This is a genomic window from Pseudomonas sp. FW300-N2A2 (assembly GCF_017351735.1).
In the GTDB taxonomy this organism is placed as follows: Bacteria; Pseudomonadota; Gammaproteobacteria; order Pseudomonadales; family Pseudomonadaceae; genus Aquipseudomonas; species Aquipseudomonas migulae.
Genome location: NZ_JACNDU010000014.1, coordinates 1 through 55,398 on the forward strand (window position 1 = coordinate 1; position 55,398 = coordinate 55,398).

The window sequence follows — 55,398 nt, forward strand, 5'->3', positions numbered from 1 at the left end:
ATGGCGGCGGGCCCACGGAGCAGGACCGGAGCGAGGGCATGCCGAGCCACAGCGAGGCACCGAACGAAAGGGGCAAGAGCGCTTTGGTTACTTTCCGCCGGGCCGCGCAGGCTTTTCGAAAGTGACTCGCCGTAAGGGCGAAACCAATAGCCGCCGTCACCCCCAAAATGGATATGTACTCCGAGCCAAAAAAACAACAGCATCAACCCCAACCATCACGGTTTATCCGACAAATCCTGAAATAACCCCCTACCCTGCTTGCGCGGCCACCTCCTGCTCTCTAACGTAGCGCCTTTACTGACGCTACCCCCCCGCAGGAGCTTTGCCATGGCCTCGCCAGCCCTCACACATTTTCTTCCCCGGTTCGGCGTTGCCGCAGCAGTGGCCGGTGTTTTGAGCCTCTCCGGTTGTCAGACCTGGAACGCCCAAGACACGCTCCCGCCCACCACCGGCGTGCAGCCACTCAAAGGTCTGGCGCAAAACGTTTCGGTGCGCCGTAACGCCATGGGCGTGCCGTTGATCGAAAGCAGCAGCTTCCACGACGCGCTGTTCACCCTCGGCTATGTACACGCGAGCGACCGCATCACCCAGATGGTCACCCTGCGCCTGCTGGCCGAAGGCCGGTTGTCGGAGATGTCCGGTTCGGACCTGCTGGACGCCGACCGCTACATGCGCGCCGTCAACCTGAAGAAAAGCGCCGGCGAGTTGTACAAGGCCTCTTCGCCGCGCCTCAAACGCTTCTTCGAAGTTTATGCGCGCGGGGTCAACGCCTACCTGTTCCGCTACCGCGACAAGTTGCCGGCCGATCTCACCGCCACCGGCTACAAACCCGAATACTGGAAACCGGAAGATTCGGCGCTGATTTTCTGCCTGCTGAATTTCAGCCAATCGGCGAACCTGCCCGAGGAAATTTCCTCGCTGGTGCTGGCCCAATCGGTCACCACCGACAAGCTCCCGTGGCTGACACCGTCCGCCCCCGACGAAAAACTGCCGGTGGCCGAAGCCGAAAAACTTCAGGGTCTCAAGCTCAACGGGGCGATTCCAGGCCTCGCCGAAATCAGCAAAGCCACCGGCCAACTGTCCGACCTGAATCTGCTGGGCGCCACATCATCGAACAACTGGGCGATTGCCCCGCAACGCAGCCGCAGCGGCAAAAGCCTGCTGGCCAGCGATAGCCATGGGCCGCTGGGCGTGCCGTCGCTGTTCAGTTATGTGCAGATTCGCGCGCCGAAATACCAGGCGTCCGGCGTGACCATCGCCGGTTTGCCGATGGTGCTGGGCGGTTTCAACGGCAAAGTGGCGTGGAGCATGACCTCGGTCATGGGCGACAACCAGGACCTGTTCCTGGAAAAAATCCAACGCCAGGGCAACGGCCTTTCCTACGAACTCGGCGGCAAATGGCAGCCGGTTATCGTTCGCAACGAAACCTATTTCGTCAAAGGCCAGCGGCCGATTCGCGAAGCGGTGTACGAAACGCGCCACGGGCCGCTGCTCAACAGCGCCAAAGGCACGGCACTGGGCAACGGTTTGGGCCTGGCGTTGCAGACACCGAACTTCACCGATGACAAATCCCTGGACGCGTTTTTCGACCTGTCTCGCGCGCAAACCGTGGAGAAAGCCTCGGACGCTAGCCGTGAAATCCGTGCCATCACGCTGAACCTGGTCTTTGCCGACGCCAGCAATATTGGCTGGCAAGTCACCGGTCGTTACCCGAACCGCCGCGAAGGCGAAGGCCTGCTGCCATCGCCGGGTTGGGAAGGTCGTTATGACTGGGACGGTTACGCCGACGCGATGCTGCACCCGTACGATCAAGACCCGGCGCAAGGTTGGCTCGGCACCGCCAACCAGCGGGTCATTCCCCATGGTTACGGCATGCAGCTGTCCAATTCGTGGTCGGCACCGGAGCGTGGCGAGCGCATGGCCGAACTGGCCGGCGTGGGCAAGCACGACACACGCAGTGTGATCGCCATGCAATACGATCAGACCACCACGTTCGCCGCCAAACTGAAAAAGATGTTTGCAGCGCCGGGCATGGCCAAGCCGCTCAAGCAGGCCATTGAAGCCCTGCCGGTAGCCGATCGCGGCAAGGCGAACGAAGCGTTTACCCGCCTGATGGCGTTCGACGGCAAACTCGCCGCGACCTCCGCCGATGCAGCGATTTACGAGCTGTTCCTGCAGGAAAGCGCCAAGCAAACCTTCCTCGACGAACTGGGCCCGGAAAGCAGTCCGGCGTGGAAAGCCTTTATCGCCAACGGCAAGTTGTCCTACGCGGCGCAGGCCGATCATCTGTTGGGGCGTGAAGACAGCCCGTTCTGGGATGACGCACGCACGCCGCAGAAAGAAGACAAACCGGCGATTCTCGCCCGCAGCCTCGCGGCGGCCATCACCGCAGGCGACAGTCAGTTGGGCGGCGATCACAAAGCCTGGCAGTGGGGCAAACTGCACCGCTATGAATGGAAGAACGCCAGTGGCCAGACCGTACGCGGTCCGCTCGCGGCCGGCGGCGATCACACCACGTTGAACACGGCGGCGTTCGCCTGGGGCCAGGACTTCAACACCACGCTGGCACCGGCCATGCGCTTCATCGTCGATTTCGGCCAGACCGAACCGTTGATGGGCCAGAACGGCACCGGCCAGTCGGGTAACCCGGCGAGTCCGAACTACCTCGACAGCGTTGATCCGTGGTTGAAGGGGCAATACGTGAGTCTGCCGATGCAGCCGCAGAACTTCGACAAAGTCTACGGGACCAAGCGGTTGACGCTGACACCCGGCAAATAACGCAATCCCCTTGTAGGAGCTGGCTTGCCAGCGATGGTCGTTAACGATTACGCGCACTGCCTGGTTAAACGCGGTGCATGTGAGTCCATCGCTGGCAAGCCAGCTCCTACAGGGATGTTATTTACTGTGAAGTTTCGATAGAACTTCTGACCTCGCCCAAACCTCATAGCTAACAAGTCCCTCCATTTTGGTAACAACATGGATCTTGTTATCGCGCGTCCCGAAGGTTTGTACTGCCCGGCCGGGGATTTCTATATCGACCCGTGGCGGCCAGTCGAACGTTCGGTCATCACTCACGCCCACGGCGATCATGCCCGAGGCGGCAACCAGCATTATCTGGCAGCCGCGCCCGGCGAAGGCATCCTGCGCGCGCGACTGGGCCAGGACATCAATCTGCAAACCCTGGCCTATGGCGAGCGGTTGCTGCATCACGGCGTCACGCTGAGTTTCCACCCCGCCGGCCACGTACTCGGTTCGGCGCAGGTGCGCCTGGAATATGGTGGCGAAGTCTGGGTCGCCTCCGGGGATTACAAAATCGAACCCGACGGCACCTGTGCGCCGTTCGAACCGGTGCGCTGCCACACCTTCATCACCGAATCGACCTTCGGCCTGCCGATCTATCGCTGGCCGCCTCAGGCGCAGGTGTTTGCCGAGATCAATCAGTGGTGGCAAGCCAATGCCGCCGAAGACAAGACCAGCGTGCTGTTCTGCTATTCCTTCGGCAAGGCGCAGCGGATTCTCCACGGTATCGACGCCCGCCTCGGTCCTATTCTGGTGCACGGCGCCGTCGAGCCGCTCAACCGGGTGTATCGAGAAAGCGGCGTTTATCTGCCACCAACGCTCCACGCTGGCGAGGTGAAAAAGAGCGACCCGATGATGCGCAAGGCGCTGGTCCTGGCCCCGCCCTCGGCGGGCGGGAGCACCTGGATGCGGCGCTTCGGCGATTACAGCGATGGCTTCGCCAGTGGCTGGATGCGCTTGCGTGGCACGCGTCGGCGACGGGGAGTGGACCGGGGTTTTGTGCTGTCGGACCACGCCGACTGGCCAGGCCTGCTCTGGGCAATCGAACAGACCGGCGCCGAACGCGTGATGGTCACCCACGGTTCGGTCGCGGTCCTGGTGCGCCATTTGCGCGAGCAGGGTCTCTACGCCCAGGAGTTCACCACCGAGTACGGCGACGACGAGGAAGACATCACCGACACCGAACCGCAAAGCGCCGAGGTGCTGCCGTGAAGGCCTTTGCCCGGTTGTACGCCGAGCTCGACGCGACAACGTCCAGCAACGCCAAACTGGCAGCGATGCAACATTACTTCGCTCAGGCCGCCCCGGAAGACGCCGCATGGGCGGTGTACTTTTTGTCCGGCGGGCGACCTCGGCAACTGGTGCCGGTGCGCATCCTGCGTGAACTCGCCGAGGCGTATTCCGGCCTGTCGCCGTGGTTGTTCGAAGAGAGTTATCAGGCGGTGGGCGATCTGGCGGAAACCATCTCGCTGGTGCTGCCCGAATCGCCCCACAGTTCCACCGACGGGTTGGCGGTGTGGATCGAAGACAAACTGCTGCCCTTGCGCGGCGAACCTCCCGACGTGCTCGCCCAGCGATTGCCCGAACTCTGCTCGCAACTGGACCGCCCCGGCCTGATGCTCTGCATCAAACTGATCACCGGCAGTTTTCGCGTCGGCGTCTCCAAGTTGCTGGTGACCCGCGCCTTGGCAGCGATGGCGCGGCTCGACAGCAAACGCGTGGCTCAGCGACTGGTGGGTTACACCGACCTCTACAGCCGTCCCAGCGCAGCCAGTTACCTGAAACTGATCGCCGCCGAGTCGGCCGATGAACACTCACAACGGGGCGGCCAGCCGTATCCGTTTTTTCTCGCTCACGCGTTGTCGCAGCCGGTGGAGCAATTCGAAACCCTGCTCGGCCCCGCCAGCAACTGGCAAGTGGAATGGAAGTGGGACGGCATCCGCGCCCAAGTGGTCAAGCGCGATGGACGACTGTGGATCTGGTCGCGCGGCGAAGAATTGGTCACCGAGCGTTTTCCCGAATTTGACAGCCTGGTCTGCGGCTTGCCCGACGGTACGGTGATCGACGGCGAGATCGTTGCGTGGAAAACCGCACCACCGAGCACCGAAGATGCCTTCGATCCACTGGCGCCGAACCCACCGGCGGTGCAACCGTTCGCCCTGCTGCAACAGCGGATCGGCCGCAAGACCCTGGGCAAGAAAATCCTCGATGATGTGCCGGTGGTTGTACTGGCCTTCGACTTGCTGGAATGGCAAGGCGCAGACTGGCGCAACCAGCCTCAAGCCAGGCGGCGCACCCAACTGGAACAGGTCATCACCCAGTGCAACAACCCGGTGTTACTGCCCTCCCCGGTGTTGACCGGCAAAGACTGGCCCGACCTCGCCCACCAACGCGAAGCCTCCCGCAGCCTCGGCGTCGAAGGCATGATGCTCAAGGCCCGGGATGCGCTGTATGGCGTCGGCCGGACCAAGGACATGGGCGTCTGGTGGAAGTGGAAAGTCGACCCGTTCAGCATCGACGCCGTGTTGATTTACGCACAACGCGGCCATGGTCGCCGAGCCAGTCTGTACAGCGATTACACGTTCGCGGTGTGGGACAGCCCGCCCGGCGCCAGCGAGCGCACGCTGGTGCCATTCGCCAAGGCGTATTCAGGCCTCACCGACGAGGAAATGCGCCAGGTCGACAGCATCGTGCGCAAGACCACGGTGGAGACATTCGGCCCTGTGAGCAGTGTAAAACCGAGCCTGGTGTTTGAATTGGGGTTTGAGGGGATCGCCTTGTCCAAGCGCCACAAGAGCGGGATTGCGGTGCGGTTTCCGCGGATGTTGCGGTGGCGCAAAGACAAGAACGTTGACGAGGCTGACAATCTCGCCACCCTGCAGAATCTTTTGGGTTAACCAATCCCCTGTAGGAGCCGGCTTGCTGGCGATGAACGATAACTCGGTCATTCTGAATCACCGCGTCGATCCGATCGCCAGCAAGCCGGCTCCTACGAAAAGCTTGATCACGTGTTCAATGACGGTGCAGCTATTTCCCGGCGCCCGTTTTCGTGCATAAATCCCGTCCAGCCATTTCTTGAATCACCTTTTAAAACGCTTGTTCGGGACTCTGGTTCGGAAATTGCTACTTTCAATAGGTCTTACGCTTTCCAGTAACAATAATTCTGCGCCACAAGCGCTCATATTGGTTCTTAGGGATTGAATAATGAAAAAAGCATTGCTGACCCTTTCTGCACTGGCGTTGTGCATGGCTGCCGGCTCCGCGCTGGCCAAGGAATACAAAGAACTGCGTTTTGGCGTTGACCCTTCCTATGCTCCGTTCGAGTCGAAAGCGGCCGACGGTAGCCTGGTGGGCTTTGATATCGATCTGGGCAATGCCATCTGTGCCGAGCTGAAGGTCAAGTGCAAATGGGTCGAAAGCGATTTCGACGGCATGATTCCGGGCCTGAAGGCCAACAAATTCGACGGTGTGATCTCTTCGATGACCGTCACCCCGGCCCGCGAAAAAGTCATCGACTTCTCCAGCGAGCTGTTCTCCGGCCCAACCGCGTATGTGTTCAAGAAAGGTTCCGGCCTGACCGAAGACGTCGCGTCCCTGAAAGGCAAGACCGTAGGCTACGAGCAAGGCACCATCCAGGAAGCCTATGCCAAGGCCGTGCTGGACAAGGCTGGCGTGAAAACCCAGGCCTATCAGAACCAGGATCAGGTGTATTCGGACCTGATGTCCGGTCGCCTCGATGCCGCGATCCAGGACATGTTGCAAGCCGAACTGGGCTTTTTGAAGTCGCCAAAGGGCGAAGGCTACGAAGTCAGCAAGCCGGTTGACAGCGAATTGCTGCCAGCCAAAACAGCTATCGGTATCTCTAAAGGTAACAAAGACCTCAAGGCACTTTTGGATAAAGGTATCAAAGCGTTACACGATGATGGCACCTACGCCACCATTCAGAAGAAACACTTTGGCGATCTGAATCTGTACAGCGGCAAATAATGCCCGGCGCCCATCTCGCGATGGGCGCTTTTTTCATCCGATCAGGTTGCTGATTTATGTTCGAAAACCTATTACAAAATCTGGGGCTCTCAGCCTTCAGCCTCAAGGGCTTCGGTCCGTTGCTGATGGAAGGCACCTGGATGACCATCAAATTATCGGCGTTGTCGCTGCTGGTGGCCGTGTTGCTCGGTCTGCTCGGCGCCAGTGCCAAACTGTCAAAAGTCAAACTCGTGCGCGTCCCGGCGCAGGTCTACACCACGCTGATTCGCGGCGTGCCGGACCTGGTGCTGATGCTGCTGATTTTCTACAGCCTGCAAACCTGGTTGACGTCGTTCACCGATTTCATGGAATGGGAATACATCGAGATCAACCCGTTCAGCGCCGGGGTCATCACCCTGGGCTTCATTTATGGCGCGTACTTCACCGAAACCTTTCGTGGCGCGATTCTCGCGGTGCCCCGGGGCCAGGTCGAAGCGGCCACCGCCTATGGCCTCAAACGTGGCCAGCGGTTCTGGATCGTGGTGTTCCCGCAAATGATGCGTTTCGCCCTGCCGGGTATCGGTAACAACTGGATGGTGATGCTCAAGGCCACCGCGCTGGTGTCGATCATCGGCCTCGCCGACCTGGTCAAGGCTGCCCAGGACGCCGGCAAAAGCAGTTATCAACTGTTCTACTTCCTGGTGCTGGCTGCGCTGATTTACCTGCTGATCACCAGCGCCTCCAACGTCATCCTGCGCTGGCTTGAACGCCGCTACGCCGCTGGCTCCCGGGAGGCCGTACGATGATCGAACTCCTGCAGGAATACTGGAAACCCTTCCTTTACACCGACGGCTACAACATCACCGGCCTGGCCATGACCCTGTGGCTGCTCAGTGCGTCGATCTTCATCGGTTTCCTGGTGTCGATCCCGCTGTCCATCGCCCGGGTGTCGCCGCATTTCTACATTCGCTGGCCGGTGCAGTTCTACACCTACCTGTTTCGCGGGACGCCGCTGTATATCCAGCTGCTGATTTGCTACACCGGCATCTACAGCCTGGCCGCCGTGCGAGAGCAGCCGATACTCGATGCGTTCTTTCGTGACGCGATGAACTGCACCATCCTCGCCTTCGCCCTGAACACCTGCGCCTACACCACGGAGATTTTCGCCGGGGCAATTCGCAGCATGGCCCACGGTGAAGTCGAAGCGGCCAAAGCCTACGGCCTGACCGGCTGGAAGCTGTATGCCTACGTGATCATGCCGTCAGCCCTGCGTCGCTCGCTGCCTTATTACAGCAACGAAGTGATCCTGATGCTGCACTCGACCACCGTCGCGTTCACCGCGACCATCCCGGACATTCTGAAAGTCGCGCGGGACGCCAACTCGGCGACCTTCCTGACCTTCCAGTCGTTCGGCATCGCCGCGCTGATCTACCTGACCGTCACCTTTGCGCTGGTCGGCCTGTTCCGCCTCGCCGAACGCCGATGGCTGGCGTTCCTCGGGCCGACCCACTAGGACTTTTCGCACATGCGCCACCAGATACATGACTTGCTGGCCCCGCTGCCGGGGACCGCACGACAGATTCACAGCTTCCACTTCGGCCCGACGTCGGCCCAGGGCAAGATCTACATCCAGGCGTCCCTGCACGCCGATGAAATGCCCGGCATGCTGGTCGCCTGGCACCTCAAACAACGCTTGGCCGAGCTGGAAGCCGCCGGCCACCTGCGCAGCGAAATCGTGCTGGTGCCGATTGCCAACCCGGTCGGTCTCGAACAAGTGCTGATGGATGTACCGCTGGGCCGCTACGAGCTCGAAAGCGGGCAGAACTTCAATCGCTGGTTCGTCGATTTGAGCGAGGAAGTCGGCAATGAGATCGAAGGCCAGCTCGGCGACGATCCGCAGCGCAACCTCGAACTGATCCGCAACAGCCTGCGCCAGGCTCTGGCGCGACAGACTGCCAGCACTCAACTGCAATCCCAGCGCCTGATCCTGCAACGACTGGCCTGTGACGCGGACATGGTGCTGGACCTGCATTGCGATTTCGAAGCGGTCGCGCACCTCTACACCACGCCCGAGGCCTGGCCACAGGTCGAGCCGCTGGCCCGCTACATCGGTGCCGAAGCGAGTCTGCTGGCCACCGATTCCGGCGGTCAGTCGTTCGACGAATGTTTCACCCTGCTCTGGTGGCAGTTGAAAGAGCGCTTCGGCGAACACTTCGACATTCCGCTCGGCAGCTTCTCGGTCACCGTCGAATTGCGTGGCCAGGGCGACGTCAATCACCCGTTGGCCAGCCTCGACTGTCAGGCGTTGATCGATTACCTGATTCACTTCGGCGCGATTGCCGGCGAACCGGCGCCACTGCCGGAGCTGCCGTATCCCGCCACGCCGCTGGCGGCCGTCGAACCGGTGGCCACGCCCGTGGGCGGTTTGCTGGTGTTCACCGCGCTGCCGGGGGAATACCTGGAGGCCGGGCAACTGATCGCCGAAATCGTCGACCCGATCAACGATCTCGTCACCCCCGTTCACTGCACTGTCGCCGGGCTGATGTACGCCCGCTCGCTACGGCGCATGGCCACTGCCGGCATGGTGATCGCCCACGTCGCGGGCACCGAAGCCTATCGCAGCGGCTACCTACTTTCGCCTTGAGGATGCATGCCCCATGTACAAACTGACCATCGAAGGCCTGCATAAAAGCTATGGCGATCATCATGTGCTCAAAGGCGTTTCACTCAAGGCCAACACCGGCGACGTCATCAGCCTGATCGGCGCCAGCGGCTCGGGCAAAAGTACCTTTCTGCGCTGCATCAACTTTCTCGAACAGCCCAACGACGGCGCCATGAGCCTGGACGGCCAGAACATCCGCATGATCAAGGATCGCCACGGCATGCACGTGGCCGACGCCGATGAACTGCAACGGATCCGCACCCGCCTGGCCATGGTGTTCCAGCACTTCAACCTGTGGAGCCACATGACCGTGCTGGAAAACATCACCATGGCTCCGCGCCGGGTGCTGGGTTGCAGCAAGCAGGAAGCCGAGGACCGCGCACGTCGTTACCTCGACAAGGTTGGCCTGGCCGCACGCGTGGCGGACCAGTACCCGGCGTTTCTTTCCGGGGGCCAGCAACAGCGGGTCGCCATTGCCCGCGCATTGGCCATGGAGCCGGAAGTCATGCTGTTCGACGAACCGACGTCTGCGCTCGACCCGGAGCTGGTGGGTGAAGTGCTCCGAGTGATCCAGGGCCTCGCCGAAGAAGGCCGGACCATGATCATGGTGACCCACGAAATGAGCTTCGCCCGCAAAGTGTCGAGTCAGGTGCTGTTTCTGCACCAGGGCCTGGTCGAGGAAGAAGGCGCGCCGGAAGACGTACTGGGCAATCCGAAGAGTGAACGGCTGAAGCAGTTCCTCAGCGGCAACCTCAAGTAACACGTAGCCGTTGTAGGAGCGAAGCTTGCTCGCGAAAGCGGTGGATCAGGAGAGAAAGATGTCGGCTGACCCACCGTCTTCGCGAGCAAGCTTCGCTCCTACCAATATAAGCCATTCATTCGCGTGGTTGATCACACAACCGGCGCGGGAGGCGGCTCATCCGGCAGGGTCGGCTCACCGGGTTCGGTGGGTTGTTCGTTGGGGGTATCGGGATCAGGCTGGCCGGGGATGCCCCCCGCCATGCTGATAGGCGGATGTGCCAGCAACGACCAGGCCAAAACGCCAACCTGATTGGGCTCAAGCCTTGCCAGTTCGGCACTTATACGCGGGTCGATCTTCATATAGCACTCCTGAGCGATGGCCCGATCCGCCTTGCGCAGATCGGAGCAGTACACCCCATAGAGTGTACGCTCGCCCAGGAATTCCCACGGTTTGTCAGACGGTTGACTCAGGTGCGTGGCAGCGTCACGCCGCGTTGGCCCTGATACTTGCCGCCACGGTCTTTGTAGGACACTTCGCACTCTTCGTCGGACTCAAGGAACAGCATCTGCGCCACGCCTTCGTTGGCGTAGATCTTCGCCGGCAGGTTGGTGGTGTTCGAGAATTCCAGGGTCACATGACCCTCCCACTCAGGCTCAAGCGGGGTGACGTTGACGATGATGCCGCAGCGGGCATAGGTGCTTTTGCCCAGGCAAATGGTCAATACGTTGCGCGGAATACGGAAGTATTCGACGGTGCTGGCCAGGGCGAAGGAGTTCGGCGGGATGATGCAGACGTCGCTGTGGATATCGACGAAGCTGCCGGCATCGAAGTTTTTCGGGTCGACGATGGCCGAATTGATGTTGGTGAACACTTTGAAGTGATTGGTGCAGCGAACGTCGTAGCCGTAACTCGACACGCCGTAGGAGATCACTCGGCTATCGTCGCTGCCGCGCACCTGGCGCTCGACGAACGGTTCGATCATGCCCTGCTCTTGCGCCATGCGGCGAATCCACTTGTCCGATTTGATGCTCATGGCGGGTGTCCTGAATAGCGAGGTGGAAAAAATCTGTCCGGCATCTTACCGGGGCGCGCCGCCGGTTCAAAGTCCGGGGCACAATTCTTGGCGATCCCCCTTAAATTCCGGACCTCGACGGCAATACAATGCACCGTCAGTCACGAAAACAGAGAAACCTTCGCTGGAAGCATTGGCACGTTCCGGAAAAAGGGTTAAGGTGGCGCCACTGTGCTGCTTGTGTCACTGAGAATCTCTACACGATATGTTGAATTTCGATCCAACCATCTACAAGAATTTTTCCTGCTCTTTGCACTCAGTCTCGGCCAGGGTTCTTCCTGAGTCGCAGTTATCTTTGTTCAAGGAGTTACACCATGTCTAATCGCCAAACTGGTACCGTTAAGTGGTTCAACGATGAAAAAGGCTTCGGCTTCATCACTCCACAATCCGGTGACGACCTGTTCGTTCACTTCAAAGCTATCCAATCCGACGGCTTCAAAAGCCTGAAAGAAGGCCAACAGGTTTCTTTCATCGCTACCCGCGGTCAGAAAGGCATGCAAGCTGAAGAAGTTCAAGTTATCTAACTTGTACTTGCTTTAGTAAAAAGCCCCGCCCTTAAAAGCGGGGCTTTTTTGTGGGCGGGTGTTTTGTAGTGATCCAAACGCTATGGACAGTACTGACGCCTTCGCGGGCAAGCCTCGCTCCTACAGATCACTAGGACGTGTAGGAGCGAGGCTTGCCCGCGAATGGTTTTACCAGGCCACACCGAACCCTGCGGTGTAGCGGGTCTTGTCCAGATCGGCATCGTCTGTACCGCTGATGATGTCTCGCTCGGCCTTCAGGTTAAGCGACGCCCACTCGGTCACTTTGTAGCGCAAGCCCATTTCGGCATCGAGCGCATAATCCGCCACACCCGACAACGGCTTGCCCACTTCGCCATTGGTGAAGAACTCCACCTTCTTGCCGATCAGGTAGCGGTTGTAATCCCACTTCATCGCCAGGGAATAGAAGTTGTCCTTGCTGCCGTCGGAGAACTGGTAGTCCGTGTGATTGAACAGCGAGCCGAGCGAGAATGCGCCTAGCTCGTCATCCCAAAACTGGTAACCCGGACCGGTACCGACGGTGCGCTGACGGGAGAGCTCTTCAACTTTGTCGCGCTTATAAACCGCACGGCCCTGCCAGAACCATTTCTCGGTCAGGAAGCGGTCGAGCGAGTACTCGCCCCGCCAGTTGTCGGTGGTGACCACGTCATCCTGGAATTCACGGTTGTACTCGCCTTCGGCGATATGCCGCCATCTGCCATGGCGTGCAGTGGTCTTGAAGTCGATATCGTAGTCGTCGGTGTCCTTTTCCGCCCGCTGGTAATCCAGCGCCGCATCGATATTGCCTTTCCAGACCAGATCTTCAACCACCGGCTTGGGCTTGAGAATCTGCTGGATACTCGCCAGCTCGACGGTCTTCGGTGCCTCGCCGTTTTCCAGCGTCACCTTGCCGTCGTCTGCCGCGTGCAGCGACTTGGCCTTCTCGCCGCTGTAGGCATCCTGCTTGACCAGCAACTCCTGATCGCTCTCCAGGGTTTTGACCTGCTTCCAGTCGATCGGAACCGAACCGGCGTATTCGGTCTGGATCACCAGCTTGCCGCCGTCGAACAGAGTGATCTTGCCACTCAGCTTGTCACCGTTCTTTAACCACACGGTGTCGGCGAGCAAGGGCGTGGAAGCACTCAGGACAGCGAGGCACAACAGGGTTCTGGACACCATAAGCAAAGACAGGCTCAAATTTGCGAAAAAAGTCGGCATTATCCATAGGAATAAGGCCCTAACAAGGACTGACCCGCCCATCTCTATTGAGTTCATTTCTCAATTACTGATCGAGGATTTACCCTACAGACGGTCAGCCACTGTAGGTGCGAGCCTGCTCGCGATAAACTCAAGATCGACGCGTTTTCCCAGACAGCTCGCGTTATCGTTAACGACCATCGCGAGCTGGCTGGCTCCTAAAGGGATCCCGGATGTGACCGACGCCGATGCAGAAACCGAAAGCCCTGCGCAAATCCGACGCACGGCGCTGTACCTCACTCTGGCGCAGGTGCCCGAGGGCAAAGTCGTGAGTTATGGTCAACTTGCCGAACTCGCAGGACTGGGTCGCGCCGCGCGCTGGGTCGGTCGTACGCTCAGCCAGTTGCCCGGCGACACCAAACTGCCCTGGCACCGGGTACTCGGTGCCGGCGGTCGGATCAGCCTGCCCGTGGGCAGTCCTTCAGGGGACGAGCAACGCGCACGATTGCGCTCTGAAGGCGTCAGTGTCCTGAACAATCGTGTTGATATTCAGCGCCATGGCTGGCGCCCGGTAGAGCACAGCGGTTAGAGTGCGCGCTTTGTTTCCGTAATCTTGAGGCAGACTTCAGCCCATGCCCCGTAAAACCTGGCGCGCCGCGCTCGCCGCCTATGCCAGCCCATCGACACTTGTGCTGTTGTTGCTTGGTTTCGCCGCCGGCCTGCCCTACATGCTGGTGTTTTCGACACTGTCAGTCTGGTTGCGTGAAGCCGGTGTGGCTCGCGAAACCATTGGCTATGCAAGCCTGATCGGTCTGGCCTACGCCTTTAAATGGGTCTGGTCACCGTTGCTGGACCAATGGCGCCTGCCATTTCTCGGCAAGCTCGGTCGCCGTCGCTCGTGGCTGGTACTTTCCCAGGCACTGGTAATCCTCGGCTTGATCGGGATGGGTTTCTGCGACCCGCAAAAACACTTGTCCTGGCTGATCGCCATTGCTGTAGTCGTGGCCTTCGCCTCGGCAACGCAAGACATCGCGGTCGACGCCTATCGCCTGGAAATCGCCGAGGACAGCCGCCAGGCTGCCCTGGCCGCCAGCTACATGTCCGGCTATCGGATCGCGGCACTGCTGGCCACTGCCGGCGCCCTGTTCTTCGCCGAAGGCTTTGGCTCCACTGGTTTCAACTACAAGCATTCGGCATGGGCCGGCACTTACCTGCTGTTCGGCGCACTGATGGTTCCGGCGCTGCTGACCTCTTTCTTCATGCGCGAACCGCCGGTGCCATTGCGCACGCAACTGCAGGCCGGGCGCTACAGCTTCGTGCATCAACTGGCCTCGGTGTTCGTACTGATCGTGCTGCTGGTTTCCGTGCCGGCCATGTTCACCCAGCTCTACAACACCGACTTCGCCAGCGTGCTGTTTGACGGCGTCAGCCTGCTCGACCTGCTGCTCCAGGACCGCGCATTCCTGCGGGCGATCCTCTACACCTCGCTCACCGCGATGTGCCTGTCGGCCATAGGCCGTCGTGGCCTGGCGCCGGTGCTGACACCGGTCAACGACTTCATTCTGCGTTACCGCTGGCAAGCGCTGCTGCTGCTCGGGCTGATCGCCACGTATCGGATGTCGGATACGGTGATGGGCGTGATGGCCAACGTGTTCTATATCGACCAGGGCTTCACCAAGGATCAGATTGCCAGCGTCAGCAAAATCTTCGGCCTGATCATGACGCTGGTCGGCGCCGGCATGGGCGGCCTGCTGATCGTGCGTTTCGGCATCCTGCCGATCCTGTTCATCGGCGGCGTGGCGTCAGCGGGCACCAATTTGCTGTTCCTGATGCTCGCCGACATGGGCGCCAACCTGAACATGCTGATCCTGACCATTTCCCTGGACAACTTCAGCTCGGGCCTGGCGACCTCCGCATTCGTCGCCTACCTGTCGAGCCTGACCAACCTCAAGTTCTCCGCCACCCAATACGCCCTGCTCAGCTCGATCATGCTCCTGCTGCCGCGCCTGATCGGTGGCTATTCCGGGGTCATGGTGGAAAAATTCGGCTACCATGATTTCTTCCTGATCACCGCGCTGCTGGGCGTTCCGACGCTGGTGTTGATCGCCTTGCACTGGTTCCAGGAGAGCCGCCGCGAAGGCCCAACCCCAAAGCCTGAGCCGGTTCCAGCCCAGGTCGCGGAAGAATCGTAGGAAGCATCGCAAAGGGCGTGGAGATTCCCGCCCTCCTGCCACACCACCGACCGCGCGCCTGTACGCCAGCAGATCTCGCCCGTACAATGCTCCGTCATTTCTCGTCATCAGCAACCGACAACGGCCAACCATGCGCACCAGTCAATTTTTGCTCGCCACACAGAAAGAAACGCCTTCCGACGCGGTCGTCATCAGCCATCAGCTGATGCTGCGCGCCGGCATGATCCGCAAACTCGCCTCGGGCCTGTACACCTGGCTGCCGATGGGCTTGCGAGTAATGCGCAAGGTCGAAGCCATCGTTCGTGAAGAAATGAACGCCGCAGGCTCTCTTGAAGTGTTGATGCCGAGTACACAACCGGCTGAGCTGTGGCAGGAATCCGGTCGCTGGGAAGAATACGGCCCTGAATTGCTGCGCTTCAAGGATCGCCACGGTCGCGACTTCTGCGCAGGCCCGACCCACGAAGAAGTGATCACCGACCTGATGCGCAACGAGTTGAGCAGCTACAAACAGCTGCCGATCAACCTGTATCAGATCCAGACCAAATTCCGTGACGAAATCCGCCCACGCTTCGGTTTGATGCGCGGCCGCGAATTCATCATGAAGGACGCCTACTCGTTCCACGCTGACCAGCCTTCGCTGCAGGTCACCTACGACCGCATGCACCAGGCGTACTGCAACGTGTTCACCCGTCTGGGCCTGAAGTTCCGCCCGGTTGAAGCTGATAACGGCTCCATCGGCGGCGCCGGCTCCCACGAATTCCACGTACTGGCCGAATCCGGCGAAGACGACATCGTCTTCAGCAACGGCTCCGACTACGCAGCGAACATCGAAAAAGCCGAAGCGGTACCGCGTGAAACCTCTCGCGCCGCACCGACTGAAGAGATGCGCCTGGTCGACACGCCAGATACCAAGACCATCGCCGCGCTGGTGGAAAAATTCAATCTGCCGATTGAAAAGACCATCAAGACCCTCGTGGTTCACGCTGAAGAGAAAGGCAAGCTGATTGCCCTGATCATCCGTGGCGACCACGAGCTGAACGAAATCAAGGCCGCCAACCAGCCTGGCGTTGCCAGCCCGCTGGTCATGGCGTCCGAAAGCGAACTGCGCGACGCCATTGGCGCCGGCGCCGGCTCCCTCGGCCCGCTGAACCTGCCGCTGCCGATCATCATCGACCGTTCCGTCGAGCTGATGAGCGACTTCGGTATCGGCGCGAACATCGACGACAAGCACTACTTCGGCGTGAACTGGGAGCGTGATCTGCCGGTTCCGACCGTTGCCGACCTGCGTAACGTCGTGGCCGGTGATCCGAGCCCGGACGGCAAAGGCACCCTGGAAATCAAACGCGGCATCGAAGTCGGGCACATCTTCCAGCTGGGCAACAAGTACAGCAAAGCGATGAAGTGCGAAGTGCTGGGCGAGAACGGCAAGCCGGTCACCCTGGAAATGGGTTGCTACGGCATCGGCGTTTCCCGCGTGGTAGCTGCGGCCATCGAGCAGAACAACGACGCCAACGGGATCATCTGGAGCGACACACTGGCGCCATTCCAGATCGCGCTGGTGCCGCTGCGCTACGAAACCGAACAGGTTCGCGAAGCGACCGACAAGCTGTACGCAGAGTTGACTGCGGCCGGCTTCGAAGTGCTGCTGGACGATCGCGACAAGAAAACCAGCCCGGGCATCAAGTTCGCGGACATGGAGCTGATCGGCATTCCTCACCGGATCGTGGTCAGTGACCGCGGCCTCGCCGAAGGCAATCTGGAATACAAGAGCCGCACCGAGCCCGAGGCGCAAGCGCTGCCGGTCGCTGACGTGCTGTCCTTCCTCCAGGCCCGTATCCGCCGCTGACACCAGATAGAGAAGTCATGTTCAAGCGAAACACCTTAGGCCTCGGTGGTGCCGCCCTGTGCGGCACCCTGCTGGTCAGCGGCTGCGCCAATCACATGTCGCAACGCAGCGAGCACGAGGCTCGTGTCGAGCGCAAATTGCTCGATCACAGCCTGCAGATCGATGTCGGTGAGCCCAAGGTGCTTGAGCTGCCGCAACGTCGGGTGAAGATCCACGAGCAGAAGACCTTCGAAGTCACCGAGTTCGAAGTCACCCGTCATTACGATCGCTACACGCCTTACCAACCCTGGCGGGAGGTCTACGAGATCCCGCTGGGCGCGGTGGCCGTGGTGGCCGGTGTCGGCGCGAACGTGGTCAACGTGTTCGCCCTCGGCAACCTGCCGGATAGCGTGACCAAGGACTGGTTCAGCTACGGTTTCGCCGGGCTCAACCCGTTCATGAACGCGCCGTCTCACGGTCGTGCGCAGCAGAACCTCGCCGGTATCGACGAAGTCCAGCTCGACAAGCGCACCGAATACTCGAGCCTGCCCTGGAGCGAGCGCCCGGTGGAGGTCAAGGCCGGCAAGGAAACGTTCGAGCTGAGCACCGACAAAAACGGTGTGTTGCGCCTGAACCTGCTGGACAGTCCGTTCGCCGAACATGACATCAATCACCTGAGTCGCCTGCTGATCAAGGTCGAAGATAGTCAGGACGATGTGCACACGGATTCGACCCTGGCGGTCAGCAGCTCGTTGCGCGGCAAGTTGCTCGAAGCCCACGGGCTGATTTACGACGATCTTGAAGACGACGAAGTGAGCCAGTGGGTACACCGGGTCAAGCGTCTGTCGGAGCTGGGTCTGGAAGAAGAAGCCAGTGAGCTTGAACAGAGTTTGATTGAGCTGACGCGTAACGATCCTGAGTTGCAGACCGAATTCCTCAAGTCGTTGACCAAGGATGCCGGGCGGCTGGTCGCGGATCCGGGACCGAACTAAAAGCAAAAGCTTCGCGAGCAAGCCCGCTCCCACAGTTGACCGTGTTCACCTGAACAACTCGGTCAACTGTGGGAGCGGGCTTGCTCGCGAAGAGGCCCGGAAATCCACCGCAAATCTAGCGCTCAAACAACTCCATCTGCTCAAACCCTCCGCGCAAATCCTCCAGCCTCACCCCGATCCCCAACAACCGCACCGGTTTCCCGCCGCGATTGAACGCCTGGGTCAGCAACAACTGATAACTCCCCAGATCCCGCCCTGCCCCGGCCTGCTCCAGCGTGGTCTGGGTAAAGTCATGGAATTTCACTTTGACGAACGGCTTGCCCGGCCGATAGCTGTTGTCGATTCGCGCCATGCGGCCCGCCAGGGTTTCCAGCAACTCGGGCAATTTATCCAGACAGCTCACCAGATCCGGCAGATCCACGTCATAGGTGTTTTCGACACTGATCGATTGCCGCCGACTGTCGTTGTGCACCAACCGATCATCGATCCCACGGGCCAGACTCCACAATCGCTCGCCAAAACTGCCGAATTCACGCACCAGCGCCAACTTGTCCCATTCGCGCAAATGCGAGCAATCGACAATACCGAGCCTGCCCAGTTTGTCGGCAGTCACTTTGCCAACGCCATGGAGCTTGCTGACAGGCAAACCGCTGACGAAATCCTCGACCTGATCCGGCGTAATGACAAACAAGCCATTGGGCTTCTTCCAGTCGCTGGCGATCTTGGCCAGGAACTTGTTCGGCGCCACGCCGGCGGAAACCGTGATGTGCAATTGATTGGACACCCGACGACGGATGTCCTGGGCAATTCGCGTGGCGCTGCCGCCGAAGTGCGCACTGTCCGACACATCGAGGTAAGCCTCGTCGAGGGAAAGCGGTTCGATCAGGTCGGTGTAATCGCGAAAGATCGTGTGAATTTCCTTCGAGGCTTCCCGGTAGGCGTCCATGCGCGGCTTGACGATGGTCAGGTCAGGGCACAACTTCAAGGCGTGCCCCGACGACATCGCGGAACGCACGCCATACGCCCGCGCTTCATAGTTACAGGTGGCAATCACCCCGCGCCGATCCGCCGAACCACCCACCGCCAGGGGTTTTCCGGCGAGGCGCGGGTCGTCGCGCATCTCGATGGCAGCGTAGAAGCAGTCACAATCGACGTGGATGATTTTTCGCTGGCTCATATAAAAGCGGTGTTCATGGCGTAGAATTGGAGTCAAGGCATGCCGGATCTGCAGTATCTCACCGACACCTGTATATAGCACCAGTAGTCTGAATGTTCTTACCCAATGGTAGGAAAAGTTACAGATGAATTTATTTTCTCAATCGAAAGTGCCCCTGCGATAGAGCTGCAAGCCTTGCCAGGCCTGACTCACAGCCGATCACACCGCCCTCTATCAGAGCTAAGCGATTGAACCAGAACAGGTTTTATCTGGATTGAAGGTTGACAGCCCGGCGTTCCTCTGTAGAATGCCGACACACAGACGCGGGATGGAGCAGTCTGGTAGCTCGTCGGGCTCATAACCCGAAGGTCGTCGGTTCAAATCCGGCTCCCGCAACCAAACATCAAAAAAGGCTACTCGAAAGAGTGGCCTTTTTTGTGCGCGCGTGTTTTGCCATGCGATTCGATTTCAATTCATGCACGCTTTCCTGTAGGAGCCGGCTTGTCTGCGGGCGGCGCTCCGACGATGGTCGTTAACGATAACGCGTGCTGCCTGAATCAACGCGGCGCACTCGAGTCCATCGCCAGCAAGCCGGCTCCTACAGGTAATGCGCATCGGTGCGTCCCCCAACATTCCGTGAGTAATTTGTTTTTTGACAGCACGGAGAAATCGTTCTGATTCCGAAACTTAACGCTCCCCTGCGACCGTTCGCCGCTTATTTACGCTTATTTGACCCGGCGCCGGATTAACGGTTGACACACTGGCGTATCTCTATAGAATGCCGCCACACAGACGCGGGATGGAGCAGTCTGGTAGCTCGTCGGGCTCATAACCCGAAGGTCGTCGGTTCAAATCCGGCTCCCGCAACCAAACATCAAAAAAGGCTACTCGAAAGAGTGGCCTTTTTTGTATCTGTTGAAAAAGTCCTTTCGCAACAATGACCTGTCACTGTGTAGGGAAGCGTTCGGGATCACCTGAGTTCTGAGTTCAGACTATGCTGAATCGCAGACAGAACCCCCTACGACGGATGCCATGCCATCGCCGCTGATCGGTGAGAGGCGTTAATATTTGTGATTATTTTTTTCTACAGGGATTGGTAACTTGGCTGGATACCCCCATCCTGTCGCGCACAATCCAAGAGGTGATTGATGCGCGCCAACTCGTCTGATTCACAAGACACCGTCACAGCGACACAACCGATCAAGGCCGAGCGTCTGCGCTTGCTTGATCTGGTCAGCAAGTACCGTCAGCCCATTGGCCTGGCGGTCACCCTGCTGTTGTTCGCTATCGCGCTGATTGCCTGTCGCCACCTGCTGAGCGAACTCGATCTTTACGCTCTGCACGACTCCATTCTCGACGTACCGAAACCGGCACTGCTCGGCGCATTGGCCGCAACGGTGGTCGGCTTCATCATCTTGCTTGGCTACGAATGGTCGGCCAGCCGCTATGCCGGCGTGACCCTGGCGCCGCGGCTTCTTGCCCTGGGCGGGTTCACGGCATTTGCCATCGGTAATGCCATTGGCCTGTCGATGCTCTCGGGAGGCTCGGTTCGCTACCGTTTATATGCGCGTCATGGCCTGGGGGCTTCCGATGTCGCGCACATGACGCTGTTCGCCAGCCTCTCGCTCGGCTGCGCCCTGCCCCCGCTGGCCGCCCTCGCCACACTCAGCAACCTGCCTGCCGCCTCTGCCGCCCTGGGCCTCTCCCAGATGCTGCTGGGTGCGATTGCCGCCGCTGTATTGCTGCTGTTTACCGTATTGGCCGTCGGCATCTATCGCCGGCGCCTGCCAGAGCAGCCTTATGCAGACAACCTGTTGGTCAAGGTCGGCCGTCGCACCTTGCGCCTTCCTGGCCGTCGCCTGACGTTCCTGCAACTGGTCATTACCGCCCTCGACGTAGCCGCCGCCGCAACCGTGCTGTATCTGTTGCTGCCGGAAGCACCGCCCTTCGGCGCATTCCTGCTGGTGTACTTGCTGGCGTTGGCCGCAGGTGTGCTCAGCCATGTTCCCGGTGGCGTCGGCGTATTCGAGGCCATTCTGCTGGCCGCCTTCGCCGACAAACTTGGCGCCGCACCGCTGGCCGCCGCGTTGCTGCTCTATCGCCTGATCTACGTGGTGCTGCCGCTGCTCGTCGCGTGCTTGCTGCTGTTGGTCAATGAAGGCCAGCGTTTGTTTCAAACGCGTCAATCCTTGCGTGCAGCCTCCGGCTTGGCCGCGCCGATTCTGGCGGTGCTGGTGTTTCTGTCCGGCGTGGTGCTGCTGTTCTCCGGCGTGACCCCGGAAATCGATACGCGCCTGGAACACATTGGTTTCCTGATCCCCCATCGACTGGTCGACGCTTCGCACTTCGGCGCCAGCCTCGTCGGCGTACTTTGCCTGCTGCTGGCCCAAGGCCTGCGTCGACGCCTGTCGGCCGCCTGGATGCTGACCACCATTCTGTTGCTGGTCGGCGCCGTGCTCTCGCTGCTCAAGGGTTTCGACTGGGAAGAAGCCTGCCTGATGACCCTGACCGCGAGCCTGCTGGGGGTTTTCCGGCGCTCGTTCTATCGCCCGAGCCGCCTGACCGAACTGCCGTTTTCGCCGCTGTATCTGGTGTCGAGCCTTTGTGTACTCGGTGCGTCAATCTGGCTGCTGCTGTTCGCTTATCAGGACGTTCCCTACAGCCATCAACTCTGGTGGCAGTTCACCCTCGACGCCGACGCCCCGCGTGGCTTGCGCTCGCTGCTCGGCGCCGCCGTGCTGCTGGTGGTGGTGTCCCTGACCTGGCTGCTGCGCACCGCACGCCCGGTGATTCACCTGCCCACGCCGGACGAACTGGAACGCGCGGTAAAAATCCTGATGGCTTCCGCCCAACCGGACGGTGGCCTCGCCCTGACCGGTGACAAGGCGCTGCTGTTCCACCCTAACGACGAAGCGTTCCTGATGTACGCCCGCCGTGGACGCAGCCTGGTGGCCTTGTATGACCCGATCGGCCCGACCCAGCAACGGGCGGAAATGATCTGGCAGTTCCGCGACCTCTGTGACATCCACCACGCCCGCCCCGTGTTCTATCAAGTACGCGCCGAGAACCTGCCGTACTACATGGACATCGGCCTGACTGCGATCAAGCTCGGCGAAGAAGCCCGGGTCGATCTGCAGCGCTTTGATCTCGAAGCCAAGGGCAAAGAGATGAAAGACCTGCGCTACACCTGGAACCGTGGCACCCGTGATGGCCTGTCGCTGGAGATCCATGAGCCAGGGCATGCGCCGATGGATGAGCTCAAGGTGATTTCCGATGCCTGGTTGACCGGCAAGAACGTGCGCGAGAAAGGCTTCTCCCTCGGTCGTTTCGGTGATGACTACCTCAAGCATTTCCGCATCGCTGTCATCCGTTTCGAAGGGCGCCCGGTGGCGTTCGCCAATTTGCTCGAGACTTTCGGCCATGACCTGGCCAGCCTCGACCTGATGCGCGCACACCCGGATGCCCCCAAACTGACCATGGAATTCATGATGGTCGGCCTGATTCAACATTATAAAAATCATGGATACGCGCGTTTCAGCCTGGGCATGGTGCCGCTGTCGGGGTTGCAACCCCGTCGTGGCGCACCACTGACCCAGCGTCTGGGCTCGATGGTTTTCCGCCGTGGTGAGCAGCTGTACAACTTCCAAGGCTTGCGCCGCTTCAAAGACAAGTTCCAGCCTGACTGGGAACCCCGTTATATGGCTGTGCCCGCCGGACTCGATCCGCTGGTTGCCCTGGCCGACACTGCTGCCCTGATTGCGGGCGGCTTGACTGGATTGGTGAAACGCTGATGATTCAACGCTCCTTGCGGTACGTACTGGGCACACTGGTAGTGCTGGCCCTGATTCTCGGTGGCGGTTACTGGTACCTCAAACGCCCGGCACCAGAACCGACGCTCGAACGGCTGACACCGGCCGACGGCGCCGCGATGACCCGCGTCATCCCCGGTAACACGCCGCGCGCCCAGGTGCTGGTGGCGGTCAATGACGACCAGAAGCTCAGCGACAAACAATTGATGACCCTGAGCCGCAGCGGCTCGGCGCAGATCGTTCAGGTGATCCTGCCCAAGGACTGCCTGTTGCAAAGCCGCGCCCTGCAATCCGGCCTGAGAGAACTCAAAGGCCCGGCGACGCTGGTCAGCGGCATCGGCCCTGGCGCCGTACTGGCATGGCGCTGGTTGTCCGAGCAGAAGGACGACAAGTCCCAGGCCGTGTCGGTGGACCTGGCCCTGGAAAAACCCGGCTGCACCCACCTGCTGCCGAAAAGCGCCGCTCACGGTCACTGGCTGGTGGCGTGGAACGACAACCCGGACGACACCAGCGCCGGCTTCGTGCGCGACCAACCCAACGCCGAAACCAGCATCAGCGACTACGACATCAACCTGCCGCAAGTGCTGAACAACGAACTGCGCAAGCTCCTCGTCGGTGGCGACAAAGCCGCTGGCGGCCTGCAAATCCCAGTGGTTGAAGTCCCGGCCGGCCAGGCCAAGGACACCGTCACCCTGTTCCTCTCCGGTGACGGCGGCTGGCGCGACCTCGACCGCGACGTAGCGGGCGAAATGGCCAAGATCGGCTACCCGGTCGTCGGCATCGACACCCTGCGCTACTACTGGCAGCACAAGAGCCCGGAGCAAAGCGCCCTGGACCTCGCCGAACTGATGCAACACTACCGGCAGAAATGGGGCACCAAGCGCTTCATCCTGACGGGCTACTCGTTCGGCGCCGACGTCCTGCCGGCAATCTACAACCGCCTGGAAGCCTCGGAACAGCAACGCGTCGACGCAATCATCCTGCTGGCCTTCGCCCGCACCGGCAGCTTCGAAATCGAAGTCGAAGGCTGGCTCGGCAACGCCGGCAAAGAAGCCGCCACCGGCCCGGAAATGGCCAAGCTGCCACCGGAGAAAGTGGTGTGCATCTTCGGTGAAGAAGAAATCGACGAAAGTGGCTGCACCGACAAAACCGCCGTAGGCGAAGCCATCAAACTGCCCGGCGGCCACCACTTCGACGAGAACTACCCGAAACTGGCCCAACGGTTGGTGGATGTGATCGAGAAGCGCCAGGCGAAGGAGACGGCGGCTCAGGAGTGACCTGAACCCGCCCACAAAAAAGCCCCCGCTGCCTTACGGTAGCGGGGGCTTTTTTATGGTTCTTCACGGATTACCGGGAAACACAGAACCTGTAGGAGCCAGCTTGCTGGCGATGGTCGTTAACGATTACGCGTACGGACTGGTTCACCGCGGTGCACTTGAGTCCATCGCCAGCAAGCCGGCTCCTACAATGGACCGTGTAAACGTTGAAAATGAATTGCTCTTCAAGTCAAAGAAAGTCCCCAAAAAAGGTTCGTACAGACATGAAGCACTAACGGCTAGAAGGATTTTATGGCGTGCAGGCTGGCCAGTTTGAACAATGCAAAATGTCTTGACTCTCCACGATGCTGAAAACCCAAGTGTCCACATTCCATAAAACGTGGACACTTGTCTCAATGAAAATATCGAGTCGTCAATATCAATCGATACTTGTCGGAAGCTTCTTAGAAACACGCCACCCCCTGTTGCTTCAGCCTTTCCTGGCGTGCCGTCCCCGCATATCGTCGTGGTCGATTGCGCTGGTCTCATCAAAGCCGGTCAGGCGTTCCAGAACAGCTACTTCAATCCGAAGGTCATCCAGCTCGTCGAGCATTTCTTGATACGCCTCAACGTTGATGATGACCGCTGCCGGTTGATTGTCTTTGAAAATAACCAGGCGCTCGATGGCTCGAGTGGAGATTTCAGTGAGCCTGGTACTGAAGTCCTTGACCATTGCGACCACTGATATTGCCTGTTCAGCACGTTCTAGTAACGCCATCATGTTTTTCCCCCGACACTCATTTAATTTTTTGCGCCCATGTCCTCGGCTCGTAGAATCACTTGCGGCGTTTAGTTTTTGTTTGTTTCAGACAGCGCGATATCGGATGACGCCCGCAGACCTTGTAGGCAAACTCCGAATCGTGTTTTTTGGGCACTTTGATACCTTGTTGCGCTTTTCTTTGACGGGATAGTCTCCGGACGTCGCTGACCATTCAGCGATCGGGCTTGGAAACCCGTCGAGCGTAGGCAACAACGTGCCCAACATGACCGCAGACATTTACGGCTGCAATTTTGTGTCATGGCGGTTGTGCGTGGGACGTCTTCGGACGTGCCGGTTTCCTAGGCTCCCGGTTTTCCAACCTGCGCACAGCTGCCACCCATTCGCTTGGAAACGAACGTGGCGGCTCCTCAGTTTAGGAGATACACCATGAGCAAAACAGATTCACCTGCCCCCTCAGAACTAAAAACCATCGGCCTCACCCCCGTCCTCTACTGCTCAAACCAACCCCTATTCCATGTCACGCGAGACGTTCCCCTCAGCGATGCGTTAGCCATGGCCTCCGATTTCCTGTACCTGGCCAAGGAGCTGACCAAAGATGCTGCCTACGCCCGCGACACCGACCGACACGCCTGGGCCGCGCATTATTTGACGGCGATGAGCAAGGCAGTGGTTGATGATGCAGTGAAGGTGCTGGAGCGGCCGGTTTGGACAAAGACCGAATCCAAAAAACAATGACCTGAGCGCAACTAAAAACGACGGGCCACACTCACAAAAAAGCCAGCAACACGGTCCCTGTAGGAGCAAGCTTGCTCGCGATAGCGATCTGTCAGGCAACATTAATGGTGCATGTTAGTCCGCCATCGCGAGCAGGCTCGCTCCCACAGGGGATCGTTGTCAGCCAACGTCAGGCGTCGGGCAATAAAAAGCCCCCGCTGCCTTCACGGCAACGGGGGCTTTTTGATGTCGCGGGATTACATCTCGACCTGCGTACCCAACTCAATCACCCGGTTCAGCGGCAGATTAAAGAACCGCAAATTGCCATTCGCATTCTTCAACATGAACGCAAACAACGCCTCGCGCCAGCGCGCCATTCCCTCAAGCTTCGAGGCGATGACCGTCTCGCGACTGAGGAAGTAGGTGGTGCGCATCGGGCTGAAGTCGAGGTCATCGAGATGGCACAGCTTCAGCGCTTGCGGCACGTCCGGCTCGTCGATAAAGCCAAAGTGCAGGATCACCCGGAAGAACCCTTCGCCGTGGGATTCCACCTCGAAGCGCCGCGTCGTCGGTACTCGCGGGATGTCTTCGTACACCACCGTCAGCAGCACCACTTGCTCGTGCAGCACCTGGTTATGCAACAAGTTGTGCAACAACGCGTGGGGTACGGCGTCTGGCCGCGCGGTGAGGAACACGGCGGTGCCCTGGACGCGATGCGGCGGTTGCACGGCGATACTGCTGATGAAAATCGGCAGCGGCAGCCCGCCTTCGTCCATGCGCTCCACCAACAGTTGTTTGCCGCGCTTCCAGGTCGTCATCAGCACGAACAGCGCAATACCGGCGATCACCGGGAAGGCCCCGCCCTGTACGATTTTCGGCACGTTGGCGGCGAAGTACACGCCATCGACCAGCAAAAATCCCAACAGGACCGGCACCGCAAGGACCGGTGGCCATTTCCATAGCAGCAGTATCACTGCCGACACCAGAATGCTGGTCATCAGCATGGTCCCGGTCACCGCAACGCCGTAAGCCGAGGCCAGGGCGCCGGAAGATTCGAAACCCAGCACCAGCAGCACCACGCCGACCATCAGCGCCCAGTTCACCGCACCGATGTAGATCTGGCCTTGCTCGGCGCTGGAGGTGTGCTGGATGTGCATGCGCGGAATGTAGCCGAGCTGGATCGCCTGGCGGGTCAGGGAGAACGCGCCGGAAATCACCGCTTGCGAAGCAATCACCGTGGCCAGGGTCGACAGGCCGACGAGGGGAATCAACGCCCAGCTTGGCGCCAACAGATAGAACGGGTTGCGCGCCGCTTCCGGGTCACCGAGCAGCAAGGCGCCCTGGCCGAAGTAGTTCAGCACCAGCGCCGGCAGCACGAGGATGAACCAGGCGCGGGCAATCGGCTTGCGTCCGAAGTGGCCCATGTCGGCGTACAGCGCTTCGGCACCGGTCAACGCCAGCACCACCGCGCCGAGGATCGCCACGCCCATGCCCGGGTGAACGATGAAGAAGCGCACACCCCAGACCGGGTTCATCGCTTGCAACACTTCCGGATGCTGCATGATGCCGTAGACGCCCAGCGCGCCCAGAACCAGGAACCAGGTGACCATGATCGGCCCGAACAGGATGCCGATTCGCGCGGTGCCGTGGCTCTGGATCAAAAACAGCGCCACCAGCACGATCAACGACAGCGGCACCACCCAATGGTCGATGCCTTCGAAGGCCAGCCCGAGACCTTCAATCGCCGAAAGCACGGAGATCGCCGGAGTGATCATGCTGTCGCCATAGAACAGCGCCGCGCCGATTAGCCCGCAGACCACCAGCAACGTGCGCAACTTCTTGTGCCCCGCCGCTGCCCGCCGCGCCAGCGCGGTCAACGCCATGATCCCGCCTTCGCCCTGGTTGTCGGCGCGCAGGACAAACATCATGTACTTGATCGAGACGACCCAGATCAGCGACCAGAAGATCAGCGCCAGGATGCCCAACACGCCGTCATGGTTGACCGGTACGCCGTAACCACCGGAAAACACTTCTTTGAGGGTATACAGCGGGCTCGTGCCGATATCGCCGTAAACCACCCCGACCGCCGCGACCAGCATACCGATCGGCTTCGCCGCCGAATGCTCGGCACCCGCCGCCTGACTACTTGCCTGACCCATCCAACACTCCTACTACCCAGACCGGACTTCTTGGAAGAAGCACTATGCTTTGTCACGCAGCATGCGCTGTTTTACATGACGTTACAGACGTTTTGTTGACTGTAAAAAATCGGTAACGCGTAACGGCGCGAAGCATAGCGCAGCACTCGTCGTATTTCCCTCCATAAAGCTGGTCAAGTGCGTCTCTCATCGCTAGAATTGCGCACTTTTTGATCAGAGGCGCAACAAGCGCCCGTCTGTCGCCTTGCCGTCTTCGGCTGGAGGCGTCACAAATACCGAGGTTAGACATGTCCACCACTCCTGCGCCGGCCAATCCAAAGGTTGGCTTCGTATCCCTGGGTTGCCCCAAAGCACTGGTCGACTCCGAGCGCATCCTTACCCAGCTGCGCATGGAAGGTTATGACGTTGTGTCCACTTATCAGGACGCCGATGTCGTGGTGGTCAACACCTGCGGTTTCATCGACTCGGCCAAGGCAGAATCTTTGGAAGTGATCGGCGAAGCCATCAAGGAAAACGGCAAGGTCATCGTGACCGGCTGCATGGGCGTCGAAGAAGGCAACATCCGCAACGTGCACCCGAGCGTGCTGGCCGTGACCGGTCCGCAGCAGTACGAGCAAGTGGTCAACGCCGTGCACAACGTCGTGCCGCCGCGTCAGGATCACAACCCGCTGATCGACCTGGTGCCGCCGCAAGGCATCAAGCTGACCCCGCGCCACTACGCGTACCTGAAGATTTCCGAAGGCTGCAACCACAGCTGCAGCTTCTGCATCATCCCGTCGATGCGCGGCAAGCTGGTCAGCCGTCCGGTCGGTGACGTGCTCGACGAGGCCCAGCGCCTGGTCAAGGCCGGCGTCAAAGAGCTGTTGGTGATCTCGCAAGACACCAGCGCCTACGGCGTCGATGTGAAGTACCGCACCGGTTTCTGGAACGGCGCGCCGGTGAAAACCCGCATGACCGAACTCTGCGAAGCCCTGAGCACCCTCGGCGTCTGGGTTCGCTTGCACTACGTTTACCCGTACCCGCACGTCGACGAGCTGATCCCGCTGATGGCCGCCGGCAAGATCCTGCCGTACCTGGACATCCCGTTCCAGCACGCCAGCCCGAAAGTCCTGAAATCGATGAAACGCCCGGCGTTCGAAGACAAGACCCTGGCGCGCATCAAGAACTGGCGCGAGATCTGCCCGGACCTGATCATCCGTTCGACCTTCATCGTCGGCTTCCCCGGCGAAACCGAAGAAGACTTCCAGTACCTGCTGAACTGGCTGACCGAAGCCCAGCTCGACCGCGTTGGCTGCTTCCAGTACTCGCCGGTTGAAGGCGCACCGGCCAACGACCTGGACCTGGAAATCGTCCCGGACGACGTCAAGCAAGACCGTTGGGACCGCTTCATGGCGCACCAGCAAGCCATCAGCTCGGCACGTCTGCAAATGCGCGTCGGCCGTGAAATCGAAGTGCTGGTCGATGAAGTCGACGAGCAAGGCGCGGTTGGCCGCTGCTTCTTCGACGCCCCGGAAATCGACGGTAACGTGTTCATCGACAACGGCAGCAACCTGAAACCGGGCGACAAAGTCTGGTGCAAGGTTACCGACGCCGACGAATACGACCTGTGGGCTGAACAGATCTAAACGCAAAAAATACGAAAAGCCCTGCTCTCTTGACGAGATGCGGGGCTTTTTTACGTCTATCGTTTTGTGGGAGAAAGGACTCGCGCCATCCACTGCAAAAGGGGCATTCGGCCATGCGCCAACATTCGGTCATCCACACGCCGAAACAGAGCGACTACCAGGAACTGACTCGGGTCTGGGAAGACTCGGTGCGCGCCACCCATGACTTTCTGCCCGACAGCTACATCGAACTGCTGAAGAATCTGGTGCTGACGCGCTACCTCGACGCGGTGATGCTGATCTGCACCAAAGACTCGCGCCAGCGCATCACCGGGTTCGCCGGCGTGGCAGCAGGCAAAGTCGAAATGCTCTTCATCGACCCGGCCCACCGTGGCCAGGGCCTGGGCAAGCAGTTGCTGCGTTATGCCATGGAACACCTGAACGCCGATGAGCTGGACGTCAATGAACAGAACCCGCAGGCGCTGGGGTTCTACTTCAAACAGGGCTTCGAGGTGATCGGCCGCACCGAGCATGACGGCATGGGGCAGCCTTATCCGCTGTTGCATATGCGGCTGCGCCAAACCCGGCAACAGTCGAGCAACGGCTGACCTGTGTAGGAGCCGGCTTGCCGGCGATGGACCCGAACGATAACGCGTCCTTTCTGGATAAACGCGGTGTTCCGACCTCCATCGCTGGCAAGCCAGCTCCTACAAATAGCTGTACGGCGTAAATGGAGCCGGGATTAACCGGCGCCCAGCAGGTACAATGCCCACCCCTTTTTTGTTACGGCCCTGTCATGACTGACCCGATACGTCTCTCCAAACGCCTCATCGAACTCGTCGGCTGTTCCCGTCGGGAGGCTGAGCTGTTCATCGAGGGCGGCTGGGTCACCGTGGACGGCGAAGTCATCGACGAGCCGCAGTTCAAGGTCGACACCCAGAAAGTCGAGCTCGACCCGCAGGCCCAGGCCACCGCACCAGAGCCGGTGACCATCCTGTTCAACGTGCCGGCAGGCATGGACGCGGATACGGCCATGGCCACCATCAGCGCCGAAACCCTGAGCGAAGAACATCGCTTCAGCAAACGTCCGCTCAAGGGCCATTTCCAGCGCCTGACCGCCAGCACCGACCTGCAGGCCAACGCCAGCGGTCTGCTGGTGTTCACCCAGGACTGGAAGATCCTGCGCAAACTCACCGCCGACTCCGCGAAAATCGAGCAAGAGTATGTGGTCGAGGTTGAAGGCGAGATGGTGGCTCACGGCCTCAACCGCCTGAACCATGGCCTCACCTACAAGGGCAAGGAACTGCCGCCGGTCAAGGCCAGCTGGCAGAACGAAAACCGCCTGCGTTTTGCGATGAAGAACCCACAACCGGGCGTGATTGCCCTGTTCTGCCAGGCCGTCGGCCTGAAGGTCGTCGCTATCCGCCGCATCCGCATCGGCGGCGTGTCCATCGGCAAAGTGCCGCTGGGCCAATGGCGCTACCTGTCCGGCAAAGAGAAGTTCTAAGACTTTTCACGCCGCCACACATTCTGGCGCCGCGGCTTATGCGGCGCCCACTGCCGACTATCAGGATTGCACACCATGATTCATAACGACGTACTGCGCAGCGTGCGCTACATGCTCGACATCAGCGACAAGAAAGTCATCGAGATCATCAAGCTCGGCGGCATGGACGTGTCCCTGGAAGCCCTGCTGACCTACCTCGACAAGAAAGAAGAGGACGAGGAAGGCTTCGTACGCTGCCCGGACGAAGTCATGGCGCATTTCCTCGACGGCCTGGTGATCTTCAAACGCGGCAAGGACGAAAGCCGTCCGCCGCAGCCAATCGAAGTGCCGGTGACCAACAACATCATCCTGAAAAAACTGCGCGTGGCCTTCGAGCTGAAAGAAGACGACATGCACGCGATCCTCAAGGCCGCCGAGTTCCCGGTGTCCAAGCCTGAGCTGAGCGCGCTGTTCCGCAAGTTCGGCCACACCAATTATCGCCCGTGCGGCGACCAGTTGCTGCGCAACTTCCTCAAGGGCCTGACCCTGCGCGTTCGCCCGCAGTAACCCCCACAGACCTTGGGCCACCACCGCCCCCTGTAGGAGCCAGCTTGCTGGCGATGGCGATTTTGAGGACGCCATCGCCGGCAAGCCGGCTCCTACAGGGGTGGCAGTAGCCGAAGGCTCTATAGACCTTCATTCCGCGCAAAAATAGTGGCTCCGCTTCCAGCGGCTGACGACTAGGGTGTATGCACCCTCAGCTCTCAGGATTCGCCATGCACCCGTACTTTTCCCTGCAAGGCCGCACCGCTCTGGTGACCGGCGGCACCCGTGGTATCGGCAAAATGATCGCCAAGGCCTATGTCGAGGCCGGCGCCACCGTGTACGTCTGCGCGCGCGATGCCGAAGCGTGTCAGCAAACGGCTGACGAGTTGAGCGCCTTCGGAACGTGCCACGCGGTGGCCGCCAACCTGGCCACTGAAGAAGGTGTGCTGCAACTGGTCACGGGGTTGGCCGAGCAGATCACCCATCTGGATATCCTGGTGAACAACGCTGGCACCACCTGGGGTGCGCCGCTGGAAAGCTATCCGGTCAAGGGCTGGGAAAAGGTCATGCAGCTCAACGTGACATCGGTGTTCAACTGCATCCAGCAGTTCTTGCCGCTGCTGCGCAAGGCCGGGTCAGAAGCCAATCCGGCGCGGATCATCAACATCGGCTCGGTGGCGGGGATTTCTTCCTTCGGCGAACAGGCTTATGCCTACGGGCCGAGCAAGGCTGCCCTGCATCAATTGTCGCGGATTCTGGCGCGGGAACTGGTGAGCCAGCACATCAACGTCAACGTGATCGCACCGGGGCGCTTTCCGAGCAAGATGACCCAGCACATCGGGAACGATGAGCAGGCGCTGGCGGAGGATACGGCGTTGATTCCGATGAAGCGCTGGGGCCGGGAGGAAGAGATGGCGGCGTTGGCGATCAGTCTGGCGAGTACGGCGGGGGCTTACATGACCGGGAATATCATTCCTCTAGATGGTGGGTTTAGCCTTTAAATTAGTGGTGCAGCTATCGCGAGCAGGCTCACTCCCACAAGGATTTTCTGTGTCCACAGAATCTGTGGCAGACCGAGATCCACTGTGGGAGTGAGCCTGCTCGCGATGGGGCCGGCACAAGCACCGCTGAATGTAGGTCGATCGGGTTATCATGCCAGCCCTCAATCCTGCTTCGACCCTAAACCAATGACCTACAGCGTTTCCCCCATCGGCTTCGTGCGCTCCTGTTTCAAGGAGAAGTTCGCCATCCCGCGCCAGCCGCAACTGGCACCCGCCGCTCGCGGCGTGCTGGAACTGGTGGCGCCGTTCGATCAGGGCGACGCAGTGCAGGGTCTGGAGCAGGTCAGCCACGTCTGGCTGCTGTTCCTTTTTCATCAGGCCCTGGAAGAAAAGCCACGCCTGAAAGTCCGCCCGCCTCGCCTCGGCGGCAACAAATCCATGGGCGTGTTCGCCACCCGCGCGACGCACCGGCCCAACGGCATCGGCCAATCCGTGGTGAAGCTGGACAAGGTCGAGGCCAATCGCCTGTGGATATCCGGCATCGACTTGCTGGATGGCACGCCGATTCTCGACATCAAACCCTACGTGCCTTATGCCGACATCATCGACACGGCGTCCAATAGCATCGCCAGCGCTGCGCCGCAGCTGATTGCCGTGCAGTGGACGGACTCAGCGTTGCAACAGGCGCATGGGCACGCTCAGCGGCTGGAAGAGCCTTTGGTGGAGCTGGTTGAGCAGTGCTTGGCGCAGGATCCGCGGCCGGCTTATCAGACGCCCGCGCCTGAGCGGGAATATGGCGCGCAGTTCTGGGATGTGGATGTGCGGTGGCATTATCCCGAAGCAGGCATGATCCGCGTTCTCGAAGTCATTTCGGCGAAGGACTGAACACCAAAAACAACTGTGGGAGCGAGCCTGCTCGCGATTGCGGTGTGACAGTCAACATTGATGTCGACTGACACTCCCCCATCGCGAGCAGGCTCGCTCCCACAGGTAGAGCAGAGCGGTTGAGCGGTATTCTTATTTCTCGACGAATGCACGCTCGATCAGGTAATCACCCGGCTCGCGCATCCGCGGCGAAACTTTCAGGCCGAAGCTGTTCAGCACTTCGCTGGTTTCGTCGAGCATGCTCGGGCTGCCGCACAGCATGGCGCGGTCGTCCTGTGGGTTGATCGGTGGCAGACCGATGTCGCTGAACAGCTTGCCGCTGCGCATCAGGTCGGTCAGGCGACCTTCGTTCTCGAACGGCTCGCGGGTCACGGTCGGGTAGTAGATCAACTTGTCACGCAGGGCCTCGCCGAAGAACTCGTTCTGCGGCAGGTGCTCGGTGATGAATTCGCGGTAAGCGACTTCGTTGACGTAACGTACGCCGTGGCACAGGATCACTTTTTCGAAACGCTCGTAGGTTTCCGGGTCCTGGATGACGCTCATGAACGGCGCCAGACCGGTACCGGTGCTGAGCAGGTACAAATGTTTGCCAGGCTTCAAGTCGTCCAGTACCAGCGTGCCCGTAGGCTTCTTGCTGATGATGATCTCGTCGCCTTCCTTCAGGTGCTGCAACTGGGAAGTCAGCGGGCCATCAGGCACCTTGATGCTGAAGAACTCGAGATGCTCTTCCCAGTTCGGGCTGGCAATCGAGTAAGCGCGCATGAGCGGCCGGCCGTTGGGCTGTTGCAGGCCGATCATCACGAACTGACCGTTCTCGAAGCGCAGGCCCGGATCGCGGGTGCACTTGAAGCTGAACAGAGTGTCGTTCCAGTGGTGAACACTGAGGACACGCTCGTGGTTCATGTTGCTCATGTACGTGGGACTCCTGGAGATTTTGCCTGCGCCTGTGGTCTGCGCAATTGCATCGCATTCTAATGGCAGCGACAATATCTGTTAAATGGATTATTAAGATAAGGGTTATCGGTTATATCGATATGCGATTTACTCTCCGTCAACTTCAAGTCTTCGTCGCCGTCGCCCAGCAGGAAAGCGTATCCCGTGCTGCGGGCCTGCTCAACCTGTCGCAATCGGCGGCAAGCACCTCGATCACCGAACTGGAGCGCCAGTCCAGCTGCCAGCTGTTCGACCGCGCCGGTAAACGGCTGAGCCTCAACGCCCTCGGCAAGCAATTGTTGCCGCAAGCGGTGGCGTTGCTCGACCAGGCCAAGGAAATCGAAGACCTGCTCAACGGCAAATCCGGTTTCGGCTCGCTGGCGGTCGGCGCGACCCTCACGATCGGCAACTACCTGGCTACGCTGCTGATCGGCAGCTTCATGCAGCGCCACCCGGAAAGCCAGGTGAAGCTGCACGTGCAAAACACTGCCAACATCGTGCAACAAGTTGCGCATTATGAAATTGATCTGGGTCTAATCGAAGGCGACTGCAGCCATCCGGACATCGAAGTGCAGAGTTGGGTCGAGGATGAGCTGGTGGTGTTCTGCGCGCCGCAGCATCCGCTGGCCCTGCGCGGCACGGCGACCATGGAAGAACTGAGCCACGAGGCGTGGATTCTGCGTGAGCAAGGCTCGGGCACGCGCCTGACCTTTGACCAGGCCATGCGTCATCATCGCAGCGCGTTGAATATCCGCCTGGAGCTGGAACACACCGAAGCGATCAAGCGCGCGGTGGAATCAGGATTGGGGATTGGCTGCATTTCACGGCTGGCACTGCGCGACGCGTTTCGCCGCGGCAGCCTGGTGCCGGTGGAGACGCCGGATCTCGATCTGGCGCGGCAGTTCTATTTCATCTGGCACAAACAGAAATTTCAGACGCCGGCGATGCGCGAATTCCTCGACCTGTGCCGCGCTTTCACCGCCGGGGTTCAGCGCAGCGACGAGATCGTGCTGCCCACCATCGCTTAAAGCAGGATCACCGCCCACACCAGCGCGATCATGGTCAACGCCACCAACTGCGCGGCGCTGCCCATGTCCTTGGCGTTCTTGGACAGTGGGTGCAATTCCAGGGAGATGCGGTCGATGGCCGCTTCCACCGCTGAATTGAGCAACTCGACGATCAACGCCAACAAGCAGACGGCTATCAACAGCGCCTGCTCGACACGGCTGACGTTCAAAAAGAACGAAATCGGAATCAGGATGACATTGAGCAACACCAGTTGCCGAAAAGCCGCTTCGCCGGTGAAGGCTGCGCGCAGGCCGTCCAGCGAGTAACCGGAAGCGTTAAGGATGCGTTTCAGGCCGGTCTGGCCTTTGAAAGGGGACATAAAAGTGGCAACTGACCAAAAAGGAGTGGGAAAGCTAGATCAACCAAAGTCAAAAAAGCGTGAAGACGCCAACCTTCAGTGGCTTGAAATTGACTCAAGTTGTTGCAGGAGCAACGCCGCCTGGGTTCGGGTCCGTACATTCAGCTTACGGAAAATCGCCGTGACGTGGGCTTTGATCGTCGCTTCGGACACGCTCAGTTCGTAGGCAATTTGCTTGTTCAGCAACCCTTCACAGACCATGGTCAGCACCCGGAACTGCTGCGGTGTCAGGCTGGCAAGGCCTTCACTGGCGGCCTTGGCTTCATCGGAAACGCTGACTGCTTCGAACGCCTGAGGCGGCCAGAACACATCGCCATCCAGTACCGAACGTACGGCTTTCTGGATCACGCTCAGGTCACTCGATTTAGGAATGAAACCGCTGGCACCGAACTCACGGGACTTGACCATGATCGAGGCTTCTTCCTGGGCCGACACCATCACCACCGGAATTTGCGGGTACTGACCACGCAGCAGCACCAGCCCGGAAAAACCGTAGGCGCCCGGCATGTTCAGGTCCAGCAACACCAGGTCCCAGTCGGATTTTTCGTCGAGGCGGGTTTCCAGCTCGGCGATGCTCGCCACTTCCACCAGACGGACGTCCGGGCCAAGACCCAGGGTCAACGCTTGATGCAAGGCGCTACGAAAAAGAGGGTGGTCATCGGCAATCAGGATTTCGTATGTGGCCATTTTTCAAATGATCCTGTTCTTCTAACAGCTCAAGGCGCAGCCACGGAGCTGCACCAACAGGGCACGTTCAACGCCAACGACGTGGCAATCACGTAAAGAATACGGCGTCTGAAACTACAGCCGCGCCCCAATCGGCGCCAAGCATGCCCAGCGAAACCGGGGTGGTCAAGGTGCCTGGCCGCTACAGTTCTTTGCAGTATGGGCGACAATCAGGCCGTGACGGCGGCCGTTTTCGGTACGAAAGGCATCAGCTCGGCATGTGCCGGTGTTGCGACGTTCATTTCCAGCTGATGCTTGGCATCGAGGTAATGTTGGCTGAACACGTCGAAATAAGCGTCCAGTGCCGACGCGGCGTCGACATCGCCCGCCAGATCGAGGCACAACGCCGCCACTTCCGCCGTGCACAAATGCTCGCTGCGAGTCGACCGGCGCAGACGATAGCGCGACAGCTTCTCGGGCAGCAGGCTCAGGATCGGCAATGATTCAAAGTACGGGCTTTTGCGAAAAATCTTCCGGGCTTCGGTCCAGGTCGCGTCCAGCAGAATGAACAGCGGTCGCTTGCTGCTATCCACCTCGACGGTGTTGGTCACGCGCTCAGGCTCGACGTACTCGCCCGGAAACACCAGATACGGCTGCCATTGCGGGTCGGCGAGCAACGCCAGCAGCTGCGGATCGGTTTCCGTGCGCGACCAGATGAACGCATGGTTGTCGCGCACTACGTCAGCGATCAGCCACCCCGTGTTACTCGGCTTGAACACTTCCTTGTTGGTCATGATCAGGCACACGCCCGAGCGGGTCTCGACCTGCGGACGCCAGGCACACAGGCAATGGCTCTCGATCACGCGGCAGGCACGGCAACGCGTCGCCCTCCAGCCTCGGGCCTGAATCGGCTTGATGCCCTCCTCTTCGCGCTGGTCGCGCAAGCGGGCTACGGCGTTGGGGGCGTGGTTCATCGTGGGCAACACCGGCAGACAGGAAAACTCGACACGAACGGCACTCAGGGCGATAAAGGCCGGCAGTTTACCAGAGCGGCCGGCACAAGCCTGTACCGTCCAGACGGGCTCCCCTATAATTCGCCGCCAATGAACGCACAGCCCTGTGGCTGGTCGAACCACCAGTCACCGAACCAGGAGAGTTTCATGCTGCGCCTTATCGTTCCCACCGCTGCCATCCTGCTGGCGTCGTCCTTCAGCGCTCAGGCTGCGTCCTTGAGTGAGCAGAATCTCAACAGAGAGCTGCGAAACGTCGCCGCACAAAGCAGCGTCGGCACGCCACGGGCGATCAACGAAGACATTCTCGACCAGGGCTACACCGCCGAAGGCAATGTTCTGATCAACCACTTGAGCGTGCAAAGCAGCCACGCCAACAAGATGCGGGCTGATCCGAAAGCGGTGTACTTCCAGCTTGGCGCCTCCGTCTGCAGAAACGAGGGGTTCCGCAAGCTGATGAAGAAGGGCGCGATCATGCGTTACGACTTTACCGAGGTGAAAACCAATCGCGCGGTCGGCTCCGCCAGCTTCGAGGAATCGGATTGCCCGAAAGCCACGCCGCCGGCAAAGAAAAAGTAATCAATGGGAATTGGCGCGCCGCTGTTCATCCTCGGCGCGCAGTTCGGCCAACAACGCCTGTAAATAGCGCGAGCGCCGCTCGGCTCCCTCCAGACGCCGGCAACACTCCTCTTCGAGACTCAAATGATTGGTCTCGGCCGATGACTTCAATAATCGATACAGTTGCGTATCGATCTCCAGAATGACTCTGGCCATAGCATCCCGCCTCCTTGCACTTCGCCCTTGCTTGAGCGACAAAATCCTTGAACCGCTTGTACCGTGCGCCCTGCCTTTGACGCAAAGCTGTCGTGTCACGTCTGTAATTTAGTAAATCAGAGTGCCGGACACTTGGCGCAGGTTCAGACGAGCGGTGAAATCACCTTGCAAATCGTCAATAAGCGGTTGCCAGGAAAGACTTTGCAGCGCAATGATCAAGTCAGCGAAAACCATCTAGAGGGTCTAGATTCATAGTGTTCCCGTTCACTTTTCAGGGCAGAAAAGGGGCTGCCTGGTTTGCGTTTTCCGATGCGAATGTTTCTTTCATCCAAAGGAACAACAGAGCCTGTACGGAAGGAGAAGTTGATGCCTTACCAACCGAATGACCTCCTCAGCCGTCATTTCGAAGAAAGCGGCCACGACCTCATCAGCAAGGTCGAAGAGCAACTCAACCTGGTTTCACCCAACAGCCCGAATATCCCGATCTACCGCGACATGATCCTGACCGTGCTGCGCATGGCCCAGGACGATCACAACCGCTGGAATGCCAAGATCACCCTGCAAGCCCTGCGCGAACTCGAACACGCCTTCCGTGTGCTCGAACAGTTCCGGGGCCGGCGCAAAGTCACGGTATTCGGCTCGGCCCGCACACCGATAGAACACCCGCTGTATGGCCTGGCCAGAGAACTCGGCGCCGCACTGGCGCGCTCCGACCTGATGGTGATCACCGGCGCAGGCGGCGGCATCATGGCGGCCGCCCACGAAGGTGCCGGCCTTGAACACAGCCTGGGATTCAACATCACCCTGCCCTTCGAGCAGCATGCGAATCCCACCGTGAACGGCACCACCAACTTGCTGCCGTTCCACTTTTTCTTTACCCGCAAGCTGTTCTTCGTCAAGGAAGCCGATGCGCTGGTTTTGTGCCCTGGCGGTTTCGGCACCCTTGATGAAGCGCTGGAAGTGCTGACACTGATTCAAACCGGTAAAAGCCCGCTGGTACCAGTGGTGCTGCTGGACGCTCCAGGTGGCACGTTCTGGCAAGGCGCACTGGATTTCATCCGCAATCAACTGGAGGAGAACCGCTACATCCTGCCGACCGACATGAAGCTGGTGAGCCTGGTCTACAACGCCGAGGAGGCGGTGGAGCAGATCAATCAGTTCTACAGCAACTTCCACTCCAGCCGCTGGCTCAAGCATCAGTTCGTGATCCGCATGAACCACAAACTCAGTGATGCTGCGCTCGAGCACATGCAACAAGCGTTCGCCGACCTGTGCCTGAGCGATCACTTCCATCAGCATGCCTACAGCGGCGAGGAGCACGACGAACCGCAGTTCAGCCACCTCGCTCGCCTGGCCTTCACCTTTAACGCCCGTGATCATGGACGACTGCGCGAACTGGTGGACTACATCAACCTGCCGGAAAACTGGGCGCAGTCCAAACCCCAGGCGCAACAACGCACGCGGGAACCGTCAAAGGTTACGTGAGGCAAAAAAAAACGGCCCGCTATCGAAATAGCGGGCCGTTTTTGTTTAATCATCCATTCCTCGACCGCTGAACAAGCGGTTGATCATTTCCATGGAATATCCCCGATAAGCGAGGAACCGTCCCTGCTTGGCGCGTTCCCGTGCGTCTATCGGTAAATGCCCGGCAAACTTGCGCCGCCAGGTATCTTCCAGTTGTTCCTGCCAGTTGATACCGCTCTCACGCAGTGCGAGTTCGATGTCATTGCGTTGCAGGCCACGCTGGCTCAACTCTTCGCGAATACGCAAAGGGCCATAGCCGGAACGGGAACGGTAGGAAACGAAGCTTTCGAGGTAACGGGATTCGGACAACAGGCCCTCTTCCGTCAAGCGGTCGAGTGCTGTGTCGATCATTTCAGGGAGAGCGCCGCGCTGACGCAGTTTACGCGTCAGCTCGACTCGACCGTGCTCGCGTCGCGCGAGCAGGTCCATTGCGGTTCGCCGCACCGCGACGAGTGTATCGAGTACGGCGGTCATCGGATCAATCAGATATCAGCGTCAGCCAGGTCATCTTCAGTCTCTTTGACCGCAGAAGCTTTGGATTCCGCTACCGATGACGGAGACAGCAACTTGTCACGCAATTGCTTCTCAAGTTTCGCCGCGATTTCCGGGTTGTCCGCCAGGAACTTGGCCGAGTTGGCCTTGCCCTGACCGATCTTGGTGCCTTCGTAGGCATACCAGGCACCGGACTTCTCGACGAAACCGTGCAGAACACCCAGGTCGATCATCTCACCGTTCAGGTAGATGCCCTTGCCGTAAAGAATCTGGAACTCGGCCTGACGGAACGGCGAAGCGACCTTGTTCTTCACAACCTTGACGCGGGTTTCGCTACCGACGACTTCATCACCTTCTTTCACCGCGCCAGTACGACGGATGTCCAGACGAACCGAAGCGTAGAACTTAAGCGCGTTACCACCGGTGGTGGTTTCCGGGCTGCCGAACATCACGCCGATTTTCATACGGATCTGGTTGATGAAGATCACCAGGCAGTTGGCGTTCTTGATGTTACCGGTGATTTTACGCAGCGCCTGGGACATCAGACGGGCTTGCAGGCCCACGTGCATGTCACCCATTTCGCCTTCGATTTCAGCCTTTGGAACCAGGGCGGCTACGGAGTCGACGATGATCACGTCAACCGCGTTGGAACGCACCAGCATGTCGGTGATTTCCAGGGCCTGCTCACCGGTGTCCGGCTGGGAAACCAGCAGGTCGTCGACGTTGACGCCAAGCTTGCCGGCGTATTCAGGATCGAGGGCGTGTTCGGCGTCGACGAATGCGCAGGTCGCGCCGGCTTTTTGAGCCTGGGCGATTACCGACAGTGTCAGCGTGGTTTTACCGGAGGATTCAGGACCGTAGATTTCAACGATACGGCCTTTTGGCAGACCGCCAATGCCGAGCGCGATGTCCAGACCCAGAGAGCCAGTGGAAATAGCCGGGATCGCCTGACGGTCCTGATCGCCCATACGCATTACGGCACCCTTGCCGAATTGACGTTCGATCTGACCCAGGGCCGCAGCCAAGGCTTTCTTCTTGTTGTCGTCCATTAAAGTCCTCACGTAATCAATAAGGCCTGACGGCCAACACCTGTATAAGTAGCCAGTATTATTCCACAGCGATTCAGGATCGCCTACCCCTGATTTGAGATTTCTCCCGAGGCATGGCGCAGCAGCCCCTCTAGCGCGGCCTTCACCGTTTGTCGGCGGACCTCATCGCGGTTGCCGGGGAAGTGCTGCACCTCGCTGAACACCCGCTCCCCCACGCCCCAGGCCAGCCAGACCGTGCCGACCGGCTTGTTCGGCGAACCGCCATCCGGACCGGCCACACCGCTGACCGCCACGGCAAAATACGCCCGGCTTTTTTCCTGGGCGCCACGGACCATGGCCTCGACCACTTCGCGACTGACCGCCCCCACCGTCGCAAACAACCCGACCGGGACGTTCAATTGCTCGGTCTTCTGCCGGTTGGAGTACGTCACATAACCAGCCTCGAACCACGCCGAACTCCCCGGAATCCGGGTGATCGCCTCGCAAATGCCGCCGCCGGTACAGGATTCGGCTGCGGTGACGTGAGCATTGAGAAGCTGCAGGCGTCTGCCCAGTTCAGCGGCCAGTTGGGTGATTTCTTTCACGGTCATCTCCTGAGCGGGCGGAATGGGACTACCGTACACGAGCGGATCACGCTTGCAAGTTACAGGATCGATCAAAATGTTAGCGACCGAGCGCCCTGATATAGGCCTGACAGGCCTGCAACGCAATCAGTGCACGGTCGCCGGCGTCGGTGATGGCGATAATTCGTTGAGCATGCGCCGGGTCAAGTCGGGCTCGAACGGCGCCATGATCCACGCTGCTGGTGCTGGCGGCGGTTGGCACTGCACAGGCTGAGGCAGCGTCATGGGCATCGAGGAGGACTGACAGCCGCACATCAGCAGTGGCAAGACGATCGCGCAAGCGACCTTGATCACGTTGGGCATCGCTAAGCGCTCGGTAATGGGTTTGTTCGCTGGCCGATAGCCGCTGTTCCAGCGCCAGCCGTTTATCCTGCTCAGTCTGTTGTCGAGCGGCCGCCGCAAGGGTCAGTTGGTTGAGCATCTCGGCGTGCGCCCCGGCCTGTTCCGCCAGTTGCCGCCCATAACGCCCATCCTGAAATCGCCAGGCCAGCGTTGCCGAGCCACCAGCCAACACAGCCAGCAACACAACAACGCCAACCACCCGCCACGACCCCGGGATCAAACCGAAGGCTGGCATAACACCGCCCTCGCCCGCGCCCAGAGTTGCAAACGATCCTGCAACCCGTTCAACCCCCCGTTGATCCGGCGGGTGATGCTGTTGAACTGGTCACGATCAGCCAGCTCGTTGAGGCCGTTTTGCCCCCAGAACCAGGCGGCGGATTCGGCGGCCCATTGCGGTTGTTCGAGCAGCTCCGGCGAGGCCAATAATCGCTCGTCGCCGAATAACCCCAGGCTGCATTGTCGGTAGTTATGACGGCCAGTGACCTGGATGAGTCCACGCCCACGATATTTTTGCCCGTCGCCATCGAGCGCGGGAGTATTACCCAAACGAGCGGCCAGGGTGCCGGTGTCGTACTTGCTCAAATACTGATCACCGCCGAGTTCGCGCACATAGTGCAACTGCCCGGATTCGTGACCGACTTGCGCAAGGAAAGCGGCGCTGCGTTTGGGCGTGTTGATGTCATGGCCATCCATGGCGCTATTGAGAGCAGAAATGAAAACGCCCGCTTGGCTGCGGGCGTTGGGAAGTATTTGCTGTAATTGCAGGACAGTAAGCGGCATGAGTGATGTTCCGTTCGCCATTGATCCGCCAGACCGGCGCCAGTGCATTTGATTGCGTTATTACGTGACATCCGGACACTTCGCCTCGATCATGCAGCGATAGCTTTGATATTTGTCACCGCTGGCAATGACCTTTTCGATCGACCAGTACCCGCGCAGGAAATCCGGCCAGGACTGGTCGAGCAACAAGACACCCTCGGCGGACAACGCCGGATTGCCCGGACAGCTGATTTTCACCTTGAGCTTTTCACGCAGCAATTTGCGTACTTCTCCCTCACCGACGTCCCTGGCCTCCGTTTCATTCTGGCAGAGCCGACCGATGACCTTGAACGGCGGGCTACCGGTTTCAATCACCCGCACCACCCCCGCTGCCGCGTCCCACCAACTCGTCTTGCAGCCCTGGTTTTTCGCCCGGACGGTGTCATCGAGCGTGGCGGAAATGAAGGCGCGATCGCCGGGTCGATTGTTGGTGGTCACCGACAGTTTCACCTGGGGCAACACCTTGCCCGACAGTGACTTGGTCTGACTTGGGAGCGCCAGCACATACAGCTCATTCATCGGTTTGGCGATGGCCTTGTATATGCCGGCGAGGCGAGTCAAAAACGCCATGTCACTTTCGTTGGACTGATCGATGTGGTCGATTTTTTTCAGTGCCAGTTGGGGTGCCACCCGTGGCGAAAAACCATGCCGCTCAGCGATCTCGCGAAACAGCGCACCCAGGGTGGTCGGCCCATGACTGGCCGATCGACGCTGCAGGAAGCCGGTCTTGTCATCGGCACTGAACGGCGCTGCGGTTGCCACCAGCGTCAAGCGCAGCGGGAACAACGTCGGCGTCAGGCGAGACACCGTGAACTGGCCCTTATCCACCAGACTGGACTCCGCGTAACCGACCTTCAGGCCAATCTTGCCGCCCAGGATCGGCAGCCCCTCAAGCCCTTCCAGATCGAGCGTCAATGTCAATTGATCGGACTCGGTACCGGCGGCATCAATGTGCTCCCAACTGATCAGGCGCTTGTTGATCAAGTCCTTATTGGCCCCATAAATCTCTACCTCTGGCGTAAAACCCAATGCCATGGAACCTCCTTAATCCCACGCGGTAACCAGCGTGGTCACCACAGGTTGTGAGTCAATTTCCGGCAGGACTACCCAGATACCCGCAGGTAATACCGCCCCCTGTTCTGCCAGCGTGGGGTTGAGCCGCCACAGTGCCTCTTCGACGGCATCGTCACAGCGACCCAGTTCGCGGTACAGCAACAGGTTCACCGAATCACCGGCCACACTTCGAACTCTACGCATGGATGAACTCCGACAGGTCTATTGCCCAACCGACGACCATCGCCGTGCCGTCATCGATGATCACGCTTTGGGTTTCCGTCACCGTGTTGATTCGCCAAAGCCCCCAGTTGCGTCCGATGCCATCCACCAACGGCACCGGCTTGCGCTGTTCCTGCAACGTGCGCAGTTCATCGAGCCGCTCCATGGCCACCGCGTACATCGACGTCCCTGTAATCTTCATCGTTTGGGCTTTCTGCCCGGTCTGACTGGATTTCGGCTTGCCGGTCACAATGTCCAGTTCCACCCAGCCACCGTCCGATGTGTGCACGATGTTGTGGTAGGCGAAGTTGCGGGACAGGCCGAAAATGAAACTGCCCAGGATCATTTGCTGGCGCATTACCTGCCTCCATCGGTCAGGGCCGCACCACGTCGGGTGGCGAGGGCGTTGGTGGACATCAGTGGAACAAACTCGCCGTGGAACTGCGTTTGCAGCTGCTGCGCCACGATCGTCCGGATGTGCTCGGAGCTCTCCCCACCGGTGCAGGTGACCTGAATCGACGGTGAGTAATTGATCTGCTGGTTTTGTGTCGGCGCGCTGGTCAGTTCTTTACTGACCTGATCAGGAGCACCGAGCTGATCGGAAGGTGTGGCCAGTTTTTCCCCCAGCCAGGATCCGGTGATACCGCCGAGAAAACCTCCGATGGCCGTGCCCACGCCTGGCAATATCAGGGTGCCTAGCGCGGCGCCAACATAAGAACCGGCCATCATCCCGGCGGAGGAAGCGATGGCTTTGGTATCACCATTGGCGACACCTTGCGCGAGATCGACCCCGGCGCCGAGCACGTTCCGCCTTGGTGCTTTTTTAGGGAGCAACGTGCCGACCTTGGCCACTTTGCCGAGCAACGGGCTGGCCTGCCCGGAGCCCGAGAACGACACCAGACTTTGAGCCTCGGCAATTACAGGCCTGACGGTCCGAGACTGCACAGTGACCTCGATTGGCGATTGATCCTTGGCACTGCTGCGCCCCCCGGCCTTGCCTCGTTTGGCGTCCCGGGATTGCTTACGTGCCTGATCCCCTGTGTACCCAAGACTGTCTTTCGTTTGTTTTTCCGGGGGTGGATCTTTTTTGGCCTGATCGACGTCGCGATTGTCCTCGCTGATCAGCTTGCCCAAGCCGAACGGGATTTTCGGCGAACCACGTTTGATAATTTTTTTGGCAACGTTGGTCAGCGCTTCGGTTGCAACGGCAGCGCCCACGACAGAGGCGATAGAACCCAACGTAACCGCAACGCCTGCCAACACGGTGGCAAGCGTGGAATTGTTCTCGGCAAACGTACCGAGCTTGTCGACTTGAACGGAAAGCGACGTCAGCGGACCGGAAATGTCCGGAGTCACTGCGCGGCCCAATCTGCTGAAACTTGCACTCAAGGCATCGCTGCCGGTTTTCGAAGGGGTCCCCGTGTCTTGGGCGGATTGCGCTTTCGCGACGTTGCCTTCGAGGTTCAAAGTCGCAACAGGCGCGTTATCGGACTTCAGATGATCGGCTGCGGTGTTGTCGCGCGAGCTCAACGTTGTGCTGAGTTGTTTCAACGAGGTGCTGGCGACGCCGTTGCCAACATTACTGTTCAGGGGGGTAACGGCGATGCCTGCGATTTGTTTCGGTGTCGTGCCCGCGGCCCCTCCGGCCTCGCCGCTACCGGGAACAATCCCACGGAAATCAGCTGCACTGACATTCAGGCTTACGGTGCCCAAGTGGCGGGTCACGTCATTCGCCGCGATGCCAGGGAGACTGGATTGTGCCTCGCTGTCCGCGACAGGCTCCTCTGCGCCCCACTTGAGTACAGATCGTGTGGAAGACAATAGCGCTGTCAGCGACATCAGCACTTCACCCAGCTTGTTCTGCCCCGCGGTCAGTAATCGGATGTCCAGGCTGACTGTGTTCAGTGCCTGGTTGAGCTGCGCCAATGGGGCCATTAAACCGGCCAATCCGAGAGTTGCCACTCCGGCGCCCACTGTTAGCGATCCAACGCTATTGGCCGTCACACTGGCCAGTGAATATTGACTGTCTGCCATCCCCCTCTACTCCTGTTTGACGCCAAGGCGATTGATCGCAATGTCGTAGCGGCGCAAGGCCTTGCCGACGTCCCATTCCAGAATGTCCGCTTCACTTATCGGGTAAATGAGCGGTACCACATCGAGGATTACTTCGATGTCGCGCTCCGAAAGAAGGCCGCCGGTTTGTTTAAAAAATCGTCGATTCGCACCTGCAATTGCGTCCAGTCAGGCACGGTCAAACTGGCCAGATCGGGCAGCATCAGGCCGGTGCAATGGGCCGTGATGAATTCGGCGCGTTCCTTGGCGGTCTTGAGTTTTTTCATCGCCTTGGTCGCACGCAGCACCGGCATTTCCAGGGTCAGCGTGGTCAAGGTGCGACCCGCCACGGTGAGCGGTTGCAGCAAGCTCACTTCGTCGGGATCGGCCGACGGTTGTTCACCCTCGTCCGCTTGTTCAAGGAAATGCGACGTCGGCAAGGTCGACATCTCATGCACGTACTGCGCGATGCTCACGTAGTCCGGGCGTTTGAGTTGATCGAGTTCCTTGACCGACAAACCGGTGGCCAGCAGCGCCAGCTCGAAGAACTGATCGTCCTCATCATCGCCGGCACGGGCCAGGGCTTCTTTCTGTGCGGCGTAATACAACGGTTTGAGTTGAATCTGTTCGATCTCCGACTGATTGTCGGCGGTGATCGGCGACAACAAGGCGTGAACGGGAGGCGTCCAGGACATGTGATGAATTCCTTGGTGAATCATGAAAAGGGATTGAGCAATGCTCCTTGTGGGAGCGAGACCGGCTTGCCGGCGATAGCGGGTTCACATTCAAAAGTGATGTCGACTGACACAATGCAATCGCGAGCAGGCTCGCTCCCACAGTTCGGTGATCGCAGTGCGACTTAAGGGATCAGCACCGCGCGACGGGCGCCGCCGAGAATGTCGACGCCGTTGAGCACGAACTTCTGGGTGCGCACGTCGATGTCGATCACCGGGATGCCGTTTTCCAGGCGGTTGTAGGTGCGGCAGGACAGCTCAAGCGTGGTGAGGGGTTTTTCGCCCATCTTCAGCTTGGCCTCGGTCAGCGATTTGAGCTTGCCGCCGACGGTGTGGTAGGTGAACCAGGTGTTGCCATCCTGATCCTGACCGGCTTCACGGACGTTCAACAAAATGTCGTCGCCCAGCTTCACGCCGAGGGAGAGCATCACTTCGGCACCGACGCCTTGCAAAATGAGGGTCGCGCCCAGCACTTTGCCGCTCTTGATCATTTCTTCGGCGATGAAGCGCCCGCCCGCCATCGCTTCCATATCGAATTCGATCTTCGGCGGGGTGAACTCTTCCACGGTCGCCGACAACGGCAAGCCTTGCAGGGTGGCCGCGATGGCCTGTCTTACGCGGTTGGTAAACATTAGAGAACGTCCTCCAGGAACTGCTCGATGATTTCATCGCGGGCATTGAGTTGATAAACCATGTGTTCGTTCGGCGCGTAGCGGCCGTAGTCGATGACCACGTACCAGGTGCCGTTCTTGTACTTCTCGACGCTGTTCAATTCCGGGTGCAGGTACACGCTGCCGCCGGGGATGGTTTCGTCGGCGACCAGGGTTTGCAGCCAGTCGTTGATGCGCTTGACCTCCTGGTCCATGAACGACTTGGTGAGGTTCTTGGCCATGGCTTTCTGGCCGGCCTTGACCAGCTTGCGGCTGATCGCATCTTCCAGGCCGACGTAGCTGATGAACTTGCCGGTGATGGAACGGTTACCCAGCAGCGAGAAGCCGCCGAGGATGGTGCGGGCGTAGTAGCTGACGCCGTAGCGGTTGAGCAGATCGCCTTCGGTGGATTTGTCGAGAATGTTGTATTCCACGACGCGCGAAACGTCCTCGGCAAAGGTCACCTGATTGCCCGGGCTCTCCCATTGCTTGACCTTGGCCAGGGCCGCGATGGCCAGGCTCGAAGGCGACAGGAACACGTTCTTCTTCGCTGCCTTGGAGTACACCGATGGCATGTTGTGCACCAGCAGGCAGCGGTCGAAACCCAGTTCCGCGCCGCCCAGTTCCTGGCTGTACGTCACCTGATCGGCGACCGCGGCATCCTTGCCGTCGAGCACCACACGGGCCTTGATGCGCTTGCCGAAAGACGCGAACTCACCGGCCACGGCTTTGGTGCTGGTGAAGCCCGGCGCGCCGATGATGGTCAGGTCTTCCGGCACACTGCCCAGTGCCGCGAGGCCGAGCTTGCGGCCGGTCAGCGGATCGACGCCGCCGATGACGTTGTTCAGCGTGTCCGCCGGGGTCGCGCCTTCTTCGACGATGACCACGTAGACCGGCACCTTGACCACTTTCAGGATCTGGAAGACCGCGTGATACAGCGTGCCTGCCTCGGTGCCGGTCGGATCGAGCAGCGCCTGGGTGGTGAAGCTGTTGATGCGGAATGGCGCATTGCGTGGAATCAACGGGTCCGCCTTCGGCGCGGTGCCGATCAGACCGATGACGTTGTCACCCAGGCCACCCATGGCCTCGGGGGATTCGGTGGCATTGACGGTAATGCCGTTGTGCTCGAAGTTCAAAACCTCAGCCATGGTTATTCAGCCTTCTTGGCAGCAGCTTTTTTCGCTGCGGTGGATGTAGAGGCCGAATCGGCAGCCTCGGCTTTTTTCAGCTCCAGACGACCAGCGCTGCGTAGCGCACTGGCCTCCACATCGAGCAGTTGCAGTTCCTGGCCGATGCTCGACCAGTGGCCACCCCCGGTAGGGAATGGGAGGAGCACGGTGTACGTTTGGCGTTCTGCCATTTCTGTTTCTCCATAAACGAAAAAGCCCCTTGGGTAAGGGGCTGTCGGGTGTTGTGTATGTTTGTGTTGCGGATAAGAAAACGCCCCGGCGGTGCGGGGCGTTTATTGGGTGTGTTCGGCGATCCAGGACGGAGCGACCGGACGATGCTGGGTATCGGGGAAGTCCGGTGATTGAGGCCAGTCGCGCAGTGCCTGGATGTACACGAGCAACTCACCGAACTGCTCTGCGGTCAGCGTGGTATGCCCTCCGATTTCACGCTGATCGCGATGACGCTCACGTAACCACATCAGCGAAACCAGTTCGGCATCGCGCCACTTTCGCTCATCGTCCGCTTTCGTGGTCGTGGGCGCTGTTGCGCTCTGGATGTACGCCTGAACCTCTTCATCAGACATAGGCACCAACCCGGCAGAGATAAAGTGCGCGGGAGCGTCATCTTCGTAAGCATTGACGTTACCGGTCTGTGGATTGTGGAAATACTTCATGGGCGCAGCTCCGACCAGACAGCATTGACAGGGCTTGAGAGAGTCACGGAATAGGTTGTTCCGACCGGGACAACGAAGGCGGCGTGAAAGCCTGTGGTAACAATGGTTACACCGCCGCAAGTCGCTGTGATTGAGCCGGTCTGGATCGATACTTGAACCTGAATCGGTCGACCGGTGGTGTTGGTGTAGACGGTGCCACTCACGCGACTGGCGGTGACGTTCTGCCAGGTCTGGCCATCACCTACGCCGCGTGGTCTGGCTTCCAGGCCTCCCACTTGTGCCGCCAGGCCCGCCACGTCGATGGTTCCCTGATTGACCGGGGCGTTCCAAGCTTTGATGCACCACATCACCGCCAGGTTGCGAGGTCTTGTAGAACCCGCAAAAACACCGGTCAGCGCGCCTGTGACTACACCAGACCCGGTCACAACAACTTGCGATGGATAATCTGATACTGCAATTGAATCAAGCCCATAAGTTGAAATCGGAGAAGCAGCAACACCGCCTAGGCCGGCCATTACGAGTCCGTCTGCGGAACCTGTAGTGTCAGCAACCCCCATCGTGCCTTTCTGCCAACTGCCGATAGCGCGACCGGAATCTATTCCGCGTCCATGATCCCAGCCTCGCAGGAACTCGCCGCGAGTCTCAGGCAGTCGGGTAGATCCGACGGGATCTCCTGCCACGTTATATTTTTTGTCCAGATACGCAGCCAGCTCGGGATAAACAGAATCCACAAAAAGGCTGTTATCCGCCTCAAGGTAGCCGGGAGGAACGGTGCCCGATGGGAACGGCACAAGCGCGCCCACTGGAACGGCGGCTTTCAGCTTTTGCACTTCCTTGACCAGTTCACCGACGTCAACCTGCCCCTGGTTGATTGGGGCGTTCCAGGCCTTGATGCACCACATCACCGCCAAGTTGCGTGGACGAGTGACTCCATAGCTAGCATCGTTTCTGGTCGGGGTAACGATCGCTGTCGGATTTTGGACAGACATCATTGCTGTCGGGTAGTCCGACAACAGGCAATCATCCAGACCAAAATTTTTGTGCGCCAATGAAGCTCCTGGCGCAGCACTCGTATTGTCATAGTCCGCAATTACGTCAGCAATCGGCCCGGCACCAACACTATGAAATGTCCCTTTTTGCCAACTACCGATTGACCGACCAGCATCCACCCCGCGACCATGGTCCCAACCACGCAGGAACTCGCCGCGCGATTCGGGAAGACGAAAATTGCCCGTACCTTCATTGCCCTGATTGAACGAAGTCCCCAGGTACGCGAACAAATCCGGGTAAGTCGCGATGCTCTGCACACTGCCATCAATTTCAAGGAAGCCCGCTGGCACTGCGGTCTTTGGAAAGGCAACAACAGCCCCGACGGGTAGTGCCGAAGCCTGTGCAATCAGCGCTTCGATTTCAGGCTTGGTGTAAGTGTCCTTGATCCCAAAACCAGCCAGCGTTTCCGGATTAGCACCCGCAGTAGCGCGACCGTATTTATCAACCGTCAGACTCTTGTAAGTCCCTGCCTGAATCCCCGTTCTACCGGCCAGCATTTCAAAGCTCAGCGCCGTAGTCCCCAGCGTGATCGGCCCGTTCGTCACCAGATGCCAAAGCGAATCACCGTTCGCCGTGCCCTCCTCGACCATCACGGTCAGGCCCGGCGTCACCTTGGCGCTGGTGTTGGCGTCAGTCGCCCGCACCCAGGCACCGTTAGCCGCCACATAAAGGCCGTTATCCTTCGCCAGCGTTTGCGCCGTCACCAGCACACGCTGCCCGGACAGCACCGCGACGCCATCGATTTGCTGCGCGCCACTGAGCACGATGTTTTCCGTGGTGGCCACGCGAACTGATTGCTTGCCATCGAGCTTCGCCAGTTCGTCGGCGAGATAACCCATCACCCACGCCCGCGTCGCTTTGACCACGGTGTCGTCGATCAACAGCGTGACGAGCGACGCGTTGCTGGTCTCGAAAATCGAGCGAATGTAGAACTCTTTCCCCGATCCCGACGTTGCCAGCACCGGTTTGAACGACTCCGGGTATTTGACGATGGCGTAGAGAATGCCAGTGTCGGTCCAGAGCCCGGCTTCGCGCACATACCAACCGCCCTCTTCTGGCGGGATGGTCACTTCGGCGAGCAGCCAGCTCGGATTTTTCTCGTCCTGGAACAGCGCATTCAGTGGCCCGCGCCACACTTCTCGTTTAAGCGCAGTGGCGGTTGCCGCCGGGTTGTAAACCGCGCCGCCGCCGTCACCGACCGAAATCTGCGACAGTTTGATCGGCACGCCTGCCGCCTTGCAGGCAGTTTCGTAGGCGATCCCCGCATTGGTAAGCAGGGTGTAATAGTCGGCCATTTAGGACCCCTGAGGATAAATAGTGGATGTTTCAACGACGTAGAGCCCGGCGGCCATGAAGGCCTGCCCCGAGGCTTCAAGCCCTTCGATGACAATCGGATACACCGTGGTCAGTTCGCCGCACACCGTCGCCGCGCCGATGACGTGACTGCCGAATGCGCTCAAGCCGACAGACACCGACAGAACGTCGCGCTCGCTTTTGGCGTCCGCCAGACGTCGGTCGAGACGAACGTCGATTTCTTCGCTGTAGGGTTGCGAGGTAAATGCCCTCACGGAAAAGCTGTAAGGCGCGCCCGGCGGTGTCTGCTCGTACCAGGCACGCACCTCGGGCATTAACCGCAATCCTTTCGCGGCGTTTTCCAGGGCCTGACGTGTCCCGGCCTTTCGCGCGGTGGGCCAGGCCAGTTCAACGGTCAAACGCTTTTCCGCCTCGGCGGCCTTGGCGCTCCATTCACTGACACCACGATCCGCTGCGAGATAAGGCAGAAATGCCTGAGGCGTCGAGGTCGGGTTCATCAGCTCGGGGAACGGCGGCGCGATGCGGTCAAGCAATGCACCGAAGCCGATATCGAGGGCTTTTTCCAACGGTGAGCTGTTGGCTGGCAACAGGCTCGGGTGCGGCGTCTGGTCACTCATAGCGTGAGCACCTCGACCTCGACCCCGGTGCAGTAAGGCGCTTCAAACGCCGTCGTCACAATCGGCTCGACCGGTTCGAGAATGTCCAGTTGAACCGCGCCGGCACTATGCAGCGTGTAGTCGATCCAGCTCGGATCGATCCGCCCTTCCAGTCGATGACAGCTCTGGGCATACGCTTGCAGTTGCTGTTGCGCGGCCACCTTGGTCAGCCCCGAATCCGGGCCGGCGTTGATTCGGGCGACGACGCGGATTTTGTAGTTTTTGATATGGGCGCTTTGCACCGTGACCCGATCCGTTTCCGGTCGGACGTCAGGCCGGGCGAAGTGCCGGCGCACGCTGTCGAGCAGTTCATCGGACGCGGTGCCATCGCCCTCCCGTGCCAGCACCGTGACCATCACCTCACCGGGCGCGGTGCGGCGTCCATTGCCGTCCTTGACCTGCGCCGCGTAGCCGTCCGGGTCGAAGGTGTACGTGACCGTCACCTCGCCCGGGGCATGAGTGTCCACCTTCACCACAGGACGCTCGCCGAGGGTGAAGACCTCGCGGCGATATTGCATGCGTGAACCGGCAGCCGGTGCGTGTGGCGCCAGGTAATAACGCAACCGGGCGTCGTCGTCGCTTTCGTACACGGGCGCAATCGGCGGGAATGCCGCCGGGTCGCCAGGGTCCAGCAACTGACGCTCAAGCCCCATGTCCGCGAGGCGGGCATCGAGGTTGCTGCCAGTCGCCCACCAGGCCAGCATCTGCTTGATGCGGGCGTTGTATTTGCGTTCGTGGATTTGCAGGCGCACACAAAAGGCCTCAAGGGCCAGGGTCAGCAACTCGCTTTCGTTTTCGAGGCTGACCTTGATCTTTGCCGCCGACTCGGGAGCGCGGGCGCCGACGTACTCGACGACAAACGTCTTGAACTCGGCGAGCAAATCCTCGAACGCTTCGACGGTGACGATCGATGGTTCGGCCAACTGGTTCTGGCCGGGTATCAACATACTCATGTCACCACCTCGAAAGTCTGTTTGCGGTTTTGCCAGGTGCCGGCGAATCGCAGGACCAGCCCGGCGCCTTGCCGGCTGGCCACAATGACCTGCGGCTGGAAATCATCGATGCCGTTCTGCGGGTTGTAGAACGCTTGTGCCGCGTGGCTCTGGGCAAGCATCAGCAAGTCGTCGCCGAGGTTGCGGCCCAGCAGTTCCGGGATCAGCGAGCCATACAAAGGACGCTTCTGCCGGGTACCCAACGGCGTGGTCAGCGCTCGGGTTGCGCGCTGTACAAACTGCGGCCAGTCATCGACCGCCGCCCCGGTGTTTCTTTCGATTCCGATCATGGGAAACTCTTTATGCGGTACTGATGACGCGTCCCTGGTGATCCACCACCGGGCCGCTCAGGTGCACACCGGAAGCGTCGAGTCGCAAGCCGACCGCGCCCAGTTGCAGTTCGATGGCCTCAGGCGTGATCGCAAGTCTCGCCGGCCCGAGATTCAACTCGAGCGCTTCGCGAGAGCCATTGAACGCCGCCGGGCCGTTCTTCCAGTGCAAGGCATGAAGGGCGTCGTCGTAACCGCTTTCCGTACCGTCCAGATAGAGGCGACGCGTCAGCGAAGCCTGGGTCGAGGCGGGTGGAAACCGATTACCGTTAAGCCCGAACAACGCCACGGATTGAGCGCCGCCCTCGCCGCCGCCATGGTTCAGCAACAGGCATTGCTCGCCGACCGAGGGGATCCGCGACTCGCTTTGCGCCCCGGCGCTGGGGTTGAAAAAACGGATGGCCGGCGTCAGCAATCCTGAGTGGCTGACCCGGCAGGTATTGCTGGCCGCATCAACTTCCTGGCACACGCCGATACGACACAGGCTGTCGCTGCGCCGGTGCACGTCTTCAAGTTCGGCCTCCATCTCGGCCAGACGCTCAATGATCGGGCCGAGCTGCTGACGTAAAAGCGCATCGAACATGGCTCAGCCCTCGAGTGCGGTGTATTGGTCCGGGTCGTCGATGTTCGAGACTTCCCAGGTTTTGGCGAATTTCGGAATGCCCAGCGGGTCCTCCAGCAGCAATGCGCCGAGGTAAATCGTCTGGGTGAAGGAAAGGGTCCAGGCGAGGTACTCCTGCGAACCGCTGATGAGCGTCGACGGCAAGGCATCGATGTTCATGGGCAGGTCGCATTGGCTACCCGGCAGGCCCCAGCGGTTATCCGTGACCAATCCCTTGAGTACGCTCGCCAGATCGCCAGCGGCCAACCCCGGATTACTCAGGGTCGGCGGCACAATGATTTGCAGCGAGATCGACAAAACATGGGCGATGCGCCCGTCATGGGCGCGGTCGCCGGCTGCATTGCGTTCGATGGCGATCAGGACCCACGCCTGATCGAACGTACCGTCGAAGTCCTGGCGGCCTCCGACCTTCAAACCCGGGCCAACCGCACGCAGCGCGTCGGCAATGGCAAAAAACAGACGCGACGGCTTATCGATGTCGAGGGACATAAGGGGCTTCCATTCAAATTTCGAGGCGTCCGGCTGCGTGGGTTCATGCAGCGGACCGGGGATGCCAGAACGGCAAAGGGACCTGGCTTTATTGATCCGGGCGGGAATCACGCGGCGGCACTTCACACACGCCGATCCGCTTGGCCGCCCAGCGCTCATAAAGGCCAATGGCGACATCGGCGCCTGCCATCGCCGTAAGGCAGCCAAACGCGCCGGCCGCCCAGATCGACAGGCCGGCGGCGTACAGCAGCATGATGGCCGACACCCCGCAAATCATGCAGGCCCCGGAACGCAGGGCCAGACGCCGCAGCAATGACCAGCCGCGAGCGCCCTCCTTGTCGGCACGCCACATTTCGCCGGTTACCCCGC

58 protein-coding genes and 2 tRNA genes (1 of these 60 only partly in view) are annotated in these 55,398 nt (G+C 59.8%); 27 read left to right on the forward strand and 33 right to left on the reverse strand.

Annotated elements, in window-relative coordinates; translation table 11 throughout:
- The first annotated feature begins 327 nt into the window (after positions 1 to 327).
- The 8 genes from J4E42_RS17805 (at position 328) to J4E42_RS17840 (ending at position 10,187) form a co-directional block, all read left to right on the forward strand.
- Complete coding sequence (locus J4E42_RS17805; protein WP_207285785.1) at positions 328 to 2,778, forward strand: penicillin acylase family protein; 2,451 nt, start codon at positions 328 to 330, stop codon at positions 2,776 to 2,778.
- A gap of 198 nt (positions 2,779 to 2,976) precedes the next feature.
- Positions 2,977 to 4,011, forward strand: coding sequence for a ligase-associated DNA damage response exonuclease (locus tag J4E42_RS17810; protein WP_207285786.1), 1,035 nt, complete (start codon positions 2,977 to 2,979; stop codon positions 4,009 to 4,011).
- The gene (locus J4E42_RS17815; protein WP_207285787.1) at positions 4,008 to 5,696 is read left to right on the forward strand and encodes an ATP-dependent DNA ligase; all 1,689 of its coding nucleotides are present in this window, start codon (positions 4,008 to 4,010) and stop codon (positions 5,694 to 5,696) included. Before J4E42_RS17810 ends, J4E42_RS17815 begins: the two co-directional genes overlap by 4 nt.
- A 307-nt stretch (positions 5,697 to 6,003) precedes the next feature.
- Positions 6,004 to 6,786, forward strand: a complete 783-nt coding sequence (locus J4E42_RS17820; protein ID WP_008030070.1) for a transporter substrate-binding domain-containing protein — start codon at positions 6,004 to 6,006, stop codon at positions 6,784 to 6,786.
- Between the two features lie 56 nt (positions 6,787 to 6,842).
- A complete protein-coding gene (locus tag J4E42_RS17825; protein ID WP_008030068.1) occupies positions 6,843 to 7,571 on the forward strand; it encodes an ABC transporter permease in 729 nt (242 codons plus the stop codon).
- Positions 7,568 to 8,278, forward strand: a complete 711-nt coding sequence (locus tag J4E42_RS17830) for an ABC transporter permease (RefSeq protein WP_008030066.1) — start codon at positions 7,568 to 7,570, stop codon at positions 8,276 to 8,278. The genes J4E42_RS17825 and J4E42_RS17830 overlap by 4 nt, the downstream gene beginning before the upstream one ends.
- A 12-nt stretch (positions 8,279 to 8,290) precedes the next feature.
- Positions 8,291 to 9,409 carry a succinylglutamate desuccinylase/aspartoacylase family protein gene (locus tag J4E42_RS17835; RefSeq protein WP_008030064.1) on the forward strand — a complete coding sequence of 373 codons (1,119 nt, stop codon included), beginning with the start codon at positions 8,291 to 8,293 and terminating at the stop codon, positions 9,407 to 9,409.
- 13 nt (positions 9,410 to 9,422) lie between these two features.
- The gene (locus J4E42_RS17840; RefSeq protein WP_008030062.1) at positions 9,423 to 10,187 is read left to right on the forward strand and encodes an ABC transporter ATP-binding protein; all 765 of its coding nucleotides are present in this window, start codon (positions 9,423 to 9,425) and stop codon (positions 10,185 to 10,187) included.
- A gap of 131 nt (positions 10,188 to 10,318) precedes the next feature.
- On the opposite strand, the gene J4E42_RS17845 is transcribed toward J4E42_RS17840, so the two are convergent.
- Together J4E42_RS17845 and dcd are read right to left on the reverse strand one after the other, a co-directional pair.
- Positions 10,319 to 10,528 (reverse strand): hypothetical protein, encoded by a 210-nt coding sequence (locus J4E42_RS17845; RefSeq protein ID WP_084321795.1) that lies wholly within the window; start codon positions 10,526 to 10,528, stop codon positions 10,319 to 10,321.
- Positions 10,529 to 10,635: 107 nt separating this feature from the next.
- A complete protein-coding gene (dcd, locus tag J4E42_RS17850) occupies positions 10,636 to 11,202 on the reverse strand; it encodes a dCTP deaminase (RefSeq protein WP_008030058.1) in 567 nt (188 codons plus the stop codon).
- 353 nt (positions 11,203 to 11,555) lie between these two features.
- Between dcd and J4E42_RS17855 the strand changes: the two genes are divergently transcribed.
- On the forward strand, positions 11,556 to 11,765 hold the full coding sequence (locus J4E42_RS17855; protein WP_002554837.1) for a cold-shock protein: 210 nt from the start codon (positions 11,556 to 11,558) through the stop codon (positions 11,763 to 11,765).
- 168 nt (positions 11,766 to 11,933) lie between these two features.
- On the opposite strand, the gene J4E42_RS17860 is transcribed toward J4E42_RS17855, so the two are convergent.
- Entirely contained in the window at positions 11,934 to 12,941 is a 1,008-nt protein-coding gene (locus tag J4E42_RS17860) for a DUF481 domain-containing protein (RefSeq protein WP_207285788.1), read from the reverse strand.
- Between the two features lie 253 nt (positions 12,942 to 13,194).
- Between J4E42_RS17860 and J4E42_RS17865 the strand changes: the two genes are divergently transcribed.
- The 4 genes from J4E42_RS17865 to J4E42_RS17880 all read left to right on the forward strand — a co-directional run bounded on the left by J4E42_RS17865 (position 13,195) and on the right by J4E42_RS17880 (position 17,968).
- Entirely contained in the window at positions 13,195 to 13,548 is a 354-nt protein-coding gene (locus tag J4E42_RS17865) for an MGMT family protein (protein ID WP_008030054.1), read from the forward strand.
- 43 nt (positions 13,549 to 13,591) lie between these two features.
- Complete coding sequence (locus J4E42_RS17870; protein ID WP_008039268.1) at positions 13,592 to 15,151, forward strand: AmpG family muropeptide MFS transporter; 1,560 nt, start codon at positions 13,592 to 13,594, stop codon at positions 15,149 to 15,151.
- 130 nt (positions 15,152 to 15,281) lie between these two features.
- Positions 15,282 to 16,997 carry a proline--tRNA ligase gene (locus J4E42_RS17875; protein ID WP_207285789.1) on the forward strand — a complete coding sequence of 572 codons (1,716 nt, stop codon included), beginning with the start codon at positions 15,282 to 15,284 and terminating at the stop codon, positions 16,995 to 16,997.
- 17 nt (positions 16,998 to 17,014) lie between these two features.
- Positions 17,015 to 17,968 carry a hypothetical protein gene (locus J4E42_RS17880; RefSeq protein ID WP_008030049.1) on the forward strand — a complete coding sequence of 318 codons (954 nt, stop codon included), beginning with the start codon at positions 17,015 to 17,017 and terminating at the stop codon, positions 17,966 to 17,968.
- Positions 17,969 to 18,083: 115 nt separating this feature from the next.
- Here the strand turns inward: J4E42_RS17880 and dinB are convergent, their stop codons facing one another.
- On the reverse strand, positions 18,084 to 19,145 hold the full coding sequence (dinB, locus tag J4E42_RS17885) for a DNA polymerase IV (protein WP_008030047.1): 1,062 nt from the start codon (positions 19,143 to 19,145) through the stop codon (positions 18,084 to 18,086).
- A 301-nt stretch (positions 19,146 to 19,446) separates the two neighbouring features.
- Here dinB and J4E42_RS17890 point away from each other — a divergent pair.
- The 4 genes from J4E42_RS17890 to J4E42_RS17905 all read left to right on the forward strand — a co-directional run bounded on the left by J4E42_RS17890 (position 19,447) and on the right by J4E42_RS17905 (position 24,210).
- Positions 19,447 to 19,523 (forward strand) — tRNA-Met (locus J4E42_RS17890).
- Between the two features lie 394 nt (positions 19,524 to 19,917).
- A tRNA-Met gene (locus tag J4E42_RS17895) sits at positions 19,918 to 19,994 on the forward strand.
- Positions 19,995 to 20,272: 278 nt separating this feature from the next.
- Entirely contained in the window at positions 20,273 to 22,915 is a 2,643-nt protein-coding gene (mprF, locus tag J4E42_RS17900) for a bifunctional lysylphosphatidylglycerol flippase/synthetase MprF (protein ID WP_207285790.1), read from the forward strand.
- The gene (locus J4E42_RS17905) at positions 22,915 to 24,210 is read left to right on the forward strand and encodes a virulence factor family protein (protein ID WP_008030041.1); all 1,296 of its coding nucleotides are present in this window, start codon (positions 22,915 to 22,917) and stop codon (positions 24,208 to 24,210) included. Before mprF ends, J4E42_RS17905 begins: the two co-directional genes overlap by 1 nt.
- Before the next feature lie 469 nt (positions 24,211 to 24,679).
- Here the strand turns inward: J4E42_RS17905 and J4E42_RS17910 are convergent, their stop codons facing one another.
- Entirely contained in the window at positions 24,680 to 24,970 is a 291-nt protein-coding gene (locus tag J4E42_RS17910) for a hypothetical protein (protein ID WP_008039275.1), read from the reverse strand.
- Between the two features lie 426 nt (positions 24,971 to 25,396).
- Here J4E42_RS17910 and J4E42_RS17915 point away from each other — a divergent pair, with 426 nt between their 5' ends.
- Positions 25,397 to 25,705: a DUF3077 domain-containing protein gene (locus J4E42_RS17915; RefSeq protein ID WP_008039277.1), complete on the forward strand. Its 309-nt coding sequence runs from the start codon at positions 25,397 to 25,399 to the stop codon at positions 25,703 to 25,705.
- A 236-nt stretch (positions 25,706 to 25,941) separates the two neighbouring features.
- Here the strand turns inward: J4E42_RS17915 and J4E42_RS17920 are convergent, their stop codons facing one another.
- Positions 25,942 to 27,843 carry a potassium transporter Kup gene (locus J4E42_RS17920; RefSeq protein WP_008030040.1) on the reverse strand — a complete coding sequence of 634 codons (1,902 nt, stop codon included), beginning with the start codon at positions 27,841 to 27,843 and terminating at the stop codon, positions 25,942 to 25,944.
- Between the two features lie 287 nt (positions 27,844 to 28,130).
- Between J4E42_RS17920 and rimO the strand changes: the two genes are divergently transcribed.
- The 6 genes from rimO (at position 28,131) to tsaA (ending at position 33,365) form a co-directional block, all read left to right on the forward strand.
- Positions 28,131 to 29,468, forward strand: coding sequence for a 30S ribosomal protein S12 methylthiotransferase RimO (rimO, locus tag J4E42_RS17925; protein WP_207285791.1), 1,338 nt, complete (start codon positions 28,131 to 28,133; stop codon positions 29,466 to 29,468).
- A gap of 113 nt (positions 29,469 to 29,581) precedes the next feature.
- Positions 29,582 to 30,055 (forward strand): GNAT family N-acetyltransferase, encoded by a 474-nt coding sequence (locus J4E42_RS17930; protein ID WP_008030037.1) that lies wholly within the window; start codon positions 29,582 to 29,584, stop codon positions 30,053 to 30,055.
- Positions 30,056 to 30,243: 188 nt separating this feature from the next.
- A complete protein-coding gene (locus J4E42_RS17935; RefSeq protein WP_192228521.1) occupies positions 30,244 to 30,954 on the forward strand; it encodes an rRNA pseudouridine synthase in 711 nt (236 codons plus the stop codon).
- Positions 30,955 to 31,029: 75 nt separating this feature from the next.
- Positions 31,030 to 31,500: a DUF1456 family protein gene (locus J4E42_RS17940; protein WP_008030033.1), complete on the forward strand. Its 471-nt coding sequence runs from the start codon at positions 31,030 to 31,032 to the stop codon at positions 31,498 to 31,500.
- A 209-nt stretch (positions 31,501 to 31,709) separates the two neighbouring features.
- Positions 31,710 to 32,480, forward strand: a complete 771-nt coding sequence (locus J4E42_RS17945) for an SDR family oxidoreductase (RefSeq protein WP_008039280.1) — start codon at positions 31,710 to 31,712, stop codon at positions 32,478 to 32,480.
- 186 nt (positions 32,481 to 32,666) lie between these two features.
- Positions 32,667 to 33,365 carry a tRNA (N6-threonylcarbamoyladenosine(37)-N6)-methyltransferase TrmO gene (gene tsaA, locus J4E42_RS17950; protein WP_207285792.1) on the forward strand — a complete coding sequence of 233 codons (699 nt, stop codon included), beginning with the start codon at positions 32,667 to 32,669 and terminating at the stop codon, positions 33,363 to 33,365.
- A gap of 132 nt (positions 33,366 to 33,497) precedes the next feature.
- Here the strand turns inward: tsaA and fpr are convergent, their stop codons facing one another.
- Positions 33,498 to 34,277 carry a ferredoxin-NADP reductase gene (gene fpr / locus J4E42_RS17955; RefSeq protein ID WP_003443014.1) on the reverse strand — a complete coding sequence of 260 codons (780 nt, stop codon included), beginning with the start codon at positions 34,275 to 34,277 and terminating at the stop codon, positions 33,498 to 33,500.
- A gap of 122 nt (positions 34,278 to 34,399) precedes the next feature.
- On the opposite strand from fpr, the gene J4E42_RS17960 reads away from it, so the two are divergent.
- Positions 34,400 to 35,326, forward strand: coding sequence for a LysR family transcriptional regulator (locus tag J4E42_RS17960; protein ID WP_008030029.1), 927 nt, complete (start codon positions 34,400 to 34,402; stop codon positions 35,324 to 35,326).
- On the opposite strand, the gene J4E42_RS17965 is transcribed toward J4E42_RS17960, so the two are convergent.
- The 3 genes from J4E42_RS17965 to J4E42_RS17975 form a co-directional block, all read right to left on the reverse strand.
- Entirely contained in the window at positions 35,323 to 35,685 is a 363-nt protein-coding gene (locus J4E42_RS17965) for a diacylglycerol kinase (RefSeq protein ID WP_008030027.1), read from the reverse strand. The two genes, J4E42_RS17960 and J4E42_RS17965, sit on opposite strands and share 4 nt — an antisense overlap.
- Before the next feature lie 75 nt (positions 35,686 to 35,760).
- Entirely contained in the window at positions 35,761 to 36,411 is a 651-nt protein-coding gene (gene erdR, locus J4E42_RS17970) for a response regulator transcription factor ErdR (RefSeq protein ID WP_008039285.1), read from the reverse strand.
- 209 nt (positions 36,412 to 36,620) lie between these two features.
- Positions 36,621 to 37,364 carry a tRNA-uridine aminocarboxypropyltransferase gene (locus J4E42_RS17975; RefSeq protein ID WP_207285793.1) on the reverse strand — a complete coding sequence of 248 codons (744 nt, stop codon included), beginning with the start codon at positions 37,362 to 37,364 and terminating at the stop codon, positions 36,621 to 36,623.
- Positions 37,365 to 37,550: 186 nt separating this feature from the next.
- Here J4E42_RS17975 and J4E42_RS17980 point away from each other — a divergent pair, with 186 nt between their 5' ends.
- Positions 37,551 to 37,979: a PA3611 family quorum-sensing-regulated virulence factor gene (locus J4E42_RS17980; RefSeq protein ID WP_008030019.1), complete on the forward strand. Its 429-nt coding sequence runs from the start codon at positions 37,551 to 37,553 to the stop codon at positions 37,977 to 37,979.
- Here J4E42_RS17980 and J4E42_RS17985 read toward each other — a convergent pair whose 3' ends face one another.
- Entirely contained in the window at positions 37,980 to 38,174 is a 195-nt protein-coding gene (locus J4E42_RS17985; protein ID WP_008030018.1) for a hypothetical protein, read from the reverse strand. It abuts the gene before it with no gap.
- A 108-nt stretch (positions 38,175 to 38,282) separates the two neighbouring features.
- Positions 38,283 to 38,408: a hypothetical protein gene (locus J4E42_RS29500; protein ID WP_259331695.1), complete on the reverse strand. Its 126-nt coding sequence runs from the start codon at positions 38,406 to 38,408 to the stop codon at positions 38,283 to 38,285.
- Positions 38,409 to 38,540: 132 nt separating this feature from the next.
- Here J4E42_RS29500 and J4E42_RS17990 point away from each other — a divergent pair, with 132 nt between their 5' ends.
- Positions 38,541 to 39,659: a TIGR00730 family Rossman fold protein gene (locus tag J4E42_RS17990; RefSeq protein WP_008039292.1), complete on the forward strand. Its 1,119-nt coding sequence runs from the start codon at positions 38,541 to 38,543 to the stop codon at positions 39,657 to 39,659.
- Positions 39,660 to 39,704: 45 nt separating this feature from the next.
- On the opposite strand, the gene recX is transcribed toward J4E42_RS17990, so the two are convergent.
- The 21 genes from recX to J4E42_RS18095 all read right to left on the reverse strand — a co-directional run.
- Positions 39,705 to 40,172 (reverse strand): recombination regulator RecX, encoded by a 468-nt coding sequence (gene recX / locus J4E42_RS17995; RefSeq protein ID WP_192228517.1) that lies wholly within the window; start codon positions 40,170 to 40,172, stop codon positions 39,705 to 39,707.
- A gap of 8 nt (positions 40,173 to 40,180) precedes the next feature.
- On the reverse strand, positions 40,181 to 41,239 hold the full coding sequence (gene recA / locus J4E42_RS18000) for a recombinase RecA (protein ID WP_008030012.1): 1,059 nt from the start codon (positions 41,237 to 41,239) through the stop codon (positions 40,181 to 40,183).
- A gap of 83 nt (positions 41,240 to 41,322) precedes the next feature.
- Positions 41,323 to 41,823 (reverse strand): CinA family protein, encoded by a 501-nt coding sequence (locus tag J4E42_RS18005; RefSeq protein WP_008039294.1) that lies wholly within the window; start codon positions 41,821 to 41,823, stop codon positions 41,323 to 41,325.
- Positions 41,824 to 41,902: 79 nt separating this feature from the next.
- The gene (locus J4E42_RS18010; RefSeq protein ID WP_207285794.1) at positions 41,903 to 42,439 is read right to left on the reverse strand and encodes a lysis system i-spanin subunit Rz; all 537 of its coding nucleotides are present in this window, start codon (positions 42,437 to 42,439) and stop codon (positions 41,903 to 41,905) included.
- Positions 42,421 to 42,984, reverse strand: coding sequence for a glycoside hydrolase family 19 protein (locus J4E42_RS18015; protein ID WP_207285795.1), 564 nt, complete (start codon positions 42,982 to 42,984; stop codon positions 42,421 to 42,423). Before J4E42_RS18015 ends, J4E42_RS18010 begins: the two co-directional genes overlap by 19 nt.
- Before the next feature lie 60 nt (positions 42,985 to 43,044).
- On the reverse strand, positions 43,045 to 44,058 hold the full coding sequence (locus J4E42_RS18020; RefSeq protein WP_207285796.1) for a phage late control D family protein: 1,014 nt from the start codon (positions 44,056 to 44,058) through the stop codon (positions 43,045 to 43,047).
- 9 nt (positions 44,059 to 44,067) lie between these two features.
- Positions 44,068 to 44,280, reverse strand: coding sequence for a tail protein X (locus J4E42_RS18025; protein WP_207285797.1), 213 nt, complete (start codon positions 44,278 to 44,280; stop codon positions 44,068 to 44,070).
- The gene (locus J4E42_RS18030) at positions 44,273 to 44,656 is read right to left on the reverse strand and encodes a phage tail protein (RefSeq protein WP_207285798.1); all 384 of its coding nucleotides are present in this window, start codon (positions 44,654 to 44,656) and stop codon (positions 44,273 to 44,275) included. Before J4E42_RS18030 ends, J4E42_RS18025 begins: the two co-directional genes overlap by 8 nt.
- Positions 44,656 to 46,332 carry a glycine zipper domain-containing protein gene (locus J4E42_RS18035; protein WP_207285799.1) on the reverse strand — a complete coding sequence of 559 codons (1,677 nt, stop codon included), beginning with the start codon at positions 46,330 to 46,332 and terminating at the stop codon, positions 44,656 to 44,658. Before J4E42_RS18035 ends, J4E42_RS18030 begins: the two co-directional genes overlap by 1 nt.
- A gap of 128 nt (positions 46,333 to 46,460) precedes the next feature.
- The gene (locus J4E42_RS18040) at positions 46,461 to 47,045 is read right to left on the reverse strand and encodes a phage tail assembly protein (RefSeq protein WP_008039304.1); all 585 of its coding nucleotides are present in this window, start codon (positions 47,043 to 47,045) and stop codon (positions 46,461 to 46,463) included.
- A gap of 164 nt (positions 47,046 to 47,209) precedes the next feature.
- Complete coding sequence (locus J4E42_RS18045) at positions 47,210 to 47,716, reverse strand: phage major tail tube protein (RefSeq protein WP_192228509.1); 507 nt, start codon at positions 47,714 to 47,716, stop codon at positions 47,210 to 47,212.
- On the reverse strand, positions 47,716 to 48,882 hold the full coding sequence (locus tag J4E42_RS18050) for a hypothetical protein (RefSeq protein WP_008029994.1): 1,167 nt from the start codon (positions 48,880 to 48,882) through the stop codon (positions 47,716 to 47,718). The genes J4E42_RS18045 and J4E42_RS18050 overlap by 1 nt, the downstream gene beginning before the upstream one ends.
- 2 nt (positions 48,883 to 48,884) lie before the next feature.
- The gene (locus J4E42_RS18055) at positions 48,885 to 49,094 is read right to left on the reverse strand and encodes a hypothetical protein (RefSeq protein WP_008039310.1); all 210 of its coding nucleotides are present in this window, start codon (positions 49,092 to 49,094) and stop codon (positions 48,885 to 48,887) included.
- Between the two features lie 102 nt (positions 49,095 to 49,196).
- On the reverse strand, positions 49,197 to 49,577 hold the full coding sequence (locus tag J4E42_RS18060; RefSeq protein ID WP_008039313.1) for a phage tail assembly chaperone: 381 nt from the start codon (positions 49,575 to 49,577) through the stop codon (positions 49,197 to 49,199).
- Positions 49,574 to 51,922 (reverse strand): phage tail protein, encoded by a 2,349-nt coding sequence (locus tag J4E42_RS18065; RefSeq protein WP_207285800.1) that lies wholly within the window; start codon positions 51,920 to 51,922, stop codon positions 49,574 to 49,576. The genes J4E42_RS18060 and J4E42_RS18065 overlap by 4 nt, the downstream gene beginning before the upstream one ends.
- Positions 51,923 to 52,558 (reverse strand): phage tail protein I, encoded by a 636-nt coding sequence (locus J4E42_RS18070; protein WP_207285801.1) that lies wholly within the window; start codon positions 52,556 to 52,558, stop codon positions 51,923 to 51,925. It abuts the gene before it with no gap.
- Positions 52,555 to 53,550 (reverse strand): baseplate J/gp47 family protein, encoded by a 996-nt coding sequence (locus tag J4E42_RS18075; protein ID WP_008039317.1) that lies wholly within the window; start codon positions 53,548 to 53,550, stop codon positions 52,555 to 52,557. The genes J4E42_RS18070 and J4E42_RS18075 overlap by 4 nt, the downstream gene beginning before the upstream one ends.
- Positions 53,547 to 53,879 (reverse strand): hypothetical protein, encoded by a 333-nt coding sequence (locus tag J4E42_RS18080; RefSeq protein ID WP_008029983.1) that lies wholly within the window; start codon positions 53,877 to 53,879, stop codon positions 53,547 to 53,549. The genes J4E42_RS18075 and J4E42_RS18080 overlap by 4 nt, the downstream gene beginning before the upstream one ends.
- Positions 53,880 to 53,889: 10 nt before the next feature.
- Positions 53,890 to 54,501 carry a phage baseplate assembly protein V gene (locus J4E42_RS18085; RefSeq protein ID WP_008039320.1) on the reverse strand — a complete coding sequence of 204 codons (612 nt, stop codon included), beginning with the start codon at positions 54,499 to 54,501 and terminating at the stop codon, positions 53,890 to 53,892.
- 3 nt (positions 54,502 to 54,504) lie between these two features.
- Positions 54,505 to 55,029, reverse strand: a complete 525-nt coding sequence (locus J4E42_RS18090; protein ID WP_207285802.1) for a hypothetical protein — start codon at positions 55,027 to 55,029, stop codon at positions 54,505 to 54,507.
- Between the two features lie 88 nt (positions 55,030 to 55,117).
- Positions 55,118 to 55,398 carry the 3' portion of a phage holin family protein gene (locus tag J4E42_RS18095; protein WP_008039324.1) on the reverse strand. The gene runs 67 nt beyond the window's last position, so the window shows 281 of its 348 coding nt (coding positions 68-348); its start codon lies off the right edge, out of view; the stop codon is at positions 55,118 to 55,120.

Bases quoted from the DNA above. Each gene is read 5' to 3' on its own strand.
- J4E42_RS17805 (WP_207285785.1), top strand. From the start codon at position 328: ATGGCCTCGCCAGCCCTCACACATTTTCTTCCCCGGTTCGGCGTTGCC.
- J4E42_RS17810 (WP_207285786.1), top strand. From the start codon at position 2,977: ATGGATCTTGTTATCGCGCGTCCCGAAGGTTTGTACTGCCCGGCCGGG.
- J4E42_RS17820 (WP_008030070.1), top strand. From the start codon at position 6,004: ATGAAAAAAGCATTGCTGACCCTTTCTGCACTGGCGTTGTGCATGGCT.
- J4E42_RS17825 (WP_008030068.1), top strand. From the start codon at position 6,843: ATGTTCGAAAACCTATTACAAAATCTGGGGCTCTCAGCCTTCAGCCTC.
- J4E42_RS17830 (WP_008030066.1), top strand. From the start codon at position 7,568: ATGATCGAACTCCTGCAGGAATACTGGAAACCCTTCCTTTACACCGAC.
- J4E42_RS17835 (WP_008030064.1), top strand. From the start codon at position 8,291: ATGCGCCACCAGATACATGACTTGCTGGCCCCGCTGCCGGGGACCGCA.
- J4E42_RS17840 (WP_008030062.1), top strand. From the start codon at position 9,423: ATGTACAAACTGACCATCGAAGGCCTGCATAAAAGCTATGGCGATCAT.
- J4E42_RS17845 (WP_084321795.1), bottom strand. From the start codon at position 10,528: ATGAAGATCGACCCGCGTATAAGTGCCGAACTGGCAAGGCTTGAGCCC.
- dcd (WP_008030058.1), bottom strand. From the start codon at position 11,202: ATGAGCATCAAATCGGACAAGTGGATTCGCCGCATGGCGCAAGAGCAG.
- J4E42_RS17855 (WP_002554837.1), top strand. From the start codon at position 11,556: ATGTCTAATCGCCAAACTGGTACCGTTAAGTGGTTCAACGATGAAAAA.
- J4E42_RS17860 (WP_207285788.1), bottom strand. From the start codon at position 12,941: ATGGTGTCCAGAACCCTGTTGTGCCTCGCTGTCCTGAGTGCTTCCACG.
- J4E42_RS17870 (WP_008039268.1), top strand. From the start codon at position 13,592: ATGCCCCGTAAAACCTGGCGCGCCGCGCTCGCCGCCTATGCCAGCCCA.
- J4E42_RS17875 (WP_207285789.1), top strand. From the start codon at position 15,282: ATGCGCACCAGTCAATTTTTGCTCGCCACACAGAAAGAAACGCCTTCC.
- J4E42_RS17880 (WP_008030049.1), top strand. From the start codon at position 17,015: ATGTTCAAGCGAAACACCTTAGGCCTCGGTGGTGCCGCCCTGTGCGGC.
- dinB (WP_008030047.1), bottom strand. From the start codon at position 19,145: ATGAGCCAGCGAAAAATCATCCACGTCGATTGTGACTGCTTCTACGCT.
- mprF (WP_207285790.1), top strand. From the start codon at position 20,273: ATGCGCGCCAACTCGTCTGATTCACAAGACACCGTCACAGCGACACAA.
- J4E42_RS17905 (WP_008030041.1), top strand. From the start codon at position 22,915: ATGATTCAACGCTCCTTGCGGTACGTACTGGGCACACTGGTAGTGCTG.
- J4E42_RS17910 (WP_008039275.1), bottom strand. From the start codon at position 24,970: ATGATGGCGTTACTAGAACGTGCTGAACAGGCAATATCAGTGGTCGCA.
- J4E42_RS17915 (WP_008039277.1), top strand. From the start codon at position 25,397: ATGAGCAAAACAGATTCACCTGCCCCCTCAGAACTAAAAACCATCGGC.
- J4E42_RS17920 (WP_008030040.1), bottom strand. From the start codon at position 27,843: ATGGGTCAGGCAAGTAGTCAGGCGGCGGGTGCCGAGCATTCGGCGGCG.
- rimO (WP_207285791.1), top strand. From the start codon at position 28,131: ATGTCCACCACTCCTGCGCCGGCCAATCCAAAGGTTGGCTTCGTATCC.
- J4E42_RS17930 (WP_008030037.1), top strand. From the start codon at position 29,582: ATGCGCCAACATTCGGTCATCCACACGCCGAAACAGAGCGACTACCAG.
- J4E42_RS17935 (WP_192228521.1), top strand. From the start codon at position 30,244: ATGACTGACCCGATACGTCTCTCCAAACGCCTCATCGAACTCGTCGGC.
- J4E42_RS17940 (WP_008030033.1), top strand. From the start codon at position 31,030: ATGATTCATAACGACGTACTGCGCAGCGTGCGCTACATGCTCGACATC.
- J4E42_RS17945 (WP_008039280.1), top strand. From the start codon at position 31,710: ATGCACCCGTACTTTTCCCTGCAAGGCCGCACCGCTCTGGTGACCGGC.
- tsaA (WP_207285792.1), top strand. From the start codon at position 32,667: ATGACCTACAGCGTTTCCCCCATCGGCTTCGTGCGCTCCTGTTTCAAG.
- fpr (WP_003443014.1), bottom strand. From the start codon at position 34,277: ATGAGCAACATGAACCACGAGCGTGTCCTCAGTGTTCACCACTGGAAC.
- J4E42_RS17960 (WP_008030029.1), top strand. From the start codon at position 34,400: ATGCGATTTACTCTCCGTCAACTTCAAGTCTTCGTCGCCGTCGCCCAG.
- J4E42_RS17965 (WP_008030027.1), bottom strand. From the start codon at position 35,685: ATGTCCCCTTTCAAAGGCCAGACCGGCCTGAAACGCATCCTTAACGCT.
- erdR (WP_008039285.1), bottom strand. From the start codon at position 36,411: ATGGCCACATACGAAATCCTGATTGCCGATGACCACCCTCTTTTTCGT.
- J4E42_RS17975 (WP_207285793.1), bottom strand. From the start codon at position 37,364: ATGAACCACGCCCCCAACGCCGTAGCCCGCTTGCGCGACCAGCGCGAA.
- J4E42_RS17980 (WP_008030019.1), top strand. From the start codon at position 37,551: ATGCTGCGCCTTATCGTTCCCACCGCTGCCATCCTGCTGGCGTCGTCC.
- J4E42_RS17985 (WP_008030018.1), bottom strand. From the start codon at position 38,174: ATGGCCAGAGTCATTCTGGAGATCGATACGCAACTGTATCGATTATTG.
- J4E42_RS29500 (WP_259331695.1), bottom strand. From the start codon at position 38,408: ATGGTTTTCGCTGACTTGATCATTGCGCTGCAAAGTCTTTCCTGGCAA.
- J4E42_RS17990 (WP_008039292.1), top strand. From the start codon at position 38,541: ATGCCTTACCAACCGAATGACCTCCTCAGCCGTCATTTCGAAGAAAGC.
- recX (WP_192228517.1), bottom strand. From the start codon at position 40,172: ATGACCGCCGTACTCGATACACTCGTCGCGGTGCGGCGAACCGCAATG.
- recA (WP_008030012.1), bottom strand. From the start codon at position 41,239: ATGGACGACAACAAGAAGAAAGCCTTGGCTGCGGCCCTGGGTCAGATC.
- J4E42_RS18010 (WP_207285794.1), bottom strand. From the start codon at position 42,439: ATGCCAGCCTTCGGTTTGATCCCGGGGTCGTGGCGGGTGGTTGGCGTT.
- J4E42_RS18015 (WP_207285795.1), bottom strand. From the start codon at position 42,984: ATGCCGCTTACTGTCCTGCAATTACAGCAAATACTTCCCAACGCCCGC.
- J4E42_RS18020 (WP_207285796.1), bottom strand. From the start codon at position 44,058: ATGGCATTGGGTTTTACGCCAGAGGTAGAGATTTATGGGGCCAATAAG.
- J4E42_RS18025 (WP_207285797.1), bottom strand. From the start codon at position 44,280: ATGCGTAGAGTTCGAAGTGTGGCCGGTGATTCGGTGAACCTGTTGCTG.
- J4E42_RS18030 (WP_207285798.1), bottom strand. From the start codon at position 44,656: ATGCGCCAGCAAATGATCCTGGGCAGTTTCATTTTCGGCCTGTCCCGC.
- J4E42_RS18035 (WP_207285799.1), bottom strand. From the start codon at position 46,332: ATGGCAGACAGTCAATATTCACTGGCCAGTGTGACGGCCAATAGCGTT.
- J4E42_RS18040 (WP_008039304.1), bottom strand. From the start codon at position 47,045: ATGTCCTGGACGCCTCCCGTTCACGCCTTGTTGTCGCCGATCACCGCC.
- J4E42_RS18045 (WP_192228509.1), bottom strand. From the start codon at position 47,716: ATGTTTACCAACCGCGTAAGACAGGCCATCGCGGCCACCCTGCAAGGC.
- J4E42_RS18050 (WP_008029994.1), bottom strand. From the start codon at position 48,882: ATGGCTGAGGTTTTGAACTTCGAGCACAACGGCATTACCGTCAATGCC.
- J4E42_RS18055 (WP_008039310.1), bottom strand. From the start codon at position 49,094: ATGGCAGAACGCCAAACGTACACCGTGCTCCTCCCATTCCCTACCGGG.
- J4E42_RS18060 (WP_008039313.1), bottom strand. From the start codon at position 49,577: ATGAAGTATTTCCACAATCCACAGACCGGTAACGTCAATGCTTACGAA.
- J4E42_RS18065 (WP_207285800.1), bottom strand. From the start codon at position 51,922: ATGGCCGACTATTACACCCTGCTTACCAATGCGGGGATCGCCTACGAA.
- J4E42_RS18070 (WP_207285801.1), bottom strand. From the start codon at position 52,558: ATGAGTGACCAGACGCCGCACCCGAGCCTGTTGCCAGCCAACAGCTCA.
- J4E42_RS18075 (WP_008039317.1), bottom strand. From the start codon at position 53,550: ATGAGTATGTTGATACCCGGCCAGAACCAGTTGGCCGAACCATCGATC.
- J4E42_RS18080 (WP_008029983.1), bottom strand. From the start codon at position 53,879: ATGATCGGAATCGAAAGAAACACCGGGGCGGCGGTCGATGACTGGCCG.
- J4E42_RS18085 (WP_008039320.1), bottom strand. From the start codon at position 54,501: ATGTTCGATGCGCTTTTACGTCAGCAGCTCGGCCCGATCATTGAGCGT.
- J4E42_RS18090 (WP_207285802.1), bottom strand. From the start codon at position 55,029: ATGTCCCTCGACATCGATAAGCCGTCGCGTCTGTTTTTTGCCATTGCC.